This is a genomic window from Micromonospora sp. HM134 (assembly GCF_007833915.1).
GTDB lineage: Bacteria > Actinomycetota > Actinomycetes > Mycobacteriales > Micromonosporaceae > Micromonospora > Micromonospora wenchangensis.
On sequence record NZ_CP041061.1, the window covers coordinates 4,238,279 to 4,295,949 of the forward strand.

The window sequence follows — 57,671 nt, forward strand, 5'->3', positions numbered from 1 at the left end:
GAACTCGCCGCCACGGCGGTGGTGCTGGCGCTGACCGCCGTGCTGGTGCAGACCCCGCCCGGCCGGACCGCCGACACCGAGGCCGCCCGCGCCACCCGCGAGGGCGTCGCGCAGACCCTCACCAGCGGCACCTACACCCTCCAGTTCGACATCTACCCGGTACGGGTGGGGGTGCCGAACTCGCTGCACGCGTACGTCTACACCCCGCAGGGGCAGCCGCTGCCGGTGGCCCAGTGGACGGTCAGCCTCGCCCTGCCGGCGGCCGGGATCGAACCGATGACCGTGCCGGTGGACACCCCGGAGCCGCACCACGGCAGTGCCGAGATCAGCCTGCCGGCGCGCGGGGACTGGACGATCCGGTTCACCGTCCGCACCAGCGACATCGACCAGGCCACCGTCACCGCCACCGTCCCGGTCCGCTGACCGGCCGGGGCTCCCGGCGTGCCGGGAGCGTCGCCGGTCGGTGCCGGGCCCCGGCCGGGGCGGGCCGACCAGGCGATCCGCTAGCCTGCATCGGCCCGGGTGTCCCCGGGCGGAGGGAGGACACCATGAGCACACACCCGTCCCGGGACGTCGCGCAGGAGCGGGACGCCGCCGATCCGCTCGCCGGCCTGCGGGACCGGTTCGTGGTGGACGACCTGCTCTACCTCGACGGCAACTCGCTGGGCCGGCTGCCGGCCGCCACCGGAGACCACCTGGCCGGTCTGGTCCGCGACGGCTGGGGCACCGAACTGGTCCGCAGCTGGCCGACCTGGATCGAGTGGCCGCGCCGCCTCGGTGACCGGATCGCCGCCCACGCGCTGGGCGCCCGCGACGGCGAGGTAATCGTCTCCGACTCGACCTCGGTCAACCTCTACAAGCTGGCCGCCGCCGCCCTCGACGCCCGACCGGGCCGGCGGACGATCCTGGCCGACGCCGAGGAGTTCCCCACCGACCGCTACCTGCTGGAGGGGCTGGCCGCCCAGCGCGGGCACACCCTGCGGCTGCTCCCCTCCGACGTCGACGAGGGGCTGGACCAGGCCACCCTGGCGGCGGCGCTGACCGAGGACGTGGCGCTGGTGGTGCTGTCGGCGGTGTCGTACCGCTGCGGGGCCCTGCTGGACGTCGCGGCGGTGACCGAGGCGGCCCGCCGGGTCGGCGCGCTGGTGCTGTGGGACCTGTCGCACGCGGTCGGCTCGGTGCCGCTGGACCTGACCGCCGCCGGTGCCGACCTCGCCGTCGGCTGCACCTACAAGTACCTCAACGGCGGCCCCGGCGCGCCGGCCTTCCTCTACGTGCGGCGGGAGTTGCAGGAGGCGCTGCGGCAGCCGATCTGGGGCTGGTTCGGCCAGCGCGACCAGTTCCGGATGGGTGCCGGTTACGATCCCGCGCCCGGCCCGGAGCGGTTCCTGGTGGGCACCCCGCCGGTGCTCGGGATGGCCGCCCTCGACCCGGCCCTGGACGTGCTGGCCGACGCCGGGATGGACCGGGTCCGGGAGAAGTCGGTACGACTCGGCGAGCTGATCATCGAACTGGCCGACGCCTGGCTCGTCCCGCACGGCTTCCGGCTCGCCTCGCCCCGCGACCCGGACCGGCGCGGCGGGCACGTGTCGCTGTACCACCCGGAGGCGCTGCAGATCTCCCGCGCCCTGGTCGACGCCGGGGTGGTCGGCGACTACCGGGTGCCGGACCGGCTGCGGCTCGGCCCGGCGGCGCTCTACACCCGGCACGTCGACGTGTGGGACGCGATGGACCGGCTGCGGGACATCGCCGAGCGGCGGGCCTGGACCGAGGTGCCGGCGGAGCCGTCCCGGGTCACCTGAGCCGATCCGGGCAGATCCCGGATTCCCCCCGCGTCGCCGCCGACTTCGTACCAGCATGTCGGGCGGGGGTGTGCCGTGGAGGTCCTGGTCCTGATCGTGGTGCTGGCCGCCACCGTGCTGGTCGGCACCACCATCGGCGGCCGGTACCGGGTGGCGCCGCCGGTGCTGCTGATCACCATGGGCGGCCTGCTGGCGCTGCTGCCGCCGCTGTCGGACGTGGTGCTCGAACCCGAGGTGGTGCTGCTGCTCTTCCTGCCCGCCGTGCTCTACCGGGAGAGCCTGGTGATCAGCCTGCGGGAGATCCGGTCGAACCTGCTGGTGATCGCCTCACTGGCGGTGGCGCTGGTGGTGGTGACCATGGTGGCGGTGGCGCTGGTCGCCAAGGCACTGGGGATGAGCCCGCAGGCGGCCTGGGTGCTGGGCGCGGTGCTCGCCCCCACCGACGCGGCGGCGGTGGCCGGCCTGGCGAAACGGATGCCCCGCCGCATCCTGACCACGTTGCGGGCGGAGAGCCTGGTCAACGACGGCACCGCGCTGGTGCTGTTCTCGGTGACGGTCGGGTTGATCGTCGGCGGCACCGCGCCGGGGGTGCTCGGGTTCCTGGGCCGGTTCGTCGGCTCGGCCGGTGGTGGGATCGCCGCCGGGCTGGCGGTCGGGCTGGTGGTGGTGCTGATCCGCCGCCGGTTGGACGACCCGCTGCGCGAGGGCGCGCTGAGCGTGCTCACCCCGTTCGCCGCGTTCCTGCTCGCCGAGGTGGTGCACGCCAGCGGGGTGCTCGCCGTCGTGGTGGCCGGGCTGCTGCTCTCGTACGCCGGGCCGAGGGTGATCCGGGCCCGGTCCCGGCTGCTCGCGTACGCCTTCTGGGACCTGTCCACCTTCCTGATCAACGGTGCCCTCTTCGTGCTGCTGGGGATGCAGATCCCCCGGGCGGTGAACCACGTGACCAGCACCTCGATCGTGCGCTCGGTGGCGATCGCCGCCTCGGTCACCCTGATGGTGGTGGTCGTCCGGCTGGTGTGGCTGCAACTGTTCTCGTACGGCCTGCCGGTGGTGGGTCGGGGTGGCGGGGTGAGCCGGCGGGTCCGGGTGGCGGCCGGCTGGGCGGGTTTCCGGGGCGCGGTGTCGCTGGCCGCCGCCCTCGCCGTGCCGGTGACCACGGCCACCACGCACGCGCCGGTACCGGAACGGGATCTGATCATCTTCTGCACCGCCGTGGCGATCGTGTCGATCATGCTGGTGCAGGGCACCACCCTGCCGGCGGTGGCCCGCTGGGCCGGCCTGCGGGGCGACGAGTCGCGTGGGGACGAGGTGCGGCACGCCCGCCGCCGGGCCACCGAGGTGGCGTTGACGGCGCTGCCGGGCGTCGCCGCCGACCTCGACGTCGACCAGGAGGCGGTGGACCGGCTGCGCGCGGACTACCAGCGGCATCTGGACCTGGTGACGGCGACCGGCGGCGGCGACGAGGCCGACCGGGCACAGGAGTCGGACACCCGGCTGCGGCTGGGGGTGCTGGAACACAAGCGCCGCGAGGTGACCCGGCTGCGCGACAACAACGAGATCGACGACAGCGTGCTGCGCGAGGTACAGGCGGCGCTGGACATCGAGGAGGTCCGCCTCCTCGGCCCCCAGACCGAGGACTGACGCCACGCCTCCAGAGCCGCTGACGGATGCGGAGGGTAGGCAACCGGACACTTCCTGTGCTCAACGCTGGGTGTACCGTCCGAAGTGGCAGCCACCGGGCGCGGCTGGCGGCTGCCCGTTGCGTTGGCGGGAGAGGGCATGACCGTACCGACGGTGGGTGAGCGGCTCGCGGAGATCCGTCGTGAGTCGAGGCTGACCCAGGAGCAGCTCGCCGAGCGGTCGGGTGTCAGCGTCGAGGTGATCCGGAAGCTGGAGCAGGGCAGCCGGGGCGCGACCCGCCTCGACACGCTGCATGCGCTGGCCCGCGCGTCGGGGGTGCCGACATCCGCGCTGTTGGGCGACGCGTCGCAGGCCGCCGCGCGGGGGGAGCCGAATCATCGCCAGTTGTCGTTGGCGGAGATCCGGCGGGTGGTGGCCCCGGTCCGGGGGATCGACGGTGCTCCACTCGTCGTGCCGGCGGAGGAGCCGCCCGACCTCGCCACGTTGCGACGGAACCTGCACGCCGCCGATCGGGTCTACCACGCCGGTGACTACGCGCTCGCGTTGCGGGTGGTGCCGCCGTTGTTGGTGAACGTGCGCGCCGCCGTCGGCCTTGCCGGGGACCAGCGACAGGACGAGGCGCACGACCTGCTGGCCCGCGCCCAGCATCTGGCGGGTGGCCTGCTGATCCAACTGCGGGCCGACGATCTGGCGCAGACCGCGCTGTCGGGGGCGCTCGACGCCGCGCAGCGTGCCGGCGATCGGGTGGTGGCGGCGACCGTCATCCGGACGATGTGCTGGCTGTTGATGCGCCAGGGCCGCATCGGAGAGTCGGCCGACCTGGCGGTGGCCACCGCCGACGAGGTGGAGCCGCGATTGTCGCGGGCGACTCCGGCCGAGCTGGCCGCCTGGGGATGGCTGCTGCTGAGCGCCGCTGCCGCGCAGGCCCGGGACAACCGGCCGGACGAGGTGGCCGACCTGATCGGCGTCGCCGCTGCCGCCGCAGCTCGGATCGGTGAGCGGGTGCCGTCGTCGGATCATCTGATGCTGGTGGGCGGATTCGACGACGCCAAGGTGCAGATGCAACGGGCGGAGGCGGCGGCCGTGGCGGGGGACGCGGGCCGGGTACTGGAGTTGTCAGCGCTGGTGCCACCCGTCCCCACCATCAGCGCGTCGGCGTGGCGACGGCACCGGCTCGACCTGGCCTGGGCGCTTGCGCAGCTACGACGCTACGGGAAGGCGACCACGGTGTTGACGCAGTTGCGCGACACCTCACCCACCTGGTTACGGCAGCAGCGGTACGCGCGGGACATCGTGGACACCATCGCCACAGGTCGCCGTCGGGCCATGACGAACGAATTGGCGGCCCTGGCTGAGCTGATGGGCGGCGCCCGCTGACTGGTACGGCGCGTCCGAGTCGGTGCGAGGCGATCTTCGGATCGCACCTTTCGCACCTGTCTGATCACCCTCGGTAGCGCCAGCCTGTGTTTCGGTGGCCGACTCGTTGAAGTCGGTAGCCGGGGCCGGGCACAGCGGCGACGTTTCTTCGAGAACGTCCCGCCATGCCCCCTATCGATGGAGGTGGGCATGCGGGACCAGGATGACAAGCCGGGGGCGAGCCGGAGCGAGCAGTTGGAGGAGGCTGAGCGGGAGGCGGCGCGGCGACGAATTCTCGCGCAGGCGGAGGCCGAGCGGATACCGGTGGAGGAGACCACGCGGGCCGTACCCGACCGGCAGTGGCGTCGTGGACAGTAGCGGGCTGTTGCCGGTGGGGCGGCGGATGTCACGCGTATCCGGACGACCCTCTCCCGGTACGACATCCCGCTGGCCCGCCCGGCGGGCGGCCGACCGGTGTTGCCGGTCGGGGTGGGTTGAGGGGTCCGCCGCAGGTGGGACGGCACCCACCCCCCGGCGGGCACCAGCGCATTGACAGTCGCATATGTGCGGAGTTACGGTGCGCCAGGAAAGCGCTTTCACGCCTGTTCCCACCTCCATCCCCCGTCCCCGGAGGTTCATCCGCCATGCGCACGAAGCGCCTCCGCCCGCTCGCCGTCACCGTCGCGGCGCTCACCGCCGTGCTGCTCGCCCTCACCCAGTTCGGCGGCGCGCGGGTGGCCCACGCCGCCCCGTTGTTCAGCGACGACTTCTCCGACGGCGACCTGGCCGGCTGGTCGAGATCCGGCGGCACCTGGTCGGTGGTCTCCGACGGCAGCCCGGCGTTGCAGCAGGCCAAGGCCGACACCGACAACGCCCGCCTCTTCGCCGGCAGCTCGTCCTGGGCCGACCAGGTCGTCCAGGCCCGGGTCAAGCCGCTCACCCTGCCCGGCAACGGCCTGGTCGCACTGCTGGCCCGCGCCGGCGGCGCGACCAGTTACTACCGGCTCGCCCTGCTCCCCGGCGACCAGGTCCGGTTGGAAGCGGTCCGCAGCGGCACGGTCAGCCCGCTGGGCGTGGTGACCCACCCGGTGACGACGGGCACCTGGTACACCCTGCGCATCGAGGTCGCCGGGACGGCGGTACGCGGCTGGGTGGACGGCATCCCCGTCGGCTCCGGCACCGGCACCCTCACCGCGACCGGCCGGATCGGTGTGCAGACCGGCCACGCCACGGCCCGCTTCGACGATGTGGTGGTCACCAGCGGCGGCAGCACGCCGACCAGTGCACCGCCGTCCCCCACCCCGACGGTCACGCCGACCACCGCGCCGCCGACGTCCACCCCGACCGGCACGCCGCCGGCCGACCGGTCCTCGGTGGTCGCCCCGGACGGCAGCGGGGACTTCACCAGCGTGCAGGCGGCGGTGGACGCGGTGCCGACGGGCAACTCCAGTCGGTACACCATCACCATCAGGCCGGGCACCTACCGGGAGACGGTGTCGGTCCCGGCCGGCAAGCCGTACGTGTCGTTCGTCGGGTCGACCGGGAACGCCCGGGACGTGGTGATCGTCTACGACAACGCCTCCGGCACCCCGAAGCCCGGCGGTGGCACGTACGGCACGTCGGGCAGCGCCTCGGTGACCATCGACGGCAACGACTTCACCGCCCGGCACCTGACCTTCGCCAACGACTTCGACGAGGCGGCGCACGACTACAGCGCCGAGCAGGCGGTGGCCGTGCTGACCCGGGCCGACCGGCTGGTCTTCGACGACGTGCGGTTCCTCGGCAACCAGGACACGCTCTACCACAACAGCGCCTCCGTCGACGCGGTCGGCCGGGCGTACTTCCGGGACTGCTACGTCGAGGGCGACGTGGACTTCGTCTTCGGCCGGGGCACCGGGGTCTTCGACGGCTGCGAGATCCGCTCGCTCGACCGGGGCTCGACCGGCAACAACGGGTACGTCACCGCCGCCTCCACGATGATCGGCAACCCGTACGGCCTGCTCTTCACCGGCTGTGCCCTGACCACGGACACGGCGGCGGCGCAGAGTGTGCACCTCGGCCGGCCGTGGCACCCGGGCGGGGACGTCAACGCGATCGGTCAGGTGGTGTTCCGCGACAGCGTGCTCGGCGCGCACGTGAAGGACTCCCCCTGGACCGACATGTCCGGCTTCTCGTGGCGCGACGCCCGGTTCGCCGAGTACCGCAACGGCGGACCCGGGTCGACGGTCACCGCCGACCGGCCGCAGCTGACCGACGAGCAGGCCCCGACCTACACCCCGCAGCGCTACCTGGCCGGCGTCGACGGCTGGAATCCGATCCCCTGACGGTCCGCGCCGCCGCCGGCCACGACCCGCCGGTGGCCGGCGGCGCGACCCCGTCGACGGCCGGGCATTTACATTTAACAAACTTAACTGATAACCTCCCCGCCATCGACGAGGAGGTATGTCATGCGACTTCGACCTGGGACGACGGCCATCCTGGCCGGTGCGGTGCTGCTCGCCGCCGCGCTGCCCGCCGCGAACGGGCTCGCCGCGCCGACCACCGCCACCGCCGGCACCACCCTGGCGGCCTGCTCCGCACCGGCCTGGGCCGAGGGCGTCAGCTACCCGGCGGGCACCCGGGTCAGCTACCTCGGCCGCCTCTACGAATCGCTGGTGACCCACACCCCGCCGGCCGGCGCCGGCTGGAACCCGGCCGCCGTCCCGGCGCTCTGGCGTGACCTCGGCGTCTGCACCGGGACGCCGTCGCCGACCCCCACCGCCACGCCCACCCGTCCCCCGTCCCCGACTCCCACCGCCACCCCCGGCACGACCACGCCGCCGCCCGACGGCACGGGCTGCGCGCTGAAGCCCCGGCCGGCCGGCAAGGTGCTCCAGGGCTACTGGGAGAACTGGGACGGCGCGACCAACGGCGTCCACCCGCCGCTGGGCTGGATTCCGATCACCGACGCCCGGATCACCGGACACGGCTACAACGTGGTCACCGCCGCCTTCCCGGTGATCCGCGCCGACGGCACGGTGCTCTGGGAGGACGGCATGGACGCCACCGTCAAGGTGCCCACCCCGACCGAGATGTGCCAGGCCAAGGCTGCGGGGCTGACCCTGCTGCTGTCGATCGGCGGCGCCACCGCCGGCATCGACCTCGGCTCGGCGGCCGTCGCGGACCGGTTCGTCGCCACCGTCGTGCCGATCCTCAAGCGGTACCACTTCGACGGCATCGACATCGACATCGAGACCGGGCTGACCGGCAGCGGCGACATCACCCGGCTGTCCACCTCGCAGGCCAACCTGATCCGCATCATCGACGGCGTGCTGGCCCAGATGCCGGCGGGCTTCGGCCTCACCATGGCCCCGGAGACCGCGTACGTCACCGGCGGCAGCGTCACCTACGGCTCGATCTGGGGCGCGTACCTGCCGATCATCAAGCGGTACGTCGACAACGGACGGCTCTGGTGGCTGAACATGCAGTACTACAACGGCAGCATGTACGGCTGCGCCGGTGACTCGTACGCCGCCGGGACGGTGCAGGGGTTCACCGCCCAGACCGACTGCCTCGACGCCGGCCTGGTCGTCCAGGGCACCACCATCCGGGTCCCGTACGACAGGCAGGTGCCCGGCCTGCCCGCGCAACCCGGCGCCGGCGGTGGCTACCTCGCGCCGACCTCGGTGGCGCAGGCGTGGAACACCTACCGGGGCGGCCTGAAGGGGCTGATGACCTGGTCGGTGAACTGGGACGGGTCCAAGGGCTGGACGTTCGGCGACAACGTCCGCACCCTCCAGGGCCGCTGAACCCGGCCGTGCCCCCGCCGGTGCGGGCGGGGGCACGGCCGGTCAGCTGGCTCAGAGCCGGGCACCCACGTCGACGCCGCTGGCGGGGCGCAGGAAGGCCGAGGTCGGGATGGACCCGTCGGCGGCCCGGGGGCCGGTGATGGTCGACGGGTCGGTGCTGGCCAACGGCCAGGTGCCGCCGAGGTTCCAGGAGTTGTCGGTCCCGGTCGAGGAGCCGGGCGACACGTCCGGGGAGTTGCCGACCGCGAGGTTGCGGCTGAGCCGGGAGGTGGAGCGGGAGACGTCGAAGCCGGCCTTGCCGTTGCGCCACGCGGTGTTGCGCTCGAAGAGCAGCGTCCCGGGGTTGCCGTTGTCGATGAAGCCGCCGGCCGAGTTGCCCCAGGCCATGCTGTTGCGGGTGACGTGGTCGACGGCGGGGCGGGGATCGTTGCCGCCGCCGTGCTTGAAGCCGTTGCCGTCCCCGGCGTAGTCGGGCAGGTTCCAGTAGTTGTAGCCGTTGTCGTAGGCGACGCTGTCCTCGATCAGGATCGGCGACAGGAACAGCCAGGCGTCGAACCCGTCGTCGGAGTTACGCCACAGCCGCGCGCCGCGCACCACGTTGCCGCTGCCCGAGCCCTCCTTGATGGCCAGCCCGTCGGCGCTCTCGCCGTTCTTGCGGGGGTCCCGGTTGCCGTAGCTGTCCAGGTCGACGATCCGGTTGCCGCCGGACGCGCCCTGCAGGTGCAGCCCGGACTCGTAGTTGTCCCGGGTGACCAGGCGCTCGTAGCTGCCGTTGTCGGTGTCCACCCCGAAGATCCCGTACGGGCCGTGGATGATCTCCAGGCCGACGAACCGCCACCAGTCGCCCTCGACGTGCAGCGCGCCCCGGTCGGCGCGGGGGATGCTGGAGCCCACCGCGCCCGGCGTGTACGGCATGTTCTCGCCGTCGATGACCACCTTCTCCCCCGGGTAGTTCATGAGGGTGATCGGGTGGTCCGCCGTGCCGTCCTTGAGGATCCTGATGGTGCTGGTCGGCGCGTAGGTGCCGCCGCGTACCGCGATGGTGGTGCCGGGTTCGGCCAGGTCGTGCGCGCGTTGGATGGTGCGCAGCGGCCGGGCCGTCGTGCCCGGGTTGGTGTCGTCGCCGTCGGTGGCGACCACCAGCACGACGGCCCCGGGCGGTTCGGTCGTCGGTGGCGGGGTCACGGGTGGCGTGGTGGGCGGCGGCGTGACCGACGGGGTGGGGCTCGGCGGCGGGGTGTGTGTGGGGGCCGGCGGCGTGGTGGGCGCGATGCCGCCGTCGCGGACCAGGACGTCGTCGAACGTGGCCGACGAGGACACGGTCTGCAACCCGATCCGGCCGGCGGCGACCAGCGGGCTGGTGGCCTGCCCGACGGGGACGCCGTCGACGCTGCCCCGCACGGTGCCGCCGGTGACCTCGACGGCGAGGGTGTACCAGACGCCGGTGGTCACGGTGCGGGTGGCGCTGGCGAGCACGGTGACGGCGCTGCCGTTGACCGCCTGCAACTGCACCCGGTCACCGGGCAGCAGCGCCAGCCGGTAGTAGCGCGTCGCCCCGGACGCGCGGGCCAGCAGCCCGACGTGGCCGCCGGGGCCGAGGCCGAGCGGCTTCACCCGGGCCTGGACGGTGTAGTCGGTCCAGCCGGTGCTGCCGGCGAAGAGCCGGGCGTTTGCGCTGCCCGCGTCGGACTGTCGCAGGGCCGGGGAGCCGTCGGTGACGACGCCCCAGTTCCCACCCGACCGGGACCAGCCGGCGGTGTCGCCGTCGGTGAAGTCGTCGCTGAACATGGTGGCGGCCGAGGCGGTGGTGGCCGGTCCGGCCAGGAGTGCGACGGTGGCGGTGAGCACGGCGGCGAGCAGTGGGGCCAGCCGGCGATGCGGGGACGGGCGCATGGGCGTACCTCCGGCGGGGCGGGTGGCGACGGAGCGAGAAAGCGCTTTCCGGACGATACGAGAGCACATCGATATCCGTCAACCTCAGGTGTCGCCGTGACCGGGGTCGAACGGCGCGGCGGCCGACCCCCGGAAAGGGGATCGGCCGCCGTGGTCCGCCCAGCGTCACCGCCAGGTGTCGTTGGCGCTCCACGAGCCGGTGGACCCGACGGTGGCGCTGCGGTTGCCACCGGACTCCCAGGTCACCGTGCCGTCCGGGTTCTTCTTGAGGTACTTGTACTCGAACGTCGTGTTCGCCGGCAGGGCGACCGTGGCCCGCCACAGCGGGTAGGCGGCCGAGGAGAGCGCCACCGCGTTGGCCGGGTTCCACGAGCCCAGCGCCGCGACGCTGCCCACCACGAAGACGTTCTGCCCGTACGAGGTGGTGGCGTTGACGGTGAACGACGCCCCCTGGGTGCCGGCCGGATCACCCCGGAAGGTGTCGGTGACCGACGCGGTGCCGCCGCTCGGCGTGGTCAGCGTCCGGTTGCTTCCCGATTCCCAGGTCACGACGCCGGCCGTGGTCTTCTTGATGAACTTGAACTCCACGGTCGAGGACGCCGGCAGGTTGACCACCGCCCGGTACGTCCCGTTGCCCTGCGCGGTCAGCGGGACGGCGGCGGCCGGGGCCCACGAGCCCAGCGCCGGGACGCTGCCGACGACGTAGGCGCTCTGGCCACCGGCCAGCGCGGCGGTCACGGTGAAGGTGGTGGTGACGGTGCCGGCCGGAGCGGTCGGCGTCGGCGAGGCGCTCGCCGTGGGCGTCGGGGTGGCGGTGGGCGTGGTCGCCGGGCCGCCCTTCGCGTTGACGTGCAGCGCCACCGCGCCGTTGGCGGGGAGCTGGACGGTGGCCCGGCCGCCGCTGACCGTCACCGTGGTGCCGGTGCAGCCGGACGTGCCGCGCGCCCCGGAGATCACGTCGCAGTACGACCCGTCGGCCAGGCCGGTGGTGAAGGTGGCGGTGGTGGCGGAACCGGAGTCGTTGATCCCGATCCAGGCCCGGTCGCCCCGGTGGAAGCCGATGACGTTGCTGTTCACCACGGTGAAGTCGGAGACGCTCCTGACCGACTTCGCGGCGTTCGCCCAGCCGACCATGCCCTTGATCCCGGTGGACCGGGTCAGGCAGTTCCAGCTGCCGCCACAGACGGTGTCGGTGACATAGCCGTTGCCGTCGGCGGGCGGCGACTGGTTGCGGTTGGACCAGGTGAAGCTGTCGTAGACCGACGGCTTGCCGTGCGGGTAGGCCAGCGCGAAGTAGTTGGCCAGGACGTAGTCGCTGCCGTCGCGGTAGGACAACACCACCCCGTCGCGTTCCAGGTCGTGGTTGGTGACCATGGCGAACACGTTGGCGCTCGGCGCGTCGAGGTTCCAGCTGCCGACGTTGGCCAGGTTGGCGATCGAGCCCTGGAACGCCGACTTCAGGCCCTTGGCGTACCCGAAGTCGAGCACGTCGCCGTTGCCGATGAAGGCGCGCGCCTTGAGCGCGTCGTTGCTGGCCCCGTCGAAGATCTCCTGGGCGACGTACGGGCGCTTGTTCTCGGCGGTGGTGTTGCGCACCTTGCCGAGGATCGCGGCGAAGTCGTCCTTCTTGACATGCTTGACCGCGTCCACCCGGAACCCGTCGACACCGAGGCCGACCAGGTCGTTGAGGAACCCGGCGATCTTGGTGCGGACGCTGTCCTTCTCGGTGTAGAGGTCGGTCAGGGACAGCAGCTCGCAGCTGGTCACCTGGGCCTCGTTGTTCCAGTCGTTGATCGCACCGGAGGTCGGGCAGTTGTCACCCGGGCGGTGGAAGTCGCCGGTGCCGTAGGGCACGGCGGGGAAGCTGTAGCCGGGGCCGGAGAAGTCGGTGCCGGCGTACCCGACGACCGACTCGGGGTTGTTGGCGCCGGCCATGTGGTTGACCACCGCGTCGACGTACACCCGAACCCCGGCGTTGTGGCAGGTGGTGACCATGTCGGCGAACTGCTGCCGGGTGCCGAACCGGCTCTCCAGCCGGTAGGAGACCGGCTGGTACACCTCGTACCAGGGGTGGACGCCGTCGGCGCTGGTCGGCAGGCTGACCGACTCCTGCGGCGGGGCGACCTGGACCGCGCCGTAGCCGGCCGGGCCGAGGTGGTCGGTGCAGGCGGCGGCGACGGACCGCCAGTTCCATTCCCAGAGGTTCGCGGTGACCTCGCTGTCGTTGAGGGCGACGGCGGCGGTGGCGGGGACGGTGGCCGGCAGCGCGCTCAGGCCGGCGAGGGAGGTGGCGGTGACGGCGAGGGCGAGGAGGCCCCGTCGCAGACGGGTTCCCCGGGGGACGCGGGGTGTGGACATCGGGAGTGGACCTACTTCCGGGGGTCGAAGCGGCGCTGGTCGGTGTGGACGGCCGTCCGGTGGAGAAGACGATGCGGCATCGATGAAAGGTTTTGCAAGACCTTGCGGCAAAGTTTTCGACATCTGCCGGCAATGATCCGCAAAGCGTTGCAGGGTGCGTCCCGTCCGCCACCCGGCGTCGCCGCCTCCGCCGTCCACGCGGGGGCACCCCGCACGCAGGCCCGGTTCCCCCGCCCCGACCCCCGGGGCGGGGGAACCGGGCCTGCGGGTGACCCTCGTTCAGGGTCGTGGCGTCCGGGTGCTCACATCGGGTTCCAGCCGTCGCTGCCGGCGAGGTAGCGCTGCGGCGTGTAGGTGGCCGCCTGCGCGTCGCTGAGCTGAGGACGGTTGCCGTTCGTGCCGGCGCCGGGGCCGGTGTTGCGGTACTCACGGAACCGCGCGTTCTGCCACACGTTGCCGGACATGTCGATCCAGGGCTGGGCGGTCTTCATGGTCGCGCTCAACGTCGACTCCCGGTAGAGGACCTGGGCGTCCGGCCCCCACGGGCGACCGAGCTGGGTGGTGTTGTTCGTCGCCCCGGTGATCGTCGACCGGTAGATCAGCATCCCGTACGTCTTGCTGGCCGGCGTCCGGGCGGCGGTGATCGGCCCACCGGTCGAGCGCTTCTCGTAGATCGAGCTGCCGTCGATGACGATCGTGCCGCCGCCGAAGATGAAGTCGACGGTGCCCTCCACGTAGGAGCCGACCACGTACGCCCGGGTCTTGTCGTTGACCAGGAAGGTGTCCTGGTCGCCGAGGAGCCGGACGTTGCGCAGCACCGCCCGGTCGGCGTTCAGGTGCAGCGCCACCGCCTGCTGGTCGACCCCCGAGGTGTTCTCCACGAAGTCGTTGGCGATCGTCAGGTTCTCGGCGACGAAGTTCGCCCCGTCGACGAACATGCTCGCGCTGTTGAAGGTGCCGTAGGTGGTGCCGTCCGGCTTACGGGTGCCGGCGGAGTTGTTGTAGACGAGCACGACGTTCGATGGTGCCGAGCCGAGGCCCCGCAGGGTGACGTTGGTCTTGTTCGACGCCACCCGGACGACCTCGCGGTAGGTGCCGGGCTTGATGGTGATGGTGGTCCGGCTCGAACTGTTCGCCGGCACGGCGTCGATGGCGGCCTGGACCGTGCGGTACCGGCCGCTGCCGTCCGCGGCCACCGTCGGCGTCCCGCTGGTCGGCGGCGGCGTGGTCGGCGGCGCGGTGGTCACCGGCGGTGGGGTGGTGGGCGGCGCGGTCGTCGGGGGCGGGGTGGTGGGCGGTGGCGTGGTCGGCGGTGGCGTGGTCGGCGGCGCGGCGGTGGTGGGGGTGGTCGATCCGGTGCAGGCGGTGCCGTTGAGGGTGAAGCCGGCGGGGTCCGGGTTGCTGCCGGTCCAGGTGCCGTTGAAGCCCACGTCCACGACGCCGCCGGTGGCGATGGCCGCGTTGTAGTCGAGGTTGGTGGCGACCACGCTGCCGCTGGCCGGGCTGGCGGTGAAGCCCCAGGCGCTGGTGATGGTCTGCCCGGCCGGGAAGGTCCAGCCGAGCCGCCAGCCGGTGACGGGGTCGCCCAGGTTCCTGATCGAGATGGCGGCGGTGAAGCCACCGGCCCACTGGGCGCCTACCTGGTAGGTGACCTGACAGCCGGCGGCGGCCTGCGCCGAGACGGCGGTGACGACACCGGCGACGAGGGTGGTGGTGACGGCGGTGGCGACGATCGACGCCGCCCGCCGGGTGCGGTTTCTCACGAGCGAACTCCCCGGGGGTATCCGAACACGGACCGCCGTGGGAGCGCTGACACGAGACTCGCACACCCGCCTGTCGCTGTAAAGCGTCACCGGCCGGACACCCCCGGTAGCCCCGGACCGGTCCGGTCACCCGGCACTGATCATCGTGTCGGTCGGGCCTGTTACGGTCGCGCCGCTGTCACACCAGTCGAGCCGGAGGTAGGCGTGATCCGTTCGCACATGTCGTCGTTCGCCGGAATGCCGGTGGTCCCCTTCACACCGGGGATGACCCTGCCCGACGACCCGTCGGCCGTCGCCTGGCGGCTGGAGGTCGAGGACTTCGAGGCCGAACCGGAGGAGTTCGCCGGCCTGGTCACGGCGCTGCGGACGGAGGTGCCCGGCGCGGCGGTCCGCGCCCTGGTGATCGGCGAGTGGGGCTCGGCGTACGAGCGGGCACTCCCGGTCGACCTGCTGGCCGACGCGGCCGAGGACTGGCCGGCCCTGCGCGCGGTGTTCCTGGCCGACCTGGTCAGCGAGCAGTGCGAGATCTCCTGGCTCACCCACGGTGACCTCACCCCGCTGCTGACCGCCTACCCGGAGCTGGAGACGCTGTGGGTACGCGGGGCCAACGAGCTGACCCTGCAACCGGTGCGCCACACCGGCCTGCGGGAGCTGGGCTTCCAGACCGGCGGCCTGCCCGGTGCGGTGACCCGTGCGGTGGGCGACAGCGACCTGCCCGCCCTGCGCCGGCTCGACCTGTGGCTCGGCCGGCAGGACTACGGCGGCGACACCGGCGTCGACGACCTGGCCGCGATCCTGGCCGGCGACCGGCTGCCCGCGCTGCGGCACCTGGCGGTCTGCAACGCCGAGTTCGCCGACCACGTCGCGAAGGCGGTGGCCGCCGCGCCGGTGGTGGCCCGGCTGGAGGTGCTCGACCTGTCGATGGGGGTACTCACCGACCCCGGCGCCGAGGCGCTGCTGGCGGGGCAGCCGCTGACCCACCTGCGCCGCCTCGACCTGCACCACCATTTCCTCTCCCCCGAGGTGGCCCAGCGGCTGGTGGACGCGCTGCCCGGCGTCCAGGTCGACCTGGACGACCCGCAGACCCCCGACGAGTACAACGGCACCGTCTACCGCTTCACCGCGGTCGGGGAGTGAGCGCCGATGACGTTCGGTTCCCACGCGCAGACGTTCGCCGGACTGCCGGTGGTCGAGTTCCCCGCCGACGGGCCGCCGCCCGTCGTGGACGGTCCGGTCTGCTGGCGGATCGCCAACTGGCACTTCGACGGCGACACCCGGCAGGACACCCAGTCGGAGCAGTTCCGCGACCTGTTCGACCGGTTCGTCGAGCAGGTCGGTGACCGCGTCGAGGCGCTGGTCGTCGGGGCGTGGGGATACGCGGCGTTCCACCACGCCCCGATCGCCCAGCTCTGCGCGGCGGCGGACCGGCTGCCCCGGCTGCGGGCCCTGTTCCTCGGCGACATGGTCACCGAGGAGTGCGAGGTCTCCTGGATGCGGGTCGGCGACGTCAGTCCGTTGCTGACGGCCTACCCGCAGCTGGAGGTGCTACGGGTACGCGGCGGTGAGGACTTCGACTTCTCCCCGGTGCGGCACGAGCGGCTGCGGACGCTGTCCGTGCAGAGCGGCGGGCTGTCCCGGGAGTTCGTCGGCGCGGTGCTCGGCTCGGAACTGCCCGCGCTGCACCACCTGGACCTGTGGCTGGGCACCGACGACTACGGCGGGGACACCACCGTGGCCGACCTGGACGCGTTGCTGGCCGGCAAGCTCTTCCCGGCGCTGCGCCGGCTCGGGCTGCGCAACGCCGAGATCACCGACGAGCTGGCCGCCGCGCTCGCCACCGCCGCCGTGGTGCCCCGGTTGGAGCGGCTCGACCTGTCACTGGGCACCCTGTCCGACGACGGGCTGGCCGCGCTGCTCGCCGGGCAGTCCCTGACCCACCTGACCGCCCTCGACCTGCACCACCACTACCTGTCGGAGGACGCCGCCACCCGGGTGGTCGCCGCGTTGCCCGGCGTCGAGGTCGACGTCTCCGAGCCGCAGGAACCGGACGAGGACGACGGGGAGATCTACCGCTACACGGCGGTGTCGGAGTGACATGCGACTGACCGTGGTGGGCAACCCCGACAACCGGCGGGTCGCGCTGTTCCGGCGGGCCGTGCGCGCGGCGGGGTTGCCCGACCCGGCGGTGCTGCCCTGGGCGCGGGTGCTCACCGGGGCTGCCCCGCCGGACGCCGACGCCCTGGTCCGGGTCGACTCCCCCGGCGAGGACGCGGAGGTGGACCGGCTGCTGCGCGGCGCGGCCACCCCCGCCCGGCACGGGGAGCTGGTCGGCCTCGCCGACACGTACGCCGGGCTGGTGGCCGGGACGGGACGGATCGCCGCCGGGGGCGCGACGCTGCTCAACCACCCCGACGACGTGGCGGCGCTGTGCGACAAGCGCCGCTGCCACGCGCTGCTGTCGGCCGCCGGGGTGCCGGTGCCGGCGGCGCTGCCACCGGTCGACGGCTACCCGCAGTTGCGGGCGGCGATGGCGGCGGCCGGCTGGCAGCGGGTGTTCGTCAAGCCGGCGCACGGATCGTCGGCGGCCGGGGTGATCGCGCTCGCCGTCGGGCCGCGCCGGGTGCAGGCGGTCACCCCGATCGAGATCGCCCCGGACGGGCTGTTCAACTCGCTGCGGCTGCGCCGCTACGACGACGAGGCGACCGTCGCGGCCCTGGTCGACCGGCTCGCCCCGGAGGGCCTGCACGTGGAGCGGTGGCTGCCCAAGGCCGGGCTGGCCGACCGGGTGGTCGACCTGCGGGTGGTGGTGGTCGCCGGCCGGGCCACCCACGCCGTGGTCCGGGCGGCCCGGGGGCCGCTGACCAACCTGCACCTGGGCAACGCCCGTGGCGACCTGGACGCGCTGCGGGCGGCGGCCGGCCCGGCGGCGTGGGCGGCGGCGATGCGGACCTGCGAGCGGGCGGCGGCGTGCTTTCCCCGGTCGCTGCACGTCGGCGTCGACCTGATGTTCCTGGTGGGGTGGCGGCGGCACGCGGTGGCCGAGGTCAACGCGTTCGGCGACCTGCTGCCCGGGGTGCTGGCCGACGGCCGGGACACCTACGCCGAGCAGGTGCACGCACTGACCAGCGGCCGGTGGGAGCGGTGGCGGGCGACGGTGGCCGGCGACGGCCCGGCAGCGGCCGGGCCCGACCCGGCGGCCGGCACGACGACGGGGCGGGGTCGCCCGGCGGCCGACGGGCCGGTGACCACGCGACGGGAGGAGGTCGGATGCGCGCCCTGATCGGCAGTCACGACATCTGCCTGGTCACCCTCGACACGCTGCGCTTCGACGTGGCCGCCGAGCTGGCCGGGGCCGGGCGGACGCCCCGGCTGGCCCGGGTGCTGCCCGGCGGGCGGTGGGAGCGGCGGCACTCCCCCGCCAGCTTCACCTACGCCGCGCACCACGCCTTCTTCGCCGGTTTCCTGCCCACCCCGGTGGGGCCGGGCCGGCACGAGCGGCTGTACGCGGCGGCGTTCCCGGGCAGCGAGACCGCCGGGGCCGACACCTGGGTCTTCGACGCCCCCGACCTGCCGACCGCGCTGGCCGGGGCCGGCTACCACACGCTCTGCCTGGGTGGGGTGGGCTTCTTCAACCGGCGCAGCCCGCTCGGGTCGGTGCTGCCGGGCCTGTTCGCCGAGGCGCACTGGGAGCCGGAGTTCGGGGTCACCTCCCCCACCTGCCTGGACGCGCAGCTCGACCGGCTGGCCGAGGTGCTGCCCGGCCGGCCCGCCGACCGGCCGGTGTTCACCTTCCTCAACGTCGCCGCCCTGCACCAACCCAACCGGCACCACCTGCCCGGCGCGGCGCACGACAGCCGGGACAGTCACGCCGCCGCCCTGGAGTACGTCGACTCCCGGGTCGACCGGCTGTTCGCCCTGCTCACCGGGCGGGGACGGCCGGTGTTCACGATCATCTGTTCCGACCACGGCACCGCGTACGGCGAGGACGGGCACACCGGCCACCGGATCGGCCACGACGTGGTGTGGACCGTCCCGTACGCCCACTTCGTTCTGCGACCGGGGGAATGGTGACCAGCACCGACACGGGCCTCGACGGCTCGCCGTACCAGCAGTACCTCTACGCGTACCCGCACAAGACCTCCTACCGGGCGCTGCGGCCCCGGCCGCTACTGGCCGACGTGTGGCGGGCCGAGGCCCGCGACGCGCTCTTCCTCTACGTGCACCTGCCGTTCTGCGAGATGCGCTGCGGCTTCTGCAACCTGTTCACCCGGGCCAACGCCCCGCAGGAACAGGTCACCGACTACCTGCGGCAACTGCGCCGGCAGGCGGAACGGGTCGCCGACGCGCTCGGCGACGACGCCGGGTACGCCCGGGTGGCGCTGGGCGGGGGCACCCCCACCTACCTGACCGCCGACGAGCTGACCGAGCTGTTCGACATCGTCACCGGCACCTCGGGGGCGCGGCTGCCGGGCGTACCGCTGGCGGTGGAGACCTCGCCGGCCACCGCGACGCCGGACCGGCTGGCGGTGCTGACGGCGCACGGGGTGCACCGGGTGAGCATCGGCGTGCAGAGCTTCCTCGACGTCGAGGCGCGGGCCGCCGGCCGGCCGCAGCGCCGCACGGAGGTGGAGACGGCGCTCGGCGCGATCCGGGCTGCGGCGGTCCCGGTGCTGAACATCGACCTGATCTACGGCATCGACGGGCAGACGGCGGCGACCTGGCGGGAGAGCCTGGACGCGGCGCTGGCCTGGCGGCCGGAGGAGCTGTACCTGTACCCGCTCTACGTGCGGCCGTTGACCGGGCTGGGTCGGCGGGCGCACGGCCGGGCCGACTGGGACGCCCACCGGCTGGCCCTCTACCGGCAGGCGGTGGAGGTCCTCGGCGCGGCCGGCTACCGGCAGGAGTCGATGCGGCAGTTCCGTCGCGCCGACGTGCCCGCCCCGGACGGGCCGGACTACTGCTGCCAGGACGACGGCATGGTCGGGCTCGGCTGCGGGGCGCGCTCCTACACCACCGCGCTGCACTACTCGTTCGACTACGCGGTCTCGGTGTCGCAGGTCCGGGCGGTGCTGGACGACTACCTGGCCCGCCCGGCCGACGACTTCCGCCACGCCGAATTCGGCTTCGCCCTCGACGGCACCGAGCAGCGCCGCCGGTGGCTGCTCAAGTCGCTGCTGCGCGCCGAGGGCGTCGACGCGGCGGCCTACGCCGCCCGGTTCGGCCGGCCGCCCGGCGAGGACTTTCCCGAGCTGGGACGGCTGGCCGCCCGGGGCTGGGCGGACGCCGACGGGCTGCGGCTCACCCCGGCGGGGTTGGCCCGCTCCGACGCGATCGGCCCGTGGCTGACCTCCGCCCGGGTCCGGCAGGCGATGACCGGGTACGTGCCCCGGTGACCACTCGACCACCGCTGCCGTTGCACGCCGTCACGCCCCGGGGGGCGCTGCCGTTGCACGCCGTCACGCCCCGGGTGGCGCAGCCGGGCTGTTCCGCTGCCGGGCGTGCCGACGTCGGGGCGGAGCTGGCGGTGCTCTACCGGGGGCCGCTGGCGAGCTGCAACTACGACTGCCCGTACTGCCCGTTCGCCAAGCGGGTCGACCCGCCGGAGCTGCTGCGCGCCGACCGGGCCGCGCTGGAGCGGTTCGCCGGCTGGGTGGCGGCCACCACCGACCGGCGGCTGTCGGTGCTGTTCACCCCGTGGGGGGAGGGGCTGACCCGCAGCTGGTACCGCGACGCCATGGTGGCGCTGTCGCACCTGCCGCACGTCGACCGGGTGGTCATCCAGACCAACCTGGCCGCCCGGGTGGACTGGCTGGCCGACGCCGACCGGACGACGGCGGCACTGTGGACGACGTACCACCCCGGGCAGGTCACCCGGGAGCGGTTCCTCGCCCGCTGCGCCCGCCTGTCCGAGCTGGGCGTGCGCTACTCGGTGGGGGTGGTCGGCCTGCCCGACCATCTGGCCGAGGCGCGGGCGTTGCGGGCCGCCCTGCCCGCGCAGGTGTACCTGTGGGTCAACGCCGCCGACGGGCACCGCTACACCGCCGGGCAGGAGGCGGCCTGGACGGCGCTGGACCCGCTGTTCGGCTGGAGCGTCCGCCCGCACCCGTCGCTCGGCCGGCCCTGCCACGCCGGGGAGACGGCGATCTCCGTCGCGGGTGACGGCACCGTGCGCCGCTGCCACTTCCGCCCCACGCCGATCGGCAACCTCTACGACGGGTCGTGGCGGGCCGCCCTGAAGCCCCGGGCGTGCGACGCCGCGCTCTGCGACTGCCACATCGGGTACGTCCACCTCAAGCCGCTCGGGTTGCGTGACGTGTTCGCCGGTGGGCTGCTGGAACGCATTCCGGCGGCCTGGCCGGCCCCGGGCCTGCCGGAACTCTGAACGGCCCGGCCGGTCAGCGGGTGCGCTCGGCGCGGCGCAGCAGCCCGGCGGCGAGCAGGCCACCGGCCAGCACCGCCACCGCCCCGGCGGTCTGCCCGGTGACCAGCGCCGACGAGAATGCGTCGGTGACCCGGCCGCGTTCGGCGTCGCCTGCGGCGGCGGCCAGCGCCGCCGGGTACGACCCGGCACCGGCCACCGCGACCGGCGCGAGCGCGGCGAACCGGGCGTTGAGCACCGCGCCGAGGACGGCGATGCCGAGGCTGCCGCCCACCTCGGCCATGGTGCCGTCGATCCCCGCGCCGACGCCGGCCTTGGCCGGTGGGATGGAGCTCATCACCGCCTCGACGATGGCCGGGTTGGCCAGGGCGCAGCCGAAACCCATCACCAGCAGCCCGGTGAGCAGCACCGCGTAGCTGTCGGAGCGGACGTGGGTGATCAGGGTGAGGCCGGCGGAGAGCAGCACCATGCCCAGCGCGATGGCCCCGGGCACCCCGAGCCGGCGGATCAGCCGGGTGGCGACCCCGCCGAGGTTGAGCAGCACGATGGACAGCGCGAACGGCACCATCCGCAGTCCCGCCTCCCAGGCGGGGTAGCCGCGGACGAACTGGAGGTGCTGGGTGAGTAGGAACAGCGCGCCGGTGGAGCCGAAGGTGATCAGGACGACGCCGGTGACCGCGCCGACGAACCGCCGGTCGGTGAAGAAGTGCATGTCCAGCATGGGGGCGGCGGTCCGCCGTTCCCACACCACGAAGGCGGCCAGCAGGAGCACGCCGATACCGGCCGCGCCGAGCACCGCCGGTGCGGTCCAGCCCCGTTCGGGGCCGTCGATGATGGCCCAGACCACGCCGGTGAGGCCGGCGGTGGACAGCAGCACCCCGCCGAGGTCGGGCCGCCCGCCGACCGGGTCCCGGGACTCCGGCACCAGCACCCGGGCGGCCGCCAGGCAGACCAGCACGATGGGCACGTTGACCAGGAAGATCGCGCCCCAGGGCAGATGGGCGAGGATGATCCCGCCGATCGGCGGGCCGGCGGCGTAGCCGAGGGCGCTGGTGGCCGCCCAGATGCCGATCGCCCGGGAGCGTTCGGCGCCGTCGAAGACCTGCATGGCGACGGCGAGGGTGGCGGTGACCAGCAGCGCCCCGCCGACACCCATGCCGGCGCGGGCGGCGATCAACTGGTCTCCGGAGCGGGCCAGCCCGGCGGCCAGCGAGCCGACGCCGAACAGCACCAGGCCGGCGACGAGCATCCGGCGGCGGCCGTACCGGTCGGCGGCGCTGCCGGCGGTGAGCAGCAACCCGCACTGCACCAGCGCGTACGCGTTGATCATCCACTGGATGTCGGTGGTGCTCGCGTCCAGTTCGGTGGTGAGCACCGGCACCGCCACGGTGAGCACGGTGTTGTCCAGCACCACGGTCAACTGGGCGAGGCAGAGCACCGCCAGGATCAGCCAGCGGGACCGCAGCGGGGTCGCCGGGCCGGGGCGCGCGGCGGACAGCGCGGTGGTCATCGGGGCGGCGCGTAACGGGCGAGCGGGTTGGCCAGGGTGCCGGCGAACTGGAGCGCCGCCGACGGGTCGGCCAGGTCGACCATCTGCTGGTTGTTGCGCAGTTGCAGCCGGTTGAGGCAGGACAGGGTGAACTCCGAGGCGAACAGGTCGTGCCGGCGCAGCCGGTCGGCCAGGTGCGGCACCCGGGCGGCGTAACCGGTCGCGCAGTCGGCGACGGTACGCCAGAAGTCGTCCTCGTCGAGCACCCCGGCACCGGCCAGCACGGCGTTGAGGTGGCGGAAGAAGCAGTCGAAGACGTCGGTGAAGATGGTCAGCAGCTGCTCGTCGTCGGGGATCGCGGCCCGGACCCGCCGCACCAGCGGTGGCAGGTCGGCGTCGGGGTCCATCACCACGATCTCCTCGGCGATGTCCTTGAAGATGACCCGCTCCACCGCACCGTCGTGCAGCACCAGGATGACGTTCTCGCCGTGCGGCATGAAGGCCAGCCGGTGGGCGTAGAAGCTGTGCAGCAGTGGCACCAGGTAGGCGTCGAGGTAGCGGCGCAGCCACTGCCGCGCGGGCAGGCCGGACTCGGCGATCAGGGCGGCGGCCAGCGACCGTCCGTCCCGGTCGGTGTGCAGCAGGGCGGCCATGGTGGACAGCCGCCGGCCGGGGGCCAGGCCGGGCACCGGGCTCTCCCGCCACAGCGCCGCCAGCATCTTGCGGTACGGCGAGTAGCGGTCGGTGGCCGCCTCGTACTGCGGGTGGCGGTAGCCGACGGCGGCCCGCTCGCGCAGGATCGTCAGCCCGGTGCCGGCGAGCACCGGGTCGCCGGTGACCAGGGCGACGAGCCAGTCGTTGATCGCCGGGGTGGCCTCCATGTAGGCCGCCGACAGACCACGCAGGAAGCCCATGTTCAGCACGGACAGCGCGGTCTTGACGTAGTGCCGGCGCGGCTCGGTGACGTTGAAGAAGGTCCGGATGGACTGCTGCGGCAGGTATTCGTCGGGGGCCTCGCCGAGGCAGACCAGGCGTCGGCGGGCGACCTCACCGGCGAAGGTGACGGCGAGGCGGTTCCACCACTGCCAGGGGTGCACCGGGATGAGCAGGTAGTCGTCGGGGTCGACCCCGGCGTCGGTCAGGGTGGCGGTGAACCGGGCCAGGGTGTCCGGCCCGAGTTCGGTGTGCAGCAGGGTGGCGTAGTCGAGGTCGGTGGCGCTGCTGAAGGTGGCGTGGTCGCGGTGCGCGGCGACCCAGACCAGCCGCACCGGCCGGCCGGCCTCCGGGGCGTACGCGTGGTATTCGTGGACGCCGAAGCCGATCCGGCCGTTGTTGGCCACGAAGCACGGGTGCCCCTCGGTCATCCCGGTCTCGATGGCCTGGAAGTCGGCGCGGGCCAGCTCGTCGGCGCCCACGGCCGGCCGGGTCAGCTTGAACGCCGTGCCGGCCAGGGTGGAGGTGATCTCCTCCAGGTAGACGGGCAGCACCTGGTCGCTGAGGCCGAGCGCGCCGCGCAGTTCGAGGCAGAGGTCCACGGCGTCGAGCGGCAGGTCCTCGTCGCCGCGCCGCCGGGTGATGCTCTCCGGGTCGGGCTGCCAATGGTCGAGGGTGAACCGGCGGGCGGTGAAGCGGTACTCGACCGTGCCGTCGTCGGACCGGACGGCCCACCGGTCGTCGCCGGTGGGGGCTGGCTCGATCAGGCGTTCGTGGGCGAACTCGGCCAGCGCCTTGGCGACCAGCAGCCGGTTGGCCTGGGCCCAGGTGGCGGGGGTCAGGTGGGCCACGGATGCGGCGGGGTTCACGCGGGCACGTCTCCTCGGGTGGCGGCCAGGAACTGGTCGCGGGTGCAGACGCTGAGCAGGGCGTCCTTCTCCGGTTTGCGGATCGGTCCGACGACGGTGAAGCCGACGGCGGCGTTGAGGGCGTGCACGGCGGTGTTGCGCACGTCGGGTTCGACGACCACCCGTCGGGTGGCCGGGTCGGCGAAGAGCCAGTCCAGGACGGTGGTGATGACGGCCAGGGTGAAGCCGTGCACCGGCTGGCCGGTGGGGGCGCAGAGGAAGTGCATGCCGACGTCGCCGGGCTGGGCGGGGTAGCGGCCGACCAGCTCGACCCGGGCCGGGTCGTAGCGTTCGGCGAGGAACGTCGGCTCGCCGCGCCAGAAGCCGAGGTACGCGTCGTGGTGCGGATGGTCGGCGATCCCCCGGTACTCCCGGGCGACCCGGTCGACGTCGGCGTCCTGCATCAGCCAGAACGCCGACTTGGGGTGGGTCACCCAGCGGTGCAGCAGCGCGGCGTCGCCCTCCGGGTCGAGCGTCCGCAGGGTGAACTCGCCGAGGGCCGGGTCGTGGCGGCGGTGCACGACGGGGGTCACCGGGTGCCTCCGGCCGGCACGCCGAACTCCTGGAAGGCGATCCGCTGCTCGATCGGGTAGTGCTCGCGTCCGGTCAGCTCCCGGATGATCCAGGAGTTGCGGTACGGGCCCATACCCAGGTCGGGTGAGGTGATGCTGTGGGTGTGGGTGCCGGCGTTCTGCAGGAACACCCCCCGGCCGGTGTGGTCGATGCTGTAGTTGCGGGCCACGTCGAAGCGGCCGTGGGCGTCGAAGCGCAGCCGGTCGCGGATCGGGTCGAGGAACTCCGGCACCCGGTAGTGGTAGCCGGTGGCCAGCACCAGCGCCTCGGTGTCGAGGGTGAGGTCCCGTTCCTGCTCGATCTGGCGCAGCCCGAGGGTGTAGCGGCCGGCGGCCTCGTCGTAGCGGGCGCTGGTGAGTTCGGTGTTGGTCAGCAGCCGGGTCGGCACCGGCCCGTGCACCCGGTGGGCGTAGAGCAGGTCGAAGATGTCGTTGATCAGGTCGGCGTTGATCCCCTTGAACAGGCTCTTCTGGGCGCCCTCCAGCCGGTAGCGGGTCGCCTCGGGCAGCGCGTGGAAGTAGTCCACGTAGTCCGGTGAGGTCATCTCCAGGGTGAGCTTGGTGTATTCGAGGGGGAAGAAGCGCGGCGACCGGGTGACCCAGTTGAGCTGGTAGCCGTGGGTGCCGAGGTCGGTGAGCAGGTCGTGGTAGATCTCGGCGGCGCTCTGGCCGCTGCCGACGACGGTGATGCTGCGCTTGGCGCGTAGCGCCGCCCGGTGCTCCCGGTAGCGGGAGTTGTGGATGACGTCGCCGCCGAGGTCCCGGCAGGCGTCCGGGACGTACGGCGGGGTGCCGGTGCCCAGCACCAGGTGCCGGGCCCGGTGGGTGACCTGTTCGCCGGCCACCTCGGCGTGCACCACGTACCGCTCGTCGGCGGGGTCGTAGGAGATGCCGGTGACCTGGTGGCCGAAGCGGACCGAGGGCAGTTTCGCCGCCGCCCAGCGGCAGTAGTCGTTGTACTCGTGGCGCAGCGGGAAGAAGCTCTCCCGGATGTAGAACGGGTAGAGCCGGCCGACCTCCTTGAGGTAGTTGAGGAACGAGTACGGCGAGGTCGGGTCGGCCAGGGTGACCAGGTCGGCGATGAACGGCGTCTGCAACCGGGTGGACTCCAGCAGCATGCCGGGGTGCCAGTCGAACTCGTCGCGGGCTTCGAGGAACAGGCCGTCGAGGTCGTCGAGCGGCGCGGTCAGACAGGCCAGCCCGAGGTTGTACGGGCCCAGCCCGACGGCGATGAAGTCGTGGGTCGACACAGGGGTTTTCTCCAGGGCGGGGTGGTCAGCCGACGGGGCTGGACAGCTCGGCGGTGGCCCGGGTGCGGGCGTACCAGCCGGCGTGTTCGGCGATCAGGTCGAGCACGTGGGCGATGTCGTCCAGGGTGGTCTCGGGGTTGAGCAGGGTGAGCTTGAGGTGGTGCGCGCCGTCGACCTTGGTGCCGGCGACCAGCGCCGCGCCGGAGGCGGCCAGCGCCTCGCGGGCGTGCAGGTTGGCGTCGTCGACGACGTCGCGGCCGGCGCCCGGCGGCAGGTAGCGGAACACCACCGTGCTCAACTGCGAGCGGGTGACCACCTCGAAGCGGGGGTCGTCGGCGAGCAGCCGCCAGGCGGCGGCGGCGAGGTCGACCACCTCGTCGAAGAGGCTGCCGATGGCGTCGGGGCCCATGATGCGCAGGGTGAGCCAGAGCTTGAGGGCGTCGAACCGGCGGGTGGTCTGCAGGCTCTTGTCGACCTGGTTGGGGATGCGTCGTTCGGCCATCCGGGCCGGGTTGAGGTAGTCGGCGTGCCAGGTGGCGTGGCGCAGCACCCGCCGGTCGCGGACGACCAGCGCGCTGGAGCTGACCGGCTGGAAGAACGACTTGTGGTAGTCGACGGTGACCGAGTCGGCCCGTTCGATGCCGGCGAGCAGGTGCCGCCGGGTGGGCGAGACCAGCAGCCCGCAGCCGTACGCGGCGTCGACGTGCAGCCAGACCCCGGCGGCGGTGCAGATCTCGGCGATCCGGTCCAGCGGGTCGATGGTGCCGAAGTCGGTGGTGCCGGCGGTGGCGACCACGGCCAGCACGGTCTGGCCGTCGCGGCGGCACCGGTCGAGGGTCTCGGCCAGTTCGTCGGTGCGCATCCGCCGGCCGGCGTCGGTGGCGACGGTGAGCACCGCGTCGGCGCCGAGGCCGAGCAGCTTGGCGGCCTTCTGGACGCTGAAGTGCCCGGCGGTGGAGGTGATGATCCGCAGCCGGGACAGCACCTCGGGCCGGCTGGGCCGGTCGGTGCCGCCGCCGACGATCCGGGCGTACGCCTCCTCCCGGGCCAGCAGCAGCGCCTGGAGGTTGGACTGGGTGCCGCCGCTGGTGAAGATGCCGTCGGCGGCCGGCCCGAAGCCGATCCGTTCGGCGGTCCAGTCGACCAGCCGGCGTTCGATGAGGGTGCCGCCGGCGCTCTGGTCCCAGGTGTCCAGGGAGGAGTTGACCGCGCTGAGCACCGCCTCGCCGAGCAGGGCGGGGATGACCACCGGGCAGTTGAGGTGGGCCAGGTAGCGGGGGTGGTGGAAGTAGACGGCGTCGCGCAGGTAGACGTCGTGCAGTTCGTCGAGGGCGGCGGCGGTGTCGCCGAGTGGACGGTCCAGGTCGATGCCGGCGACCCGGGGGGCCAGTTCGTCGGGGGTGATGCCGGTGCCGGGCCGGTCGACGCCGGCCACCCGGGCCGCGACCCGGTCGATGCCCTCGGTGACGGCCCGGCGGTAGTCCTCGACGGTGCCGGCGGTGAACAGGTGGGCGCGGGGTGGGGTGGGACGCGTCCCGGTCACGGGGGCCTCGACGGTGGATCCGGGCAGGCTCATGAGTAGTCCTCGACGGTCGGTGACGGGGGCGCGGGCGGGACGGTGGCGGGTCAGGTCGTCCCGGTGGCCCAGTTGATCTCGCTGAGTTAGGTTACCCTAACCTAAGTGCTTGTCAATGCCGACACCCCGCCCCGCCCACCGGCTCAGCCGACCGGGGTGACGTCCGGGACCGCCGGCTCGGACGGCCGGATCGCGCCGCCCCGGAACCGGCGCTGGTGCCCCAACCCGACCAGGACACCGACGACGACCAGCACCACCGAGGCGAGCGCCACGGCGGGATACCCGACCCGGTCGGCGGCGGCCAGCCCCACCGAGGCCGCCAGGAACGAACAGATCAGCCCGAACGACGACAGCACGGTGAAGTCGGTGCCCCCGGTGCCCGGCCGCGAATAGTCCATGTTGACCACGTAGAGCACGACGTTGGCCACCGTGTACGCGGCCATGAAGCAGCACAGCGCGGCCACCGTCGCCGCAAGCGGCGCCCGCCCGTTCAGCAACGGCAGCAACAGCACCGTGGAAACCGCGAGCGCCGCTCCCCCGACGACGAGCAGCCGCCCCCGGCCGAACCGGTCCACCCCGACCCCGGCGAGCAGCCCCGCGACGATCGCCGGGGCGCTGATCACCACACCGGTGACCACGCCGATGCGGGCCAGCGACCAGCCCGCGTCGACCAGCGCCGGGGTGACCAGGGCGTAGGCCGCCCCGGCTCCGGTGTAGACCAGCGGCACCACGCCGAAGGTCCACCAGCGGCAACCGGGCTGCCCGAACACCGACAGCAGCGCCCGGTACGCCTGCCCGGCGCCGGCCACCCGGGCGACCCGGTCCGGCTCCCGCAGCCGCCACACCACGAGCAGGCCGACGGCGGTCAACGCGGCCAGCAGGCCGATCGCCGGCACCCAGCCGTACCGGTCGTAGACCAGCACGCACGCGCCGCCGCCGAGCAGGTTGCCCAGGTAGCTGGCGGCGACCTGGATGCCGTTGCCGGCGCCCCTTGTCCCCTCCGACAGCACCCGGACGGCGACCGCGTCGACGGCGATGTCCTGGGTGGCGGAGAGGAAGACGTAGGCGGCGCAGATCGCCACCACCGGGCCGAGCTGCCGGGCCGGGTCGGCGAACGGCAGCAGCGCCAGCAGGGCCAGCACCAGACCGGCCTGCAGCGGCAGCAGCCAGGACCGGTAGTGGCCGTGCCGGCGGGAGCCGTACCTGTCGATCAGCGGAGCCCAGAGGAACTTGACCGGCCAGACCAGACCGACGAACTGGAGCAGCGCCAGGGTGTCCAGCGAGGTGCCGCCGTCACGCAGGATGGCGGTCAACCCGACGGTGATGAACCCGATGCCGAGATACTGCGTGACGTAGAGCGTGGTGAGCGTGCCGAGGCGTCCGGTCACCGGGCGCTCCAGTAACCCAACGCGGTGAGCTGCTGCTTGCCCACGCCGAGGGTGCGCCGCACGTGCCGGGTGAGCGCCCGGGTGCTGCCCGCCTCGCAGGCCAGCCAGTAGTGGGCGTCCGGAGCGGCCGGCAGCTCCGCCCGGACGGTGTCGACGAGCTGCTGCCCGTCCTGCCCGCGCGGCACCCAGGTGACCCGGTGCTGGTCCCCGGCACGCGGGGCGAGCGCCTGCTCCCCGGCGTGGGCGTACTCCAGCCAGACCGTGGCGGGGATGCCGGCGGCGGCGTCGAGCAGGCTGTTCACCGCCGGCAGCGAGGCGGCGTCACCGACCAGGTAGAGGTGCGCGGGGGCCGGGTCGGGCAGGGCGAAGGCGCTGCCCTGGAGGGTGGCCACGATGGTGTCGCCGACCTGCGCGCCGGCCGCCCAGCGGGCCGCGCAGCCGTCGTGCAGGGCGAATTCGAGGCTGAACCGGCCGGCCGCCGGTTCCGGGTCGACCAGGGTGTACGCCCGCTGGTGCGGGCGGCCGGCGTCGTCGAACCAGAGCCGGATCCACATGGTGGGGTGCACCTTGGCCGCCGCCAACAGGCCGCCGTCGTCCATCAGCAGACGCCGGTAGTGGTCGCCGACCGGCTCGGTGCCGCGCACGGTCAGCCGGAAGTCCCGGCCGCCCATGGCCTTGAGCACCAGGGCCTCCCAGTTCCGTTTCACACGCCCTCCAGGTAAGGTCCGCCTAAGTTAGGCGAGGGTAACTTACCTGGGGAGTCCTGTGGAGAGTGGGACCGGCACGGAACCGGGCGGTCGTCCGGCCACCGGCGTGCACCGCGACCGGTGGGGCGTACCGCACCTGTGGGCCGACACCGTCGACGAGCTGGCCCGATGGCAGGGCCGGGTGGCCGCCACCGACCGGGCCTGGCAGCTTGAGGTCGAACGGTGGCGGGCCGAGGGCCGGCTCGCCGCCCACGTCGGACCGACCGAACTCGGCTGGGACCGGTTCGCCCGCCGGGCCCGCCTCGACGACACCGCCCGGCGCTGCTTCGACCGGCTCACCCCGGCCACCCGGCGTTGGGTCACCGCGTACGCCGACGGGGTCAACGACGCGTTGCCGGACGGCGCGGCGGCGGCCCCGGAGTTCGCCGCCACCGGCAGCACGCCCGGCCGGTGGCGACCCTGGTCGCCGCTGGGCGTGTTCCTGGTCCAGCACATCCTGTTCGGCACCTTCCCGCAGAAGCTGTGGCACGCCCACGTCGCCGCCACCCTCGGCCCGCACGCCCGTGACCTGTTCGCCGTCGAAGGGCCCGGCGGCTCCGGCAGCAACGCCTGGGCGCTGCCCGCCGACCCGCTGACCGGCCGCGCGCCGGTCATCGCCGGTGACCCGCACCGGCTACTCGAACTACCCGGCATCTACCAGCAGATCCGGCTCGCCTGCCCCGAGTTCGACGTGGTCGGGCTGGCCTTCCCCGGGGTGCCGGGGCTGCCGCACTTCGGGCACGCCGGTGACGTCGCCTGGGCGGTCACCAACGCCATGGCCGACTACCAGGACCTCTACCGCGAACAGCTCCGCCGCGACGGCGACCGGGTGCTGGTCCGCGACGCCGACGGCTGGGTGCCGGCCCACCGGCACGTCGAGCGGATCGAGGTACGCGGCGGTGCGACCGAGACCGTCGAGGTGATCGAAACCCCGCGCGGGCCGGTGATCGACCACGACCGGCACACCGGCGAGGCGCTCAGCCTGCGCACCCCGACCCGGGTCACCGGGAACCTCGGCTTCGAGGCGCTGCTGCCGCTGCTGCGGGCCCGCACCGCCGACGACGTCGCCGACGCGCTGCGCGGCTGGGTCGAACCGGTCAACAGCGTGCTCGTCGCCGACCGGCACGGCACGGTGCTCCGACTCGTCGCCGGCCTGGTGCCCGAGCGCGACGACCGGTGCCGACGGGAACCGGTGCCCGGCTGGGACCCCCGCTACCGGTGGCGCGGCGACTACGCAACGGCCAAGCCCGTCGAGGTCGGCGAGCCGGTGGTCTGCGCCAACGACCGGCGCGACGACACCGCCGCGCTCGGCGTCGACTTCGCCCCGCCGCACCGGGCCCGCCGCATCCGTGACCTGCTCGCCGACGGCGTCGCCGCCCCCGACGTCCACATGGACACCCGGCGCGGGTCGACGGTCCTGCGGGACCTGCTCGCCCGGCTCGACCCGACGCCGCTGAGCGCACCGGCCCGACGGCTGCGGGAGCGGCTGACCGGATGGGACGGTCGGATGGCCGCCGACAGCGAGGACGCCGGGGCGTTCGCCGCCTGGCGGGCCGCGCTGGTCCACCGGTTGGCCGCGCACCCCGCGCTGGGGCCGTTGCACTCCCCCGGCGGCTTCGACCCGCTGTTCGCGCCGTGGACCGACCCGCTGGCCCGCATCGGGCACGCCGTGGAGGGGGTGGTCGCCGGGCTGCCCCGTCTCGGCGGCGAGGTCGAACCGCTCGCCGTCGCCGCCCTGGAGGACGTCGCCGCCGCCGACCCGGCCGGGGCCTGGGGGCGGCGGCACCTGCTGAACCCGCTGCACCTCGGGGTGTCCGACGCGGTCACCGAACGGGTCGCCGCGATGCGGGCGGCCACCACGCTCGGCGGTGACACCGACTGCGTGCTGGCCACCTCCAGCGTCCCCGGGGTTTCCGACGCATGCTGGCGCGGGCCGGTCGCCCGGTACGTGTGGGACCTCACCGACCGGGCGGCGAGCCGCTGGATCGTCCCCTTCGGCGTGTCCGGCCGCCCCGACGACCCGCACTTCGCCGACCAGTTGCCGCTGTGGGCCACCGGTGGGCTGATCCCCGTCGGCACCGACTGGCACACCCTGACCGCACCCCGAGACGAGGACCCCGTGACCTACCAGGAGCAGATCCCCGGCTTCGGTGAGCTGACCCTCACCGTGGTCGACCCGGCCGCCGACGCCACGCTGCTGCACGGCTGGGTGACCGAGCCCCGCGCGACGTTCTGGGGCATGGGGTCGTACACCGTCGAGGAGGTACGCGAGGTCTATACGTTCGTCGACGGCCTGAGCACCCACCACGCGTACCTGATCGGGTTGGACGGCACACCGGTGGGCCTGTTCCAGACCTACCAGCCGGAGGCCGACCCGGTCGGGGAACGCTACCGGGTACGCCCCGGCGACATCGGCATGCACCTGCTGCTCGCCCCGGGCCGCCGGCCCCCGCGCGGGCTCACCGACGCGATCGGCCCGGCGCTGGCCCGGTTCCTGTTCCGCGACCCCACCCGGCTGCGGATCGTGGTCGAGCCCGACGTGCGCAACCGGTTCGCGCTGCGCCGGCTGGAACGCGAGGGGTTCACCTTCGCCGACGAGATCGACATGCCCGACAAGCGCGCGCAGTTGGCGTTCCTCACCCGGGAGCGGTTCGCGGCGAACCACCCCGTCCCGGCGTGAGCCGCCCTGCCCACCGCCCGTCGGCGGTCAGGATGAGGTCGAACGGCGACAGTGGTGCGCACCCGACCAGGAAGAGTCGGCGTCGCCCGGCCGGACGCCGCAACGCGGGTAATCGGGTCGCGGGCGGGCGGGTCGGCGGGGACGATGTGGCCATGTCCGGCACACCCGAAGGGTTCACCTACCGCCTGCGCAAGAACGGCGACGTGGAGCTGCTGCACCACGGCCGCCTCGCCACCGTGCTGCGTGGCGTCGCGGCGACCCGGTTCCTGACCGACGTGGACGGCGACGACCCGCAGGAGCTGATGGCCCGCCTCACCGGCAACTACCGGCACGGCAACGAACGGACCGCCAAGCGGCACCCCCGCAACCGGGGCCGCTGACCCCCCGGCCCGCACCCGCCCTGGCCGGGGCGTGCACCGGGGACGGTCAGCCGTCGACGATCTGCTCGCGGAGGATGTCGGCGTGCCCGCAGTGCTGGGCGAGTTCGCGGAGCACGTGCAGATACACCCACCGCAGCGGGACCGGGCCCATCCGGTGCCCGGACAGGACGTCGTCGAGGTCCAGCGTCGCCGTCGCCCGGCGGGACGCCGCGCAGGCATCCCGGTACGCGTGCCGGACACTGGCGATCGTGTCGCCGTCGTCGAGCACGAACGACTCCTCCGACGCGGCGGGGATGCCCAGCTCGGCGCGCGACCGGCCGGTGACGGCCTCGTCGAACCAGACCCGCTCCACGAAGGTCGCGTGTTTCACCAGGCCCAGCAGCGTGGTCCGGGAAGCCACCAGCGACCGGCACGCCTGTTCCTCGGTCAGCCCCTCCAGGCGGCCGTCGAGCGCGGCGCGATGCTCGTCGAGGAACGCCTCGAACTGCGCACGCAGCGGCTGGGCGACGACGGCTTCGGCGAAGGTCGGCGGAAAGGCGGGCATGCGGCACAGCATCCCAGACACGCCGGTCGGTCGGCTGCCCGGGAATCCCTCTGACATAGTGTCGGTCGGTCGCGGCACGGACGTCCAGCGGCCGACGGACCGCCGGGAGGGAGGGTAGGAAGCATGACGAGGTGTCCGGTCCCGTCCAGTGCCGGGCCGACAGGTCACTCCCCGGGCGGCGTCGACCGATGGCGGTGACGGACCCCGCCGACGGAAAGGTCGACTTCCGGCGGACCCTGGACGCCTACCGGGCGCAACGGGGCCGGTTCCGGCTGGTCGACGTGCCCGACATGCGGTACCTGATGGTCGACGGCCGGGGCGATCCCAACAGCTCACCGGCCTTCTCCGGGGCGGTCGAGGCGCTCTATCCCGTGGCGTACCGGGTGAAGTTCGCCAGCAGGCGGGAACTCGGGCGGGACTACGTCGTCCCACCGCTGGAGGGCCTGTGGTGGGCCGAGGACATGGCGTCCTTCACCACCGTGCGGGACAAGTCGCGGTGGCGCTGGACGCTGATGCTCATGGTCCCCGACTGGATCGCGCCGGGCATGGTCACCGCCGCCGTCGCGCAGGTCGGGGCGAAGCGGCCACCCGGACGGCTGGACGACGTCCGCCTGGAGCGACTGGCCGAGGGGCGGTGCGTGCAGACCCTGCACGTCGGCTCCTTCGACGACGAGGCCGCCGTGCTCGCCCGTCTGCACGACGAGTTCGTCCCCGCCCACCGGCTGCGCCTGACCGGCACCCACCACGAGATCTACCTGAGCGACTTCCGCAGGGTCGCCCCCGACCGGAGGCGCACCATCCTGCGTCAGCCGGTCGTCGACGACACCCGGCCCGTCGGGGATCGTCGCGGGGCTGCCGCCGACGGCAGCGGTCAGCCGGCGCGGTAGCTCAGGTGGTAGCCCGTCGGCCAACTGTGCAGGTTGTTGAGTTCGGCGGCCGGGCCGGTGCAGTCGGTCGTCCGGTAGCCGGACACGGAGTGGAAGCCCCCGCTCCAGGCGAGCAGCCAGGTCGCGTCGGCCGGGACGGGACGGCAGACGCCGTCGGGCGTGGCCTGCCGACCGACCACCTCGGTCGGATAGCTGGAGTAGAAGACCAGTCCCGTGTCGGGGCTCTGGACGGGCTCGCCGGCGGTCGCGGACGACGCCGGCAGCATCGCGGTGAGCACGACACCCAGGGCGACGGCGAGACCTGCGGCTGATCGGTGGGCGGTGGCGCGCATGGCGGTCTCCTTCGGTACGGCTGCGGTCCGTGACCCGGCGCGAACCACATAAAGTGACGATAATCGATATAACGATCCGTCGTGACAGGTGCGGTGTCAAGGAGCCGGGACGGGGCGGCGGCCTGCCGATGGTGGCGTCGGGACCCCGGAGAGTGACGGAACGGCCGGCCGGTGCCGCCGGTCGGACCGGACCGCGGGACGGGGCGACGGGAGGCCGTGGAAGTGTCGTACCCGTGGGCCATGATCTTGTGGTCACGGCGACGCCGGCCCGGCCGGCGCGCGCCATCAACCATGGTCGACGCCGGTGTTCCGGCGGGTGGGAGGACGTGCGGTGACGGACGCTGACGAGGCCGCGTGGCGGCGGCGGAGCGTGGTGGCGGTGGTGCCACCGGCCCGGCCCCGCAAGCTGGCCAAGGTGCCCTTCGTCGAGCTGGCCGACGGACGGTTACAGGGTGTGGTGTCCAGCGGTTCCGACATCGAGCGGGTGTACGTCTCGTCGGTGACCGCCGGTAGCCACGCCTACCACTGCAGCACCAACAACAACCGGCCCTGCGGCGGGCTGCGCGGCGCGCCCTGCAAGCACCTGGAGGCCCTGGCCGACGAGGCCGTCCTCCAGTACGGCGTCGACCGGGTCGCCCGCTACCTGCGGGTCGACGCCGGTGACGGCACGCAGACCGGGGTCGACCTGCTGTCCCGGCTGGACGCCCGGCACGAGCCGACCTCCGCCGCCGTGGTGTTCAGCCGGTTCCTGCGCCACCTGGCCTACCTCGAACTCCCGACCAGCACCACGGCACTGCCCGAGCTGCACTGGTTCCCGTCTACCGGGGCAGGTCGCTGATGCTCGGCACGCAGCTGGCGCAGCTGCACGGCAGCGCCCCCACCGGGCTGGCCGACGCCGACGACGTGGTCGCCGGATTCGACGGGGCCCTGCTGCGGGGCTTCGCCCGGGTCGGCGAGGCGGACGCCACCGCGCTGACCGCTCTGGCCGGCGCGGTCGCGGGCACGCCGCTGGGTGAGCGGGTCGCCGAGGCGGTGGGCAAGGTGACCGCCGGTTCCGTCGGGCAGGAGCACCTGGCCGCCCTGGCCGGGGCCCGCACGGCGCTGCTGGGCGCGACCCACGACGCCCTGACCGCCCGGTTCGACGCCGCCCTCGGGCGGGACCGCACGGCGTGGACGGCACCCGCCGGTGAGCCCGCCGACGGCTCCCCCGCCCGCGCCGCCGCCCGGTCCTGGCTGCACGAGACGGCGCTGGCCGGGTGGCGGGGCGTCGACCACGAGCTGCTCTCCGCCGTCGGCACACCGGTCGAGGCGGCGCTGGCCGAGCCGGGGGCGCGACGGCTGGCGGTGCTGCTCGACGGGCTCGCCGCCGAGCTACGGGCCGGGTTGCCGGTGGCCACCATGGCGCAGCCGCCGGTACGCCGCTGGGCGGACCTGTGGGCCCGTGGCGTGCTGCTGGCCCAGGACGGACCGGCCCCCGACGCGGCGGCCGACGCCGGCCGGGTCACCGGTCGGCTGCTGCCGCTCGGGGTCGACGTCCACGAGCATGAGACCGCCGTCCAGGTGCAGCTGCACGCGATCCTCGAACCGACCGACGCCGGCACGCCCCGGCTGGTCCGGGTGACGGTGGGCGCGGCGAAGGTCGCCACGATCGGCGGCCCGGCGGTGTGGCGGCTGCTGTCGGCGTACCCCGTGCTGCTCACCGCGATCGCGCAGCGGCGGGCGCTGACCGTGACCGACCTGCCGGCGTACGGCGGCGACCTGCACTGGGTCGACGAGCGGGCGCAGGCCGGCGAGCCCGCCGACCCGTTCGCCACCGCGCGGGTGCTGCTGGGCACGGCGACGGCGGCGGCCACCGCACCGCTGGACCGGCACCCGGCGGCGATCGCCGAGCCGGTGCTGCTGGAGGGTTACACCGTCCACGACGGCGGGGCGACCGTCGACCTCGACGGGCAGCGCCTGGCGGTCGCCCTGGACCGGCTGCCGGCCGGCGGGCCGCTCACCCCGGCGCTGGTCGCCGCCTCGTCGTCGTGCCTGGGCCTGGTCCGTTTCGACGGCGGCCGGTGGCTGGTGCAGCCGCTGGCGGTGCAGGCCGCCGTCAAGCGCCGGCCGGTCGAGGCGCACAACGGCGACTGGGCCGACGGAGTGACCGACCCGAAGGTGGCCAAGGCCGAGGCCAGGGCGGGCGACGCCGTGGCCGTGCTGCGCGAACGCGCGGGACGGTTGCTGCGCCGATGAGCGACCCGACCCCGACGACCGACGCCGTGCCCCCCACCGACGCCGTGAACCCTGGTGACGCGGTGACCCCGGGTGACCTCGCTGCCGCCAACCGCCGGCAGGTGCTCTACTGGCGGCTGCTGGGGCGGCTCTTCGACCCCGACGAGCAGCCCACACTGGAGGCGGCGAGCGTGGCCGTCGTCGACGACCTCGACCTGCCCGCCGTGCTGCTGGACCCGACCGTGTCGGTGGACACCGTCGTGCAGCGTTTCCCCGCGCTCGCCGACGAACTGCGGGGGCTGCTCGCCCCCGACCCGGCCGACGCCCCCGACGTCGGGACGCACCGGCCCGGCGAGGCCGAGGTGCGCCGGGCCGCGCTGGTGTCGAAGCTGCTGCTCAACGTCTTCGGCACCGGGTCCGGGCCGGTCAGCGCCGGCCAGTTGGCCGGCTGGCAGGCCGACGCCGGCTGGTTCGCCCAGGCGCTCGGCACCACCGGAGAGGAGCTGCGTCGGCAGGGCGGCGGCGGGTTGGGCGCCACCCTCACCGCCCTGGAGGGCGACCTGGTCCGCCGGATGCACCTGCGGGAGGTGCTGGCCGACCCGAAGCTGGCCGCCCAGCTCACCCCCAGCATGTCGCTGATCGAGCAACTGCTGCGGGACAAGTCCAACCTGTCCGGGGTGGCGCTGGCCAACGCGAAGTCGCTGATCCGGCGGTACGTCGACGAGGTCGCCGAGGTGCTGCGGACCCAGGTCGAGCAGACCAGCGTCGGCACGATCGACCGCTCGGTGCCGCCGAAGCGGGTGTTCCGCAACCTCGACCTCGACCGCACCATCTGGCAGAACCTCACCAACTGGAGCCCGGAGGACGAGCGCCTCTACGTCGACCGGCTCTACTACCGGCAGACCGCCCGCAAGACCACCCCGTCCCGGCTGATCGTGGTGGTGGACCAGTCCGGGTCGATGGTCGACTCGATGGTCAACTGCACCATCCTCGCCTCGATCTTCGCCGGGCTGCCCAAGGTGGACGTGCACCTGATCGCGTACGACACCCGGGCGTTGGACCTGACCCCGTGGGTGCACGACCCGTTCGAGGTGCTGCTGCGCACCAAGCTCGGCGGCGGCAACGACGGGCCGGTGGCGATGGCGATGGCCCGCCCCAAGATCGTCGAGCCGCGTAACACGGTAATGGTGTGGATCTCGGACTTCTACGAGTTCGACCGCTCCCAGCCGCTGTTCGACGGCATCGAGGCGGTGCACCGCTCCGGGGTGCGGTTCATTCCGGTCGGCTCGGTCAGCAGCTCCGGCCAGCAGAGCGTCAACCCCTGGTTCCGGCAGCGCCTCAAGGACCTGGGCACCCCGGTGCTCTCCGGTCACATCCGCAAACTCGTCTTCGAGCTCAAGAGCTTCCTCACCTAGGAGAATTACCCCTCATGTCCGAGATGTTGCGTGCCCCCGCCGAGGTCAAGTACGCCGACGAACTCGACTACCTGGAGTCGGTCGACACCGGCCCGAAGCCGTTCTCGTGGCGGTTGAGCCCGCGCATGGTGCGGCTGTTCGTCCTCGGCTCGGAACGGGCCGACGGTCTGGAGCGGGAGATCCCGCAGAAGTGGTTCGGTGACCGCAGTTTCGTCGAACGCAGCATCGTGACCCTGGCGTCGGACCGGGGCCTGCTGCTCATCGGCGACCCCGGCACCGGCAAGAGCTGGCTGGCCGAACTGCTGGCCGCCGCGATCTGCCGCAACTCCACGCTGGTGGTGCAGGGCACCGCCGGCACCACCGAGGACCACATCAAGTATTCGTGGAACGTCTCGATGGTCATCGCCAAGGGGCAGTCCCGCGAGTCGATGATCCCGTCGCCGATCATGACGGCGATGGAGCAGGGCGTGGTGGGCCGCTTCGAGGAGCTGACCCGCTCCACCAGCGACGTGCAGGACGCGTTGATCTCCATCCTGTCGGAGAAGTACGTCTCCATCCCCGAGCTGAACGACAACAACATCGTCTTCGCCCAGCCCGGTTTCTCGATCATCGCCACCGCGAACAGCCGGGACCGGGGCGTCAACGACCTGTCGTCGGCGTTGAAGCGCCGGTTCAACTTCGTCCGCATCCCGGTGGTCACCAACAAGCGCAGCGAGGCGGAGATCGTCCGGTTCCGCACGGAGGAACTGCTGCGCCGGCACCGCATCGAGCTGGACGTGCCGCCCACCCTGCTGGACATCCTGCTACAGAGCTTCGCCGACCTGCGGGCCGCCGCCGCGTCGGCGACCAGCGACGACGAGAAGCTGGAGTCGGCGCTGTCCACCGCCGAGCAGATCGGGGTGCTGGAGGACGCCATCCTGCACAGCCAGTTCTTCGGCGACCGGGCCCTGCGGGTGGAGACGCTGGCCGCCTCGCTGATGGGGTCGCTGGCCCGGCGCAGCCCGGAGGACCTGGCGATCCTCAACAAGTACCTGCACGGGGTGGTGGAGCCCCGGGCCAAGCAGCACGGCGAGGGCTGGGCCGGCTTCCTCGACGGTGGTCGCCAGGCGATCGCCTCGCTGTCGTGACCACCGCCCACACCGGCACCGCCGCGCCGCCCGGTGTCACCCGGCCCGCGACCGCCGGTGCCGACGAGATGGCCGCCGGGCCGTTCGGGGCGCTGCGTGAACAGCTCACCGACGCGGCGGCCACGTTCGCCGGTTCCGCCGACGCGCTGGCCGGCATCCTCGCCGGCATCGTCGACGACGTCGACCGGGCGTTGGGCGAGCGGTTGGAGATCTTCCCGGTCTGTCACCACTCGCCGGCCTCGGCGCTGGCGATGGTGCGCCGGCTGCGGCACAAGCAGCCCAAGGTGATCTACCTGGAGCTGTGCGAGGATCTCCAGCCGCTCCTGGGCGAGCTGCGCAACTGCCGGCTGCCGGTGGCGTTGCAGGCGTTCGCCTCCGAGCTGGACGGTTTCCCCGCCGAGTGGGGGCCGCTGAGCGTGGTCGCCCCGGTCACCGAGGCGTCCGCCGAGTACCAGGCGATCGCGTACGCGCTGGAGACGCCCGGGGTGGAGCTGGTGCTGGTGGACCGTTCCACCGACCACGTCTTCCAGTGGTCGTCGCGCGGCGACGCCGGGGCGGCCACCGACACGCCGGCCGACACCGCGCCGGAGGCGCCGGCCGGCGACGCCGGTGAGCAGGCGGCGTTGCACGGCGACGCGGTCGGCGTGGAGCTCGGCGACCTGCGGCCCCGGTTCGCCGAGCTGGAGGCGTACCTGCTGCACCACGGCAAGGTGCGGCACTGGTCGGAGTGGTGGGACCAGTACGTCGAGCGTCCCCTCGCCGACGCCGACCACGACACCTACCGGCAGGTCATGGTGCTGATCGGCAGCCTGTTCCGCCGGCTACGGCCGGCCGGGTCGGACCGTACCGACCGCGACGAGGACCGGGAACGCTACATGTGGACCCGGATGCGCGAGCACCTGGCCGCGTCCGGGGCCGACCCGGCGGACTGCCTCTACGTGTGCGGCGCGTTCCACGCCGCCAGCCGGGTCGAGCAGTTCGGCCTGGACTCCCCCGCCCCGGACTTCGCGATCACCCCCCGCACCGGCACCCGCTGGCGGTACGGGCTGATCCCGTCGAGCCACTCGGCCATCGAGGCGCAGTTCGGGCTGGCGCCGGGGTCGGTGTCGATCGCCGCCGCCAACTGGACCAGGGCGGTGGGCGGGTCGGGCCTGACGCCGTACCGGCTCGACGGTCAACGGGGCGGCAAGGGCGGCCGGGGCCGACGGAAGGCCGCCCCGCCGGTCGCCGCGCCGGCCGGTCCGGTCGCCGACCGGCTCACCGGGTTCCTCGCCGCGCCACCGGCGCTCGACGGGCTGGACGAGGCGGAGCTGCGCGGCTGGTGCGTGGACATCGTCCGGTTGGCCCGCCGCAACGGGTACCTGGCCAGCACGGCCGACGCGATCGCGGTGTTCGAGACCTCGATCCTGCTGGCCGGGTTGCGCAACCGGGCCCGGCCCACCCCGTACGACTTCGCCGACGCGGCGGTGACCTGCATCGAGAAGGACGTCGTGCCGGGGCGGCGGGACGTGCGGCGGCTCTGCGAAATCCTGCTCGGCGGGGACCGGATCGGGCAGGTCGGCTACGACGCCCTGCCGCCGCTGGCCCGCGACGTGCTCGACCGGCTCCAACCCCTCGGCCTGGACCTGGAGAAACGCACCATCCAACGGGCCCTGCTCGACCTGCACGCCACCCCGGCGCTGGCCGGCTGCTCGGATCTGCTGTGGATGCTGCGGCACCTGCTGCCCGACGACGCGGTCCGCCCGATCATGGGTGAACGCCGGTTGGGGCACCGGTCGATCCAGGAGAGCTGGGACCTGGCGTTGGGCCGGCACCAGCGGGCGCTGATCGAGCTGGGCTACGAGGGGGTGACCATCGAGCAGGTGCTGGAACAGCGGCTGCGGCGGTCGGTCCGCGGTCCCGACGCGACGGCCGCCGGCGCCCTCGCCGCCGTGGAGGACGCCATCCGGTTGCTGGACAGCCCCCGGCTGGTCGACGAGTTGGGTGCGCGGGCCGTGGAGCTGCTGGCGGCCGAGCGGACCGTCGACGACGCGCCGGAGGTGCTGCGGCGCATCCGCCGGTTGCTGGCCCACCACCGGGCCACCGCGCCGGACCTGCCGGCCTGGTGCGCGGCGTTCGTGACCGTCGGGTACGCGCACTACTGCACCCTGCTGCCGACCGCGTTCGTCGAGGAGGAGACCGGGGTCCGGCAGGTCGGAGCGATGCTGGGCTTCCTGTTCAGCATGGAGAGCCTGGCGCTGTCGCTGGGGTGCGACCGGTCCCAGCTCGAACTCGCGGTGGCCCAGTCGCATCCGGAGAGCCCGGCGAAGGTGGCCCTGCTCTGGGCGGCCCGGCACCAGCTCGGTCTGCTGCCGCTGGCCGAGCTGCGGCAGCGCTGCGCCGACCTGCTGGGTAACCCGCTGGTGGTGCCGGCCTTCCCGAGGTACCTCTCCGGTTTCGTGCACGCGTTGGAACCGGTGCCGGGCCTCGCGCCGTTCGTGGTGGAGACGATGTCCACCGCCTTCGCCCGGTTGCCCGACCCGGTACTGCTGCCCTGGCTACCCACGCTGATCACCACGCTGCGGGAGCACGGCCCGGAGCTGGTGCCGCTGCTGGTGCGGGAGGCCGCGCGCACCTTCCCGGGGACGCTGCCCGAGCTGGACGCCTGGGTGCCGCCCTGGCTGGGGCCGCCGCCCGGTCCCGCCCCGACGGCCCGTGCGGCCGCGCCGACGGGGCAGGTGCACGGCCTGCTCGCCGCGCATCCGCAGACGGTGGACGCGGTCGCCGGGTTGCTGGGTTGCGACGGCGGTTGGTCGGAGCCGGTCGACGCGCCGCCGGGCTCGGCGGCGACGACGCTGCTGCTCGCCCATCCGGACACCGTGGGGGCGGTGTCGGTGCTGCTCGGCGGCTGAGGACCGGCCGGCGCGCCGGGTGGTGGCCCGGCGCGCCGGCCGGTCGCCCGTTCGGTGCCGCCACCGCGGGTGCGGTGGCGGCACCCCCACGGCCCGGTCACCGGGTGGGGTCGCCGGGGTTGCGGGTCAGGTCCGGGTCACGGGGTGTACGTCACGCCCGGGTAGTCGGCCTGCGCCTGGACGAACTGCGCCTGCCAGTCGGTGGGCCAGCCGCCGAACGCGGTGGTGGCCAGCGGCTTGAGGCTGACGCCGGCCGCGCCGCTCCAGAAGTGCACGAACTCCCCCCAGTTGAGGTCCCGGGCGTAGACGCCGTCGAACTGGTGGAAGTGCTGGGACAGCAACTGGAAGAACTTGTTGAGCACGACCTTGCCGCCGTAGTTCTGGTAGATCGGGTAGAACCAGTCCCGGAACCAGTAGGTGTTGGCGACGGGGAAGTTGTCCGAGGTGAGCAGCTTCGCGTTCTTCCAGCGGGTGGCGTCGGTGGTGCGGCCGGTGCCGACGTAGCAGTCGTACTGGAAGATCTCGGCCCACTTGCTGTCGCCCCAGAGGGCGTACGCGGGTGAGCCGTTCACCCCGAACGCGGTGAACTCGACGGTGTGGTTCATCTCGTGGGAGATCACGTCCTCGTTGAGGTCGGTGTTCCCCCAGCCGCCGCCGCTCATGTCGTTGACGTCGCGGAATGCCGTGTTGGGGTCGAACTGGCTCAACGCGAACCCGCCCGATCCCGCGTCGTCGTGCAGCACCTCATACAGCCGTTGACCGCTGAGGTTGCCGTAGTTGGCCTGGACGTACTCCCAGATCTGTTTGGCGTAGTCCTTCACCCAGGTGAGGTCGGTCGAGGCCAGTCCCGGATCGCGGTAGACGGCCACGTTGGCGTCGTAGTAGTAGCGGGTGAGCGTCTCGTTGGGGGCGTGCCAGGTCTCCGTCCAGGTGGTGGCCGGGGTGGCACTGAGGGTGGTGGTGTCGGCGGTGGCGTAGCCGGAGTTGCCGGCCACCCCCTCGGCCCGCAGCCGGTAGTAGTAGTGGGTGCCCGCCGGCAGTTTCAGGTTGTGGAACTTCGTCGTGCTGGCCGGCAGCACGTACGCGGTGCTCCAGGTGGTGCCGTTGGTGGAGCGTTCCAGCCGGTAGGCCGTCTCCCACCGGGTGTTGTCGGTCCAGGTGAGCCGGATCTGGTCGGTGGCCGCGGTGGCGAGCAGGCCGGTGGGCGCCGCCGGCGCCGGGGTGGTGGCGGTGGTGGTCCCGTAGATCTGCCACTCGCCGATCTGCATGTTGACCGACCCGTTGGTGGCGGTCACCCGCAGCCGGTAGTACCGGTAGGCGGTGGTGTTGCCGAACGAGTAGGTGTTGCGGTGGAAGCCGGTGATGAACGTCTGGTTGCTCTGGGTGTCCAGCGGTGTCCAACCGCTGCCGGTGGTGGAGGCCTCGAAGACCCAGTTGCGCGGGTTGCGGTCGGGCCAGTCGTTGGCGGAGGTGACGGCGTAGCTGGTCACCACGGCCGCCGTGGTCGCCTCGAACTGGATCCAGCCGGCGCCGCTGTAGGTGAAGTACTTGCGGTAGGGCGTGTTGTCGATGACCTTCTCGATGCCCTCGTCGCCGGTGGTCGACCACTGGTCGGTGATCGTGCCGGGGGTGTCGGTGATGTCCACCGCGGCGGCGAGGTGGACACCGGCCAGGTGGCTTGGGGTCCCCGCGACGAGCAGGACGATCGCGGCCACCGCGGCGAGCAGGGGCAGTGCCGTGCCCGGGGGGCGGCGGCGGATCGGGTCAGCGCGCATGGAGTGGGTTCCTCTCGGCGTGGTCGGTCCTTTCCGGTACGTGCCGGGAGTCGATGCCACCTCCCGGTGACCCCCGCGCGCGGCACGACGACCCGCCCCCGTTTCCCGGGGACCGGGTCGTCGAATAAATGGCGGGGAATGGCGCCGGAATGTGTTCGCCAGGAGCTCGACGAATCGGCCGGGCGACACCGGACAAGCATTCGATGTGGATACCGCGACCGCTCCCCGTTGACCGTCTGCGCACCGAATACTAGTTGCGGCATAGCAAACGGTCAATGAGACCTCTTTCTCACCGATGAGCAGGAAATGCATTCGCATGGATATCCCACCAGTGGTAGGCGGGCCGGCACGGCAGCCCGGGCCGGGGGCACGTGGCGGGTCGACCACCGGTCGGGCCGATGGCGCGGCGGCGCTGGCCGGCCGTCGTTCACCCCCACCCCGCGCGCCGTGCAGCGGTCGTTCACCCGTCTCTCGGAGGCTTCGACACCGACACGGTCGACACGGATCACGTGGAGGGCTCCGCAGTGCAGCACAGGGATTCCGAGGACGCCACAGGCGGTCAACTGTCACGCCGCCAACTGGTGAAGTACGCGGGCGTCGGCGCGACGCTCGCCGCCGCCGGCCCGTTCGTGGGCGTCGAGACGGCCCACGCCGACCCGGACCGGCAGGATCAGGCGACGGCCGGACCGGGCCGGGCCGACAACCGGATCTGGCGGGCCGGCGACCACCACATCCATTCCGAGTACAGCGGGGACTTCGACACCTCGACCAACCCGCCGACGTTCCGCAAGGGCGCCGACGCGGTCTATCCGATCGTCACCAATGCGATCATGGCGAAGAACTTCGGGCTGACCTGGGCGATGTGCACCGACCACGGTGGACCCACCCACTCCAAGGTGAACCTGGAGCAGGCGTACCCCGATCTGCTGCGGTCCCGCCGGCTGGTGCCCGAGGTGTTGCAGTTCTGGGGGATGGAGTTCGACGCCCCGGCGATGGACCACCACACCCTGATGATCCCCCGGCACGCCGACGAGGCGAAGCAGCTCTTCGAGCTGGAGAGCCGGTTCGCCAAGCGGGACCCGTTCCCGGCCGACCCGGGCCGCGACACCGAGGCCAAGATGGTGGAGTTCCTCAGGGTGGCCCGGAACATGCCGCACAAGCCGCTGGTGATCGCCCACCACACCTCCCGCTCGGCGACCGGGCTCGGGGTCTACGGGCAGGACCTCCCGCACGAGTTCCGCAACGGCAACGACGCGGCCCCGGACGTGTACGTCGGCTTCGAGGGCGCTCCGGGCCACCAGGCGGGCCCGCTCAACGGCAGCGCGCGCGGCGGCTACGGCAACCACCCCACCTACGGCGGCTACGACCAGGCGACCGCCCGGGTCGGCGGGCTGTGGGACGCGCTGCTCGGCGAGGGGCGACGCTGGTGGATCACGGCGACCTCCGACTCGCACGTGCACTGGACCCGGGGCGGCACCGACTTCTGGCCGGGCGAGTACAGCAAGACCTACGTGCTGGCCCGGCAGGAGTACCACGACATCATGGACGGGCTGCGGCACGGGCGGATCTTCGTCACCACCGGCGACCTGATCACCCGGCTCGACGTAACCGCCAGCAGCCAGGGCCGCTCGGCCGGCTCGGGTGAGACCGTCACCGTCAGCCGCCGCGACCGCACCGACGTGGACGTCGAGATCAGGTTCCGGCCGCCGACCGGCACGAACGCCAACGGCGACCGGCCGCAGGTCCGCCGGGTCGACCTGATCGTCGGCCGGGTGACCGGCCTGAGCGTCGACCGGGACGCCGACACCAACCCCACCACCGCCGTGGTGGCCCGGTTCGGTCCGCGCGACTGGCGGCAGCAGGGCGCGCAGTACGTCATCCGGCACACCCTGCGCGACGTCGGGACCGACAGCTACCTGCGGGTGCGCGGCACCAGCACCGACGAGGCCGAGCCGCTGGCCGACGGGCTGGAGAGCCCGTGGAGCGACCTGTGGTTCTACTCCAACCCGGTGTTCGTCCGGGTGCGCTGACCGCCCGGTCCCGGCCCGCCGTCGGCGGGCCGGGACCGGCCCCACCGGGTCGACGACGTTGAATATGATCAGGGGTACGGCGAGGGCCGTCCCGACGGACGAAGGTCCACGGTGGACGCCGGGACTCGCCACCAAACGCCGTATTCGAGCCGGTGTGGGGCAATTGGCGAATCGCGTACCAGCCCCCGGTTGTGAATCTTGACCACCCGAAAGCGCAGGTCATACGCTCCGGGCACCCTTGATTCATTTCCCGGGAAGGGAAACGGGACACCCATGCGAACTGCCGGACTCCGCTCCACATTGCATTCCCGCAGACGGCTGGCGGGCGCCACCGCAATCGTACTACTGGCCGGAATAACCCCCCTGGTGGCCGGCCCCTCGGCCGCCGCCGCACCCCCGACAACCTGTAGTACCGATCCCACCGACCGATTGGCCTCGGTGCCCAGCCCGGAGAGCTTCCTCGGCTTCCCGCTCGGCACCGGCCAGGAACGGGTGGTCACCAACGAGGAGGTGCGGGGCTACCTCGACGCCGTGGACACCGCCTCCAAGCGGGTCGTCACCGGCGTCATGGGCACCAGCGTGCTCGGCCAGCCGCTGCCGTACGCGATCGTGTCGAACGAGCGCAACGTACGGCCGGCCGTGCTCAAGGGCATCGCCGAGGACGTCCGCTCGCTGCGCGACCCCCGGACGGTCAACCAGCAGCAGGCCGGCGAGATCGCCGAGGCCGCACCGGCGATCGTCTGGGTCACCGCCAACGTGCACGGCGGCGAGAAGAGCGGCACCGACGCCGCCCTCAAGACGCTGTACGAGCTGGCCGCCGGGCTCTCCTGCGAGGTCCAGCAGCGCAACGACAACCTGATCACGATCATCGTGCCGACGCAGAACCCGGACGGACGCGACGCCAACCGCCGGCAGAACGAGTACGGCTTCGACATGAACCGGGACTGGTTCGCCCGGACCCAGCAGGAGACCGACGGCAAGCTCGAACTGATGCGCAAGTACCCGCCGCAGGTCTTCATCGACGCGCACGAGATGGGCGGCCGGCAGTACTTCTTCCCGCCCAACGCCGACCCGATCCACCACGAGATCTCCGGCGAGGCGGTCGACTGGATCAACCGGATCGGCGAGGCCAACAAGGCCGGCTTCGGCTACAACGGCGCGTGCGGTGGCGCGGTGACCACCGAGTGCTACTTCAACTACTCCACCTACGACCTGTTCTTCATGGGGTACGGCGACACGGTGCCGGCCGCCGGCTTCGGGGCCGCCGGCATGACCTTCGAGAAGGGCAGCTCGTCGGCCGTGGCCGACCGGGTGCAGCAGCAGTTCCACACCCAGTGGTCGACGCTGGGTTGGGCGGCGGCGCACAAGCAGGAGGTGCTCAACGGCTGGTTCAAGGTCTGGAAGGACGCGCTCGCCCAGGGGCGGGCCGGCACGCTGGAGCCCAACGAGGTGGTCCAGCCGACCAACACCGTCCAGTTCCCGGTGCCGAACCAGACCATCCGGTCGTACTTCCTGCTGCCCGACCGGCAGCTCGCCGACGCCCGCCAGCTCGTCGAGCGGCTGCGCCGGATGGACGTGGAGGTCTACCAGGTCCGCAAGGCCGTCAAGCTGCCCACCGCGAAGCTCTTCGGTGGCCGGTCGGCGACCAACCTGACCGTGCCGGTCGGGTCGTACTGGATCCCGATGAACCAGCCGCAGAAGCACTGGATCCAGGCGATCATGGGTGAGGACCCGTACACGCCGTTCCCGTACTTCTACGACGTGTCGTCGTGGAGCAACCCGCTGCTGATGGGCGTGAACGCCGTCTACACCGGCGCGGACGTCAAGCCCAACGCGGAGCTGATCGACAAGATCCAGAACACCGGTGGCGGCAAGATCCTGGCCGCGCCGCCGTTGAAGGGCTCCTACACCTACGAGCTGGACTCCGCCGCCGCGGCCGAGTTCACCTTCACCCTGCTCGGCAAGGACGTGCAGCTGGTCCGGGACCTCGACAACGGCCAGGTGGGGATGCCGGCCGGCGCGTTGACGCCGGAGCTGAACACCACGGCCAAGAAGCTGGGCGTCACGCTCACCCCGTACACCACGGCGGCCGTCGGCACCCCGATCAGCCGGCCGGACGTCGGCCTGTTCCAGGGCACCGGCATCTCCACCACCTCCGGCTCGCACGGCGAGGCCCGGTACGTGCTGGGCAAGCGGTGGGGCCTGGACCTCACCCCGGTCACCACCGCCGACATCAACGACAACACCCCCGCCTTCACCGGCCGCACGGTGCTGCTGGTGCCGGACGGCAGCAACGCGACCGGTGGGCTGACCGCGACCGGGCAGGCCAACCTGCGCAACTGGATCGCCCAGGGCCACACCTACCTGGGCCTGCGCAACGAGGGCACCCGGATGGCCCGCGCCGCCGGTCTCACCTCGACCACCGAGAAGCCGAAGCCGACCGGCTACACGGTGATCGGCTCGCACCTGCGGGTCGACGTGGACGCCGACAGCCCGGTCGGGCTGGGCCGGCCGGCGGAGGACTTCGAGTTCAACAACAACGACCCGATCCTCAACCCGAGCAGCACCGGCCGCAACGTGCTGCGCTACCCGAGCGGGGACACCTTCTGGGCCAACGGCTACACGGTGCAGGGTGACGCGCTCAAGGGCACGGTCGCGGTGGTGGACGAGCCGACCGGCGCCGGCCGGGCGGTGCTGTTCGCGTTCAACCCGCTGTTCCGGGCGTACAACGAGAGTGGCCTGCACCTGGTGGCCAACGCGCTGCTGTACCCGGCCGGCGGCACGGCCGCCCGGACCGCGTCGCCGGTCCAGGTCGACCCGGCCCGCGCCGCCGCGGCGGCCACCCCGGTCGCCGAGAACCTGGGCGGCGAGTGGCGGCCGTTCACCCTCCAGGTTGCCGCCGGTGACCTGGCCCGCACCGAGGCCGTCGTCGGGCGGTACACCGACACCGCGCGGGTCACGGTGGCGGACGGCTCGGCGTACCTGGTGATCCCCAACCCGGCGGGTCTCCAGATCGACGAGCACCCGTTCCTGGGTGACCTGGTACGGACCCTGCGGGCCGAACAGGTCCCGCTGCGCTCGCTGGTGGGCTGATCCCGACCGGGTGGGGGCGGGCACCGTACGGTGACCGCCCCCACCCGTCCCGGCGGCCCGACGCACCCGGCACCCCGCGCGACGCCGGGAACCACGCGTCGGCTAGGAACGGTGCATGCCCCGCTACCTGCTGTTTCCCGGCCGACATCACCTGCTGACCCGGTTCCAGGCCGACTATCTGCACCGGCTCGCCACCGCCGGTCACCACGACACCCCGGACGGCGACCGGGTCGCCGGCGACGACGGGGTGACCGTGGTGTGGGCGGTCACCTCGGCCAACCACGAGAACACCCGGCGCAACCCGGTCCCCTACCACCGGCGGGAGGCGGCGATCGAACGGTTCAGCGTGCTCGCCGGCCTGCGGTCGGTGGTGGTGCCGGTCTTCGACACCGCCGAGACCGACCGGTTCGCCGAGGTGACGCTCAAGAACGTGGCGGCCACCGCCGGCCTGGAGCTGACCCCGGCGAACACCGTGGTCGCCTGTTCGACGCCGCAGGTCGCCGCCATGTACGCCCGGCTGGGGTTCCCGATCGCCGGGGTGGAGGCCGACGTCGACCCGACCCCCGCCCGGCCGTGGGACGTGCTGCTGCGGCTGGCCGCCGACGACCCCTCGTGGCGGGAGCTGGCCCACCCGGCGACCCTCGACGTCTACGCCCGCTACCGGCTCGACGACCTGGTCCGTTCGGTGGTCAACGATCCGGTGGTCGGGGACGAGGGCGGGCTGACCGCCACCCGCGACTACCGGACGTACGCCGAGGCGTTCGCCGACGCGGCGCAGCGCAAGTGGGCGGCGGTGCGCGAGCACGTGCGGCCCGGCCGGATCGTCGACGTCGGCTGCGGGGCGGGCGCGGTGCTGGAGCTGGCCGACCGGGAGCCGGCGTTGCGGGAGAGCGACCTGATCGGGGTCGAGGTGGCCCGGCACCTGTTCGAGGAGTGCGTGCACAAGAAGGCGCAGGGGGTGTTCGGCAACCCGAACGTCTTCTTCTACCGCCGCAACGTGCTCGGCGGGGCGGTGTTCGCGCCCCGCTCGGTGGACACCACGATGACCTTCGCGCTGACCCACGAGATCTGGTCGTACGGCGACCGGATGGCGTCGCTGCGCCGGTTCGTGCAGGCCATCTACGACCACACGGTGCCCGGCGGGGTGTGGATCAACAGCGACGTGTGCGGGCCGGACGGCCGGGACCGGACGGTCCGGCTGCGGCTGTCGACGACCGACGGGACGAACCCGCAGCGGCCCCGCGACGACCTGGCGTCGCTACCGGCCGACCAGGTGGCCGCGCACCTCGCCGGGCTGTCCACGCGGGCCCGGCTGGACCAGTTCGCCGTCGACTACCGGTTCCCGTTCGGCTACCGCCCGGTCGACGACGGCACCGGCGCGGTGGTCGAGCTGCCGCTCGGCGCGGCGATGGACTTCCTCACCCGCAAGGACTACACCGACAACTGGCTGTCCGAGACGCAGGAGGAGTTCTGCGGGCTGGAGTGGGCCGACTGGAAGGCCCTGCTGGCCGACGTGGGGTTCGAGGTCGACCCGGCCAGCGGCCCGTACCGCAACGACTGGATCGTCACCCACCGGCTCGCGCCGACCGCGGCGCTGTCAACGGTGGACGGGGCGCCGCTGGACTGGCCGGTGACGCACGTGCTGCTGGTCGCCCGCCGGCCGGTCAACACCTGATCCGGCGGCGGAGGACGGAAGGCCGGGGGCGGGAGGAATCCTCCCGCCCCCGGCACCGCCGTCAGGGGCCGGTCAGGACAGGAACTTGTCCAGCGCGGCCTCGATGGTGCCGCTGTCCGGCGCCGCGTACGCCTTCATCGTCGTCTTGTTGTACGAGATGAAGCTCGGGCACCGGGTCGCCGGGGCGTTGACGACCCCGCCGTCGCCGATCTTCTCCGCGGTCTTCGCGGCGTAGAAGGTCAGCTGGTAGCGCGAGGAGATGTACGAGACGCTGACGTTCTTGCCGTCGCTCGCCTTGTAGTCGCACTTCTTGGGCGCGCCCTCGCTGCCCGGGACCATCGACATGCAGCCGACCACCGACACGGTGGTGAAGTCCGCCGACTTGGCGTAGTAGCGCTTGTCGGAGCCGACGATCTTCGACGACCAGAACGTCGGCCGCTCGGGGTTGTTCGAGAAGACGTACGCCTTGGCGGTGGCCGGGCCGCTGTAGGTGGCCGCGTTGAGGATCGGGCTGCCGTCGCAGACCGACGACAGGTCGCTGGAGTAGCGCGCGGTCACCGCGTTGTTGTTGTTGTTCGGCTGCTCCGACGGCGGCTCGGACGGCTGCGGGCTGGACGAGGGTTCCGTGCCGGACCCCTGGTTGGCGGTCGCGCTCGGCGTCGGGGTCGGGTCGGGCTCGTCGTCGTTGCCGACCAGGGCGAGCCCGATGCCGGCACCGCAGAGCGCGAGGATGAGGACCACCGCGCCGATGATGAGGCCGATGACCAGGCCCCGGTTCGACTTCTGCGGCGGCACGGGAACACCGAACTGCGGGGCCTGGCCGTACTGCGGGGCCTGACCGTACTGCGGGGCCTGACCGGGCTGGCCGTACGCCGGGTAGCCGGCGGGCGGTGCCGGCGGCCCGCTCCACGGGGTGACGTTCGGATCCGGCTGTTCTCCGTACGGAGGGTGACTGTTGCTCATCTGAAGCCCTTATCGCTGTCGACGGTACCCAGGCACTGGATCATCGGTCAGGGTAGTGAGCGGCACAAACCGAGACGCTCGTTGTCGGACGGCAACCAACCCCGGCCGACCACGGGCGGGTGAGAGCCGGCTACGTTCCGTGGCGAAGTGCGGTACGTCGCCCGGTCCACCGGACCGTCGCGGGTGGCTTCGGCGGCGAAATGTGGGGTGCGGAAAAGGGATTCCGCCCGGAACGTGCCTTCCGTGCCGGACACCGCGAGAAGGGTTCACAATGTGACGTAGATCATGCATCACGATCTCGACAACCGCGACGACCATCCCCACCGACAACGTGGTGCGGATCTCCCGCCGACCCGCTACATATCGACGTTCATCACATTGAAGTATGGGCATGTAGCGGTGGCTCGGCTTATCGTGAGGCTCATGAAAAGGTCCCGCTCGTCCCAGCGGGCACCCCGCGTCCACCGTACGAGGAGGCGGCCCATGCCTGCCGCGCCCCACCCCACCACCCTCCGCCGGATCGTCCTCGCCCTCGCCGCCTGCGCGGTCGTGCTCGCCCCACTGACCCTCACCACCCCCGCCGCGCGGGCCGCACCCGTCACCGTCGCCAACGGCACGCAGTTCACCGACACCAGCGGCGCCGGCGTGCACGCCCACGGCGGCGGCATGATCAAGGTGGGCGACTACTACTACTGGTTCGGCGAGAACCGCAACGACAACAACACCTTCCGGTACGTGTCGGTCTACCGCTCCACCGACCTGCGCACCTGGGAGTTCCGCAACAACGTGCTCACCCAGTCCTCCGCCGGTGAGCTGGCCACCGCGAACATCGAACGCCCCAAGGTGATCTACAACGCCGGCACCGGCCAGTACGTGCTCTGGATGCACTGGGAGAACGGCGTCGACTACAACCAGGCCCGGGTCGCGGTGGCCACCTCCAGCACGGTCGACGGCAACTACCGCTACCTGGGTAGCTTCCGGCCGCTCGGCCACGACTCCCGGGACCAGACGGTGTTCCGCGACGACGACGGCACCGCGTACCTGATCTCGGCCACCCGCAACAACGCCGACCTGAACATCTACCGCCTCACCGCCGACTACACCGGGGTCGCGTCGCTGGTCCGGACGCTGTGGCCGGACAACTACCGGGAGGCCCCGGCGATGTTCAAACGCAACGGGGTCTACTTCCTGGTCACCTCGGGCGCCACCGGCTGGTCACCCAACCAGGCCCGGTACGCCACCGCCAGCAGCGTCGCCGGCACCTGGACCAACCCGACGAACTTCGCCGACGGCACCACCTACGACTCCCAGTCGGCGTACGTGCTGCCGGTGCAGGGCAGCGCCGCCACCTCGTACCTCTACCTCGGCGACCGTTGGGCCGGCGCGACGGGCGGCCCGGTCAACCAGTCCCGGTACGTCTGGCTGCCGCTGAACTTCCCCACCGCCACCTCGCTGACCATGAGCTGGTACCCGCAGCTCACCATCGACACCGCCACCGGCGTGGTCTCCGGGGTCAACGGCGGCTACACCTTCGACACGCTGCGCGCCCGGCACAGCGGCAAGTGCCTGGACGTGCTCGACCGGTCCACCGCCGACGCCGCCACGGTGGCCCAGTACGGCTGCAACAACGGCACCAACCAGCAGTGGCAGCTCCGCGACGCCGGCTCCGGGTACGTCCAGATCGTCGCCCGGCACAGCGACAAGTGCCTCACCGTGGCCGGCGGGTCCACCGCCGACAGCGCGGCGGTGCAGCAGTTCGGCTGCCAGTCGGGGCGTACCGACCAGCAGTGGCAGGTACGCGACGCGGGCTCCGGGTACGTCCAGTTCGTGGCCCGGCACAGCGGCAGGTGCCTCGACGTCACCGGCTACTCCACCGCCGACGGCGCCCGGGTGATCCAGTACGCCTGCGGCACCGCCGCCAACCAGCAGTGGCAGCGCGTCGGCGTCGCCTGAGCGCACCCCGTCCGCCGTCCCGCCTCCCGTAGGCCGGGACGGCGGACGACCGCCGCCCCGCACCCCACCAGCATCGGAACCCGGTGTGACGATTCCCTCACCCCAGGTGGCCTTCCGGCGACGTCTACTGGACCGGACAACAGACGTCCTCGCGGGGGTACGGGGTGCGGGACAGCACACAGGAACAGCTCCACCGGCTCCGGTCACTGCGCACCGCCGCCGGACTGACCATCGAGGAACTCGCCGCCCGGTCCGGGGTGAGCGCCCGCACCATCGGCGGGATCGAGCGGCACACGATCCGCCGCCCGCACCCCGGCACCCTGCGGGCGCTGGGCACCGCCCTGGGGCTGGACGGGCCCGGCACCGGCCGGCTGCGCGCCGCCGACGAGCAGGTCGGCGGGGTCACCGGGCTGCCCGGGGTGACGCCCCACTTCACCGGCCGCCACGCCGACCTCGCCTGGCTGACCACCCGGTTGGGCCACCGCCGCGCGGTACAGCTGATCGGCCTGCCCGGGGTGGGCACGACCGCGCTGGCCGTCCAGGCCGCCACCCGGCTCGCCGACCGGTTCCCCGACGGGGTGCGCTTCCTCGGCCCGGTCGGGGACGCCACCGCCGCCACGATCGCGCGACGGCTGCTGCCGGCCGCCACGACGGCGTCGACCGGGTCGGACCCGGTGGCCGTGCGGGCGTACCGCGACCTGGTGCGCGCCCGGCGGATGCTGGTGGTGCTGGACGGCGTCCGGGACACCCGCCGGGTCGGGCCGTTGCTCCCCCCGGACGCCGCCGCCGTCACCCTGGTCACCGGCGGCCAGCCGCTGGCGGAACTGCCGGACACCGACCGGCGGCTGGTGCCACCGCTGCCGCCGGCCGACGCGCGGGCCGCGCTGACCGCCATGGTGGACGGCAGCATCCCCGCCCCGGCGGTGGCCGAGCTGGCCGCCTGCTGTGCCGGCCTGCCGCTGGCCCTGCGGGTGACCGCCAACCGGCTGTTGACCCGTCCGCAGTGGAGCGCGCAGTGGCTGATCGACCGGTTGACCCGGCCGGACCGCGTGCTCGGCGCGCTGGTCGCCGGTGACCTGTCGGTCCGCGACGCCTTCGAGCGGGCGTACGCCGGGCTGCCGGCGCGGGCCCGCCGCGCCCTGCGGCTGCTGCCCCGGCTGACCGGGCCGGCCCCCGCCGAGGCGGGTTTCCTCGAACTGGCCGAACGGGGCTGGCTCACCGCCGGCCGGGACCACCGTTACCTGCCGCATCCGCTGGTCCACGCCTTCGCCCGGGTGGTGCCCGGCACCTGACGCTCAGCCGGCCCCGGACAGCTCGGCGAGCAGTTCCCCGGCCCGGCGGGCCAGATCCGGGTCGTCACAGTCGTCGGCCAGTTCGATCGCCCGCACCAGGTGCGCCGGGGCCTCCCGGGCCGCCCCCGTCCGCCGCAGCGCCTCGGCCAGCTCCACCAGGGTCACGGCCTCGGAGGCCGGCATGGCGTTCGCGCGCAACCGCGCGACGGCCTCCCGGCGGGCGGTGACGCACTCCGGCCACCGGCCGAGGGCGGCGAGATCGTCGCCGATGCGCCGACAGTTCAACGCGTCGGTGGCCGCCCGGGCGAAGGCCGAGATGGGGTAACGCGGATCGCGGAGCAACCGGCACGTCCGCTGGTGCACCCGCAACGCCTCGGCCGCCCTGCCGAGCGCCAGGAGGGACGTCCCGAGGGAGGCCATCGCCTGCGGCAGCCCTTCCCGGTCGGCCGAACGGCGCAGCAGCACCCAGGCCCGTTGCCGCTGGCGCAGCGCCGCCGCGTGCTCGCCCAGGCCGGTGTGGCCGCTGGCGGCGTAGAGCAGCGCCCAGCCCTGCTGGGCCGGGTCCCCCGCGCGCACGGCCCGGTCCAGCGCCCGGGTGGCGGTGGCCACGCTGTCGGCGTACTCCCGTTGGCAGATCGCCTGCGCCCAGGCCAGGTAGTTGAGGTGGACCGCCTCGGTGCGCGGGTCGCCCAGCCTGGCGGCCGACTCGGCGGACAACCGGAAGACCTCCGGCCAGACGTCGAGGTGCACCCGGCTGTCGGAGAACCAGTGCAGCGCGTCGACGGTGTCGACCACTTGGCCGTGCAGTCCCTCGGCGGCGGCCGACCGTAGCGCCGCGAACCAGTTGCCCCGCTCGGCGTCGAGCCAGCCGGCCGCCGCCCGCCGGTCCGGGAAAGGGGTCAGCGACGCCGGTCCGCCCGGCTCGAAGTGCTGCCCGGCGGCCGTGGTGCGGGCCAGCCACCACCGCAGCAGGGTGGTCCGCGACGGGTTGACGCCGTCCGGCTCCTCGGCGGTCATCCGGTCGGCGGCGAAATCCCGGACCAGGTCGTGCAGCCCGTACCGGTCCGCCGGCACGGCGTCCACCAGGCCGCTCTCGACCAGGGCCTCCAGCCGCCGCTCGGCGTCCTCGGCGTCGACGCCGGTGACCACGGCGACCGGGTCCGGGCCGAAGTCCGGGCCGGGCATCAGGGACAGCCGCCGGAAGGTGCGCCGCAGGTCCGCCTCCAGCCGCCGGTACGACAGGCTCAGCGCGGTGTGGATGCCGGCGGCCCCCGCGTCGATCACCGTGAGCCGGGCCTGCTCGCCGGTGAACCGCCGGTTCAGCTCCCCCACCGACAGCCCCGGCTCGTCCGACAGCCGTTGCCCGGTGACGCGCAGGGCCAGGGGCATGTGCCCGCAGTGCCGGGCCAGCTCCGCCCACCCGGTCGGGTCGGCGGCGGCGGGCCCGGTCGGGTCGGCGGCGGGCGCGGCGACGGCCCGCAGCATCGCGGTCGACTCCTCGGCCGGCAGCGGCTCCAGGGACAGCCACTGCGCGGTATCCAGGCCGCTGAGCCGTCGCCGGCTGGTGAACAGCACGAAACCGGGCCCGGCCCCGGGCAGCAGTGGCCTGGCCTGGGCCTCGTCGGCGGCGTTGTCCCACACCACCAGGGCCCGGCGCTGGCAGAGCACCGACCGGTACGCCGTGGCCCGCTCGTCGAGCCCGGCGGGAATCCGCCGTTCCGGCACGCCGAGGGCGCGCAGCAGCAGGTGCAGCGCCTCGCCGGGCGGGGTGGGGACGTCGTCCATGCCGCGCAGGTCGACGAAGAACCGGCCGTCGGGGAAGTCCGGGGCCAGGTCGGTCGCGGCCCGTGCCGCGAAGCTGGTCTTGCCCACCCCGGCGGGTCCGGTGACGACGACCACGGTGGCCTGCTGCCGGTCGCCCGGCGGCCGACGCGCGATGTCGCCGAGAGTGCGCAGCGCGGCCGCCCGGCCGGTGAAGTAGCGCGGCGGATCGGGCGGCTCGCAGCCGGCGGGCCGGGCGGAGGTGGCCGCGACCAGCCGGCGGCGCGCGTCGTCCGGTACGTCGAGGACGTCACACAGGACGGTCAGGGTGCGCCGCTGCGGGCGACGGACCCGGTCGCGTTCGATGTCGCTGATCGCCCGCACGCTGACCCCGCAGCGCTCGGCGAGCCCCTCCATCGACAGGCCCGCCGCCAGCCGGTGGGACCGGAGCACGGCGCCCAGTGACGGCCGTTCGGGTGTGCTCGGTATCGGGTTCACCGGGCACACCCTCACAGATCTCCGGGCGCGGTGCCAGACATAGATCAGTGACTTAGCGCATGGGTCGGATCACCGACCATTCAACCGCCACGTCTGGTATCCGCCGTAGTTGCACGCCCGGGCGTACGCCTCCCCGCTGCCGTGGGTGTCGACGCAGATGTAGCGGGTGTCGAAGTAGTTGAGCCGCAGCGACACCTGGTTCCAGTTCGGACCGTAGCCCTCGATCAGCTGCTTCAGGCCGCCGGTGCACGGGTAGGCGTGCTGTTGCGGGCCGCCGTACTCCCACATCTCGATACACAGGCCGGTCTGCCGATTGCGG

The 57,671-nt window shown here is 73.1% G+C and carries 42 protein-coding genes and 1 pseudogene (2 of these 43 running past the window's edge); 27 read left to right on the top strand and 16 right to left on the bottom strand.

Annotated features, from left to right (window positions below; all coding sequences use genetic code 11):
- The 7 genes from FJK98_RS18190 to FJK98_RS18215 all read left to right on the top strand — a co-directional run.
- A protein-coding gene (locus FJK98_RS18190; RefSeq protein WP_240762125.1) for a copper resistance protein CopC crosses the window boundary here: on the top strand, positions 1 to 423 show its end. It extends 1,215 nt beyond the left edge of the window; only the last 423 of its 1,638 coding nucleotides appear in the window; its start codon lies off the left edge, out of view; its stop codon occupies positions 421 to 423.
- Between the two features lie 125 nt (positions 424 to 548).
- Positions 549 to 1,802 (top strand): kynureninase, encoded by a 1,254-nt coding sequence (kynU, locus tag FJK98_RS18195; RefSeq protein ID WP_145920084.1) that lies wholly within the window; start codon positions 549 to 551, stop codon positions 1,800 to 1,802.
- Positions 1,803 to 1,877: 75 nt separating this feature from the next.
- Entirely contained in the window at positions 1,878 to 3,443 is a 1,566-nt protein-coding gene (locus tag FJK98_RS18200) for a Na+/H+ antiporter (RefSeq protein WP_145920085.1), read from the top strand.
- A gap of 138 nt (positions 3,444 to 3,581) precedes the next feature.
- Positions 3,582 to 4,820, top strand: a complete 1,239-nt coding sequence (locus tag FJK98_RS18205; RefSeq protein WP_145920086.1) for a helix-turn-helix domain-containing protein — start codon at positions 3,582 to 3,584, stop codon at positions 4,818 to 4,820.
- A gap of 189 nt (positions 4,821 to 5,009) precedes the next feature.
- Positions 5,010 to 5,177 (top strand): hypothetical protein, encoded by a 168-nt coding sequence (locus tag FJK98_RS33265; protein ID WP_168222501.1) that lies wholly within the window; start codon positions 5,010 to 5,012, stop codon positions 5,175 to 5,177.
- A 266-nt stretch (positions 5,178 to 5,443) separates the two neighbouring features.
- Positions 5,444 to 7,123 carry a pectinesterase family protein gene (locus FJK98_RS33635; RefSeq protein ID WP_205789036.1) on the top strand — a complete coding sequence of 560 codons (1,680 nt, stop codon included), beginning with the start codon at positions 5,444 to 5,446 and terminating at the stop codon, positions 7,121 to 7,123.
- Between the two features lie 123 nt (positions 7,124 to 7,246).
- The gene (locus tag FJK98_RS18215; protein ID WP_145920087.1) at positions 7,247 to 8,587 is read left to right on the top strand and encodes a glycosyl hydrolase family 18 protein; all 1,341 of its coding nucleotides are present in this window, start codon (positions 7,247 to 7,249) and stop codon (positions 8,585 to 8,587) included.
- A gap of 51 nt (positions 8,588 to 8,638) precedes the next feature.
- On the opposite strand, the gene FJK98_RS18220 is transcribed toward FJK98_RS18215, so the two are convergent.
- The 3 genes from FJK98_RS18220 to FJK98_RS18230 form a co-directional block, all read right to left on the bottom strand.
- The gene (locus FJK98_RS18220) at positions 8,639 to 10,480 is read right to left on the bottom strand and encodes a LamG-like jellyroll fold domain-containing protein (RefSeq protein ID WP_168222502.1); all 1,842 of its coding nucleotides are present in this window, start codon (positions 10,478 to 10,480) and stop codon (positions 8,639 to 8,641) included.
- Between the two features lie 165 nt (positions 10,481 to 10,645).
- The gene (locus FJK98_RS18225) at positions 10,646 to 12,838 is read right to left on the bottom strand and encodes a carbohydrate-binding module family 20 domain-containing protein (RefSeq protein ID WP_145920089.1); all 2,193 of its coding nucleotides are present in this window, start codon (positions 12,836 to 12,838) and stop codon (positions 10,646 to 10,648) included.
- A 302-nt stretch (positions 12,839 to 13,140) separates the two neighbouring features.
- Positions 13,141 to 14,601, bottom strand: coding sequence for a pectinesterase family protein (locus FJK98_RS18230; RefSeq protein ID WP_240762128.1), 1,461 nt, complete (start codon positions 14,599 to 14,601; stop codon positions 13,141 to 13,143).
- A 204-nt stretch (positions 14,602 to 14,805) separates the two neighbouring features.
- Between FJK98_RS18230 and FJK98_RS18235 the strand changes: the two genes are divergently transcribed.
- From FJK98_RS18235 to FJK98_RS18260, 6 genes are read left to right on the top strand one after another with little or no spacing between them, the layout of a single operon-like run.
- Entirely contained in the window at positions 14,806 to 15,738 is a 933-nt protein-coding gene (locus FJK98_RS18235) for an STM4015 family protein (RefSeq protein WP_205789037.1), read from the top strand.
- Between the two features lie 6 nt (positions 15,739 to 15,744).
- Complete coding sequence (locus FJK98_RS18240) at positions 15,745 to 16,695, top strand: STM4015 family protein (RefSeq protein WP_145920090.1); 951 nt, start codon at positions 15,745 to 15,747, stop codon at positions 16,693 to 16,695.
- Position 16,696: 1 nt separating this feature from the next.
- Positions 16,697 to 17,881, top strand: a complete 1,185-nt coding sequence (locus FJK98_RS18245) for an STM4014 family protein (protein ID WP_168222503.1) — start codon at positions 16,697 to 16,699, stop codon at positions 17,879 to 17,881.
- Positions 17,869 to 18,672 (top strand): STM4013/SEN3800 family hydrolase, encoded by an 804-nt coding sequence (locus tag FJK98_RS18250; protein ID WP_145920091.1) that lies wholly within the window; start codon positions 17,869 to 17,871, stop codon positions 18,670 to 18,672. Before FJK98_RS18245 ends, FJK98_RS18250 begins: the two co-directional genes overlap by 13 nt.
- On the top strand, positions 18,669 to 19,994 hold the full coding sequence (locus FJK98_RS18255; RefSeq protein ID WP_240762130.1) for an STM4012 family radical SAM protein: 1,326 nt from the start codon (positions 18,669 to 18,671) through the stop codon (positions 19,992 to 19,994). The genes FJK98_RS18250 and FJK98_RS18255 overlap by 4 nt, the downstream gene beginning before the upstream one ends.
- Entirely contained in the window at positions 19,991 to 20,983 is a 993-nt protein-coding gene (locus FJK98_RS18260) for an STM4011 family radical SAM protein (RefSeq protein WP_240762132.1), read from the top strand. The genes FJK98_RS18255 and FJK98_RS18260 overlap by 4 nt, the downstream gene beginning before the upstream one ends.
- 13 nt (positions 20,984 to 20,996) lie before the next feature.
- Here FJK98_RS18260 and FJK98_RS18265 read toward each other — a convergent pair whose 3' ends face one another.
- The 7 genes from FJK98_RS18265 to FJK98_RS18295 form a co-directional block, all read right to left on the bottom strand.
- Positions 20,997 to 22,490, bottom strand: coding sequence for an MFS transporter (locus tag FJK98_RS18265; RefSeq protein ID WP_145920093.1), 1,494 nt, complete (start codon positions 22,488 to 22,490; stop codon positions 20,997 to 20,999).
- Positions 22,487 to 24,271: an IucA/IucC family siderophore biosynthesis protein gene (locus FJK98_RS18270; RefSeq protein ID WP_145920094.1), complete on the bottom strand. Its 1,785-nt coding sequence runs from the start codon at positions 24,269 to 24,271 to the stop codon at positions 22,487 to 22,489. The genes FJK98_RS18265 and FJK98_RS18270 overlap by 4 nt, the downstream gene beginning before the upstream one ends.
- Positions 24,268 to 24,843, bottom strand: coding sequence for a GNAT family N-acetyltransferase (locus FJK98_RS18275; protein WP_194822295.1), 576 nt, complete (start codon positions 24,841 to 24,843; stop codon positions 24,268 to 24,270). Before FJK98_RS18275 ends, FJK98_RS18270 begins: the two co-directional genes overlap by 4 nt.
- Positions 24,840 to 26,132 carry a lysine N(6)-hydroxylase/L-ornithine N(5)-oxygenase family protein gene (locus FJK98_RS18280; protein ID WP_145920095.1) on the bottom strand — a complete coding sequence of 431 codons (1,293 nt, stop codon included), beginning with the start codon at positions 26,130 to 26,132 and terminating at the stop codon, positions 24,840 to 24,842. The genes FJK98_RS18275 and FJK98_RS18280 overlap by 4 nt, the downstream gene beginning before the upstream one ends.
- Before the next feature lie 25 nt (positions 26,133 to 26,157).
- Entirely contained in the window at positions 26,158 to 27,708 is a 1,551-nt protein-coding gene (locus FJK98_RS18285) for an aspartate aminotransferase family protein (RefSeq protein WP_145920096.1), read from the bottom strand.
- 143 nt (positions 27,709 to 27,851) lie between these two features.
- Entirely contained in the window at positions 27,852 to 29,096 is a 1,245-nt protein-coding gene (locus tag FJK98_RS18290) for an MFS transporter (RefSeq protein WP_145920097.1), read from the bottom strand.
- Complete coding sequence (locus FJK98_RS18295) at positions 29,093 to 29,803, bottom strand: siderophore-interacting protein (protein ID WP_145920098.1); 711 nt, start codon at positions 29,801 to 29,803, stop codon at positions 29,093 to 29,095. The genes FJK98_RS18290 and FJK98_RS18295 overlap by 4 nt, the downstream gene beginning before the upstream one ends.
- A gap of 106 nt (positions 29,804 to 29,909) precedes the next feature.
- Between FJK98_RS18295 and FJK98_RS18300 the strand changes: the two are divergent.
- The 3 genes and pseudogenes from FJK98_RS18300 to FJK98_RS18305 all read left to right on the top strand — a co-directional run.
- Positions 29,910 to 31,952 (top strand): annotated as a pseudogene (locus tag FJK98_RS18300) (penicillin acylase family protein); the annotation flags it as partial.
- A gap of 9 nt (positions 31,953 to 31,961) precedes the next feature.
- The gene (locus FJK98_RS34140; protein ID WP_240763007.1) at positions 31,962 to 32,522 is read left to right on the top strand and encodes a GNAT family N-acetyltransferase; all 561 of its coding nucleotides are present in this window, start codon (positions 31,962 to 31,964) and stop codon (positions 32,520 to 32,522) included.
- 152 nt (positions 32,523 to 32,674) lie between these two features.
- The gene (locus FJK98_RS18305; RefSeq protein WP_145920100.1) at positions 32,675 to 32,902 is read left to right on the top strand and encodes a hypothetical protein; all 228 of its coding nucleotides are present in this window, start codon (positions 32,675 to 32,677) and stop codon (positions 32,900 to 32,902) included.
- A 46-nt stretch (positions 32,903 to 32,948) separates the two neighbouring features.
- Here FJK98_RS18305 and FJK98_RS18310 read toward each other — a convergent pair whose 3' ends face one another.
- Positions 32,949 to 33,446, bottom strand: coding sequence for a DinB family protein (locus FJK98_RS18310; RefSeq protein ID WP_145920101.1), 498 nt, complete (start codon positions 33,444 to 33,446; stop codon positions 32,949 to 32,951).
- A gap of 188 nt (positions 33,447 to 33,634) precedes the next feature.
- On the opposite strand from FJK98_RS18310, the gene FJK98_RS18315 reads away from it, so the two are divergent.
- Entirely contained in the window at positions 33,635 to 34,333 is a 699-nt protein-coding gene (locus FJK98_RS18315; protein ID WP_145920102.1) for a GyrI-like domain-containing protein, read from the top strand.
- Here the strand turns inward: FJK98_RS18315 and FJK98_RS18320 are convergent.
- Positions 34,318 to 34,665 carry a hypothetical protein gene (locus FJK98_RS18320; protein WP_145920103.1) on the bottom strand — a complete coding sequence of 116 codons (348 nt, stop codon included), beginning with the start codon at positions 34,663 to 34,665 and terminating at the stop codon, positions 34,318 to 34,320. The genes FJK98_RS18315 and FJK98_RS18320 overlap by 16 nt on opposite strands.
- A 370-nt stretch (positions 34,666 to 35,035) precedes the next feature.
- Between FJK98_RS18320 and FJK98_RS18325 the strand changes: the two genes are divergently transcribed.
- The 5 genes from FJK98_RS18325 (at position 35,036) to FJK98_RS18345 (ending at position 42,312) form a co-directional block, all read left to right on the top strand.
- On the top strand, positions 35,036 to 35,503 hold the full coding sequence (locus tag FJK98_RS18325) for a hypothetical protein (RefSeq protein WP_145922857.1): 468 nt from the start codon (positions 35,036 to 35,038) through the stop codon (positions 35,501 to 35,503).
- Positions 35,503 to 36,900 carry a hypothetical protein gene (locus tag FJK98_RS18330; protein ID WP_145920104.1) on the top strand — a complete coding sequence of 466 codons (1,398 nt, stop codon included), beginning with the start codon at positions 35,503 to 35,505 and terminating at the stop codon, positions 36,898 to 36,900. The genes FJK98_RS18325 and FJK98_RS18330 overlap by 1 nt, the downstream gene beginning before the upstream one ends.
- Complete coding sequence (locus tag FJK98_RS18335) at positions 36,897 to 38,294, top strand: VWA domain-containing protein (protein ID WP_240762134.1); 1,398 nt, start codon at positions 36,897 to 36,899, stop codon at positions 38,292 to 38,294. The genes FJK98_RS18330 and FJK98_RS18335 overlap by 4 nt, the downstream gene beginning before the upstream one ends.
- A gap of 14 nt (positions 38,295 to 38,308) precedes the next feature.
- Complete coding sequence (locus FJK98_RS18340; protein WP_145920105.1) at positions 38,309 to 39,421, top strand: AAA family ATPase; 1,113 nt, start codon at positions 38,309 to 38,311, stop codon at positions 39,419 to 39,421.
- Between the two features lie 68 nt (positions 39,422 to 39,489).
- Positions 39,490 to 42,312, top strand: a complete 2,823-nt coding sequence (locus FJK98_RS18345; protein WP_145922859.1) for a DUF5682 family protein — start codon at positions 39,490 to 39,492, stop codon at positions 42,310 to 42,312.
- A gap of 137 nt (positions 42,313 to 42,449) precedes the next feature.
- Here the strand turns inward: FJK98_RS18345 and FJK98_RS18350 are convergent, their stop codons facing one another.
- The gene (locus tag FJK98_RS18350; protein ID WP_145920106.1) at positions 42,450 to 44,087 is read right to left on the bottom strand and encodes a fibronectin type III domain-containing protein; all 1,638 of its coding nucleotides are present in this window, start codon (positions 44,085 to 44,087) and stop codon (positions 42,450 to 42,452) included.
- Positions 44,088 to 44,611: 524 nt separating this feature from the next.
- Between FJK98_RS18350 and FJK98_RS18355 the strand changes: the two genes are divergently transcribed.
- The 3 genes from FJK98_RS18355 (at position 44,612) to FJK98_RS18365 (ending at position 50,885) form a co-directional block, all read left to right on the top strand.
- Positions 44,612 to 46,117 (top strand): twin-arginine translocation signal domain-containing protein, encoded by a 1,506-nt coding sequence (locus FJK98_RS18355; protein WP_168222504.1) that lies wholly within the window; start codon positions 44,612 to 44,614, stop codon positions 46,115 to 46,117.
- Between the two features lie 438 nt (positions 46,118 to 46,555).
- Positions 46,556 to 49,210, top strand: coding sequence for a M14 family zinc carboxypeptidase (locus tag FJK98_RS18360; RefSeq protein WP_240762136.1), 2,655 nt, complete (start codon positions 46,556 to 46,558; stop codon positions 49,208 to 49,210).
- A 115-nt stretch (positions 49,211 to 49,325) separates the two neighbouring features.
- A complete protein-coding gene (locus FJK98_RS18365; protein WP_145920109.1) occupies positions 49,326 to 50,885 on the top strand; it encodes a class I SAM-dependent methyltransferase in 1,560 nt (519 codons plus the stop codon).
- A 72-nt stretch (positions 50,886 to 50,957) separates the two neighbouring features.
- On the opposite strand, the gene FJK98_RS18370 is transcribed toward FJK98_RS18365, so the two are convergent.
- On the bottom strand, positions 50,958 to 51,848 hold the full coding sequence (locus FJK98_RS18370) for a hypothetical protein (RefSeq protein ID WP_145920110.1): 891 nt from the start codon (positions 51,846 to 51,848) through the stop codon (positions 50,958 to 50,960).
- A 483-nt stretch (positions 51,849 to 52,331) separates the two neighbouring features.
- Here FJK98_RS18370 and FJK98_RS18375 point away from each other — a divergent pair, with 483 nt between their 5' ends.
- Together FJK98_RS18375 and FJK98_RS18380 are read left to right on the top strand one after the other, a co-directional pair.
- Positions 52,332 to 53,801 (top strand): RICIN domain-containing protein, encoded by a 1,470-nt coding sequence (locus FJK98_RS18375; RefSeq protein ID WP_145920111.1) that lies wholly within the window; start codon positions 52,332 to 52,334, stop codon positions 53,799 to 53,801.
- A gap of 164 nt (positions 53,802 to 53,965) precedes the next feature.
- The gene (locus FJK98_RS18380) at positions 53,966 to 55,093 is read left to right on the top strand and encodes a helix-turn-helix transcriptional regulator (RefSeq protein ID WP_145920112.1); all 1,128 of its coding nucleotides are present in this window, start codon (positions 53,966 to 53,968) and stop codon (positions 55,091 to 55,093) included.
- Positions 55,094 to 55,096: 3 nt separating this feature from the next.
- Here the strand turns inward: FJK98_RS18380 and FJK98_RS18385 are convergent, their stop codons facing one another.
- Both FJK98_RS18385 and FJK98_RS18390 read right to left on the bottom strand, forming a co-directional pair.
- Positions 55,097 to 57,307, bottom strand: coding sequence for a helix-turn-helix domain-containing protein (locus FJK98_RS18385; protein WP_145920113.1), 2,211 nt, complete (start codon positions 57,305 to 57,307; stop codon positions 55,097 to 55,099).
- A 114-nt stretch (positions 57,308 to 57,421) separates the two neighbouring features.
- A protein-coding gene (locus tag FJK98_RS18390; RefSeq protein WP_145920114.1) for an RICIN domain-containing protein crosses the window boundary here: on the bottom strand, positions 57,422 to 57,671 show its 3' end. 278 nt of this gene lie beyond the right edge of the window; only the last 250 of its 528 coding nucleotides appear in the window; its start codon lies off the right edge, out of view — the gene reads right to left on this strand; the stop codon is at positions 57,422 to 57,424.

What these genes read in the sequence shown, in the direction of transcription:
- kynU (WP_145920084.1), top strand. Translation starts at nt 549, where the DNA reads ATGAGCACACACCCGTCCCGGGACGTCGCGCAGGAGCGGGACGCCGCC.
- FJK98_RS18205 (WP_145920086.1), top strand. Translation starts at nt 3,582, where the DNA reads ATGACCGTACCGACGGTGGGTGAGCGGCTCGCGGAGATCCGTCGTGAG.
- FJK98_RS33265 (WP_168222501.1), top strand. Translation starts at nt 5,010, where the DNA reads ATGCGGGACCAGGATGACAAGCCGGGGGCGAGCCGGAGCGAGCAGTTG.
- FJK98_RS33635 (WP_205789036.1), top strand. Translation starts at nt 5,444, where the DNA reads ATGCGCACGAAGCGCCTCCGCCCGCTCGCCGTCACCGTCGCGGCGCTC.
- FJK98_RS18215 (WP_145920087.1), top strand. Translation starts at nt 7,247, where the DNA reads ATGCGACTTCGACCTGGGACGACGGCCATCCTGGCCGGTGCGGTGCTG.
- FJK98_RS18220 (WP_168222502.1), bottom strand. Translation starts at nt 10,480, where the DNA reads ATGCGCCCGTCCCCGCATCGCCGGCTGGCCCCACTGCTCGCCGCCGTG.
- FJK98_RS18225 (WP_145920089.1), bottom strand. Translation starts at nt 12,838, where the DNA reads ATGTCCACACCCCGCGTCCCCCGGGGAACCCGTCTGCGACGGGGCCTC.
- FJK98_RS18240 (WP_145920090.1), top strand. Translation starts at nt 15,745, where the DNA reads ATGACGTTCGGTTCCCACGCGCAGACGTTCGCCGGACTGCCGGTGGTC.
- FJK98_RS18245 (WP_168222503.1), top strand. Translation starts at nt 16,697, where the DNA reads ATGCGACTGACCGTGGTGGGCAACCCCGACAACCGGCGGGTCGCGCTG.
- FJK98_RS18250 (WP_145920091.1), top strand. Translation starts at nt 17,869, where the DNA reads ATGCGCGCCCTGATCGGCAGTCACGACATCTGCCTGGTCACCCTCGAC.
- FJK98_RS18265 (WP_145920093.1), bottom strand. Translation starts at nt 22,490, where the DNA reads ATGACCACCGCGCTGTCCGCCGCGCGCCCCGGCCCGGCGACCCCGCTG.
- FJK98_RS18285 (WP_145920096.1), bottom strand. Translation starts at nt 27,708, where the DNA reads ATGAGCCTGCCCGGATCCACCGTCGAGGCCCCCGTGACCGGGACGCGT.
- FJK98_RS18305 (WP_145920100.1), top strand. Translation starts at nt 32,675, where the DNA reads ATGTCCGGCACACCCGAAGGGTTCACCTACCGCCTGCGCAAGAACGGC.
- FJK98_RS18310 (WP_145920101.1), bottom strand. Translation starts at nt 33,446, where the DNA reads ATGCCCGCCTTTCCGCCGACCTTCGCCGAAGCCGTCGTCGCCCAGCCG.
- FJK98_RS18315 (WP_145920102.1), top strand. Translation starts at nt 33,635, where the DNA reads ATGGCGGTGACGGACCCCGCCGACGGAAAGGTCGACTTCCGGCGGACC.
- FJK98_RS18320 (WP_145920103.1), bottom strand. Translation starts at nt 34,665, where the DNA reads ATGCGCGCCACCGCCCACCGATCAGCCGCAGGTCTCGCCGTCGCCCTG.
- FJK98_RS18330 (WP_145920104.1), top strand. Translation starts at nt 35,503, where the DNA reads ATGCTCGGCACGCAGCTGGCGCAGCTGCACGGCAGCGCCCCCACCGGG.
- FJK98_RS18335 (WP_240762134.1), top strand. Translation starts at nt 36,897, where the DNA reads ATGAGCGACCCGACCCCGACGACCGACGCCGTGCCCCCCACCGACGCC.
- FJK98_RS18340 (WP_145920105.1), top strand. Translation starts at nt 38,309, where the DNA reads ATGTCCGAGATGTTGCGTGCCCCCGCCGAGGTCAAGTACGCCGACGAA.
- FJK98_RS18345 (WP_145922859.1), top strand. Translation starts at nt 39,490, where the DNA reads ATGGCCGCCGGGCCGTTCGGGGCGCTGCGTGAACAGCTCACCGACGCG.
- FJK98_RS18350 (WP_145920106.1), bottom strand. Translation starts at nt 44,087, where the DNA reads ATGCGCGCTGACCCGATCCGCCGCCGCCCCCCGGGCACGGCACTGCCC.
- FJK98_RS18365 (WP_145920109.1), top strand. Translation starts at nt 49,326, where the DNA reads ATGCCCCGCTACCTGCTGTTTCCCGGCCGACATCACCTGCTGACCCGG.
- FJK98_RS18370 (WP_145920110.1), bottom strand. Translation starts at nt 51,848, where the DNA reads ATGAGCAACAGTCACCCTCCGTACGGAGAACAGCCGGATCCGAACGTC.
- FJK98_RS18375 (WP_145920111.1), top strand. Translation starts at nt 52,332, where the DNA reads ATGCCTGCCGCGCCCCACCCCACCACCCTCCGCCGGATCGTCCTCGCC.